At 37.1% G+C, this 57671-nt stretch carries 51 protein-coding genes and 1 pseudogene (1 of these 52 running past the window's edge); 28 read left to right on the forward strand and 24 right to left on the reverse strand.

Going from position 1 to position 57671, the window contains the following annotated elements; all coding sequences use genetic code 11:
- The 10 genes and pseudogenes from ACR1PO_RS11965 to nhaA all read left to right on the forward strand — a co-directional run.
- Positions 1–887, forward strand: an 887-nt coding sequence (locus tag ACR1PO_RS11965) for an RHS repeat-associated core domain-containing protein (RefSeq protein ID WP_433986898.1), incomplete at its 5' end; no start/stop codon positions are given.
- Positions 888–893: 6 nt separating this feature from the next.
- On the forward strand, positions 894–1382 hold the full coding sequence (locus ACR1PO_RS11970) for a hypothetical protein (protein ID WP_433986899.1): 489 nt from the start codon (positions 894–896) through the stop codon (positions 1380–1382).
- 130 nt (positions 1383–1512) lie between these two features.
- On the forward strand, positions 1513–2457 hold the full coding sequence (locus tag ACR1PO_RS11975; RefSeq protein ID WP_433986900.1) for an RHS repeat-associated core domain-containing protein: 945 nt from the start codon (positions 1513–1515) through the stop codon (positions 2455–2457).
- Entirely contained in the window at positions 2457–2909 is a 453-nt protein-coding gene (locus ACR1PO_RS11980) for a hypothetical protein (protein WP_433986901.1), read from the forward strand. Before ACR1PO_RS11975 ends, ACR1PO_RS11980 begins: the two co-directional genes overlap by 1 nt.
- A 695-nt stretch (positions 2910–3604) precedes the next feature.
- Entirely contained in the window at positions 3605–4486 is an 882-nt protein-coding gene (locus ACR1PO_RS11985) for an RHS repeat-associated core domain-containing protein (protein WP_433987171.1), read from the forward strand.
- A gap of 1 nt (position 4487) precedes the next feature.
- On the forward strand, positions 4488–4961 hold the full coding sequence (locus ACR1PO_RS11990; RefSeq protein WP_433986902.1) for a hypothetical protein: 474 nt from the start codon (positions 4488–4490) through the stop codon (positions 4959–4961).
- A 93-nt stretch (positions 4962–5054) separates the two neighbouring features.
- Positions 5055–5144 (forward strand): annotated as a pseudogene (locus ACR1PO_RS22440) (RHS repeat-associated core domain-containing protein); the annotation flags it as partial.
- A gap of 336 nt (positions 5145–5480) precedes the next feature.
- Positions 5481–5846 (forward strand): hypothetical protein, encoded by a 366-nt coding sequence (locus tag ACR1PO_RS11995; protein WP_332385486.1) that lies wholly within the window; start codon positions 5481–5483, stop codon positions 5844–5846.
- A gap of 109 nt (positions 5847–5955) precedes the next feature.
- On the forward strand, positions 5956–8166 hold the full coding sequence (locus ACR1PO_RS12000) for a RelA/SpoT family protein (RefSeq protein WP_374464740.1): 2211 nt from the start codon (positions 5956–5958) through the stop codon (positions 8164–8166).
- Between the two features lies 1 nt (position 8167).
- Positions 8168–9346, forward strand: a complete 1179-nt coding sequence (nhaA, locus tag ACR1PO_RS12005; RefSeq protein ID WP_433986903.1) for a Na+/H+ antiporter NhaA — start codon at positions 8168–8170, stop codon at positions 9344–9346.
- On the opposite strand, the gene ACR1PO_RS12010 is transcribed toward nhaA, so the two are convergent.
- The gene (locus tag ACR1PO_RS12010; RefSeq protein WP_433986904.1) at positions 9343–10356 is read right to left on the reverse strand and encodes a YihY/virulence factor BrkB family protein; all 1014 of its coding nucleotides are present in this window, start codon (positions 10354–10356) and stop codon (positions 9343–9345) included. The genes nhaA and ACR1PO_RS12010 overlap by 4 nt on opposite strands.
- Before the next feature lie 298 nt (positions 10357–10654).
- On the opposite strand from ACR1PO_RS12010, the gene ACR1PO_RS12015 reads away from it, so the two are divergent.
- Positions 10655–11128: a 23S rRNA (pseudouridine(1915)-N(3))-methyltransferase RlmH gene (locus tag ACR1PO_RS12015; protein ID WP_433986905.1), complete on the forward strand. Its 474-nt coding sequence runs from the start codon at positions 10655–10657 to the stop codon at positions 11126–11128.
- Positions 11129–11310: 182 nt separating this feature from the next.
- Here the strand turns inward: ACR1PO_RS12015 and ACR1PO_RS12020 are convergent, their stop codons facing one another.
- From ACR1PO_RS12020 to ACR1PO_RS12035, 4 genes are all read right to left on the reverse strand, one after another.
- On the reverse strand, positions 11311–11763 hold the full coding sequence (locus tag ACR1PO_RS12020) for a tRNA (cytidine(34)-2'-O)-methyltransferase (RefSeq protein WP_433986906.1): 453 nt from the start codon (positions 11761–11763) through the stop codon (positions 11311–11313).
- Between the two features lie 91 nt (positions 11764–11854).
- Entirely contained in the window at positions 11855–12667 is an 813-nt protein-coding gene (locus ACR1PO_RS12025; protein WP_433986907.1) for a tetratricopeptide repeat protein, read from the reverse strand.
- Positions 12664–13230, reverse strand: coding sequence for a phosphatase PAP2 family protein (locus ACR1PO_RS12030; protein ID WP_433986908.1), 567 nt, complete (start codon positions 13228–13230; stop codon positions 12664–12666). The genes ACR1PO_RS12025 and ACR1PO_RS12030 overlap by 4 nt, the downstream gene beginning before the upstream one ends.
- Positions 13231–13232: 2 nt before the next feature.
- Positions 13233–13574 carry a Sec-independent protein translocase subunit TatA/TatB gene (locus ACR1PO_RS12035; RefSeq protein WP_002980342.1) on the reverse strand — a complete coding sequence of 114 codons (342 nt, stop codon included), beginning with the start codon at positions 13572–13574 and terminating at the stop codon, positions 13233–13235.
- A gap of 312 nt (positions 13575–13886) precedes the next feature.
- Between ACR1PO_RS12035 and ACR1PO_RS12040 the strand changes: the two genes are divergently transcribed.
- Positions 13887–14831, forward strand: a complete 945-nt coding sequence (locus ACR1PO_RS12040) for a hypothetical protein (protein WP_433986909.1) — start codon at positions 13887–13889, stop codon at positions 14829–14831.
- Between the two features lie 79 nt (positions 14832–14910).
- Here the strand turns inward: ACR1PO_RS12040 and ACR1PO_RS12045 are convergent, their stop codons facing one another.
- The 3 genes from ACR1PO_RS12045 to secD form a co-directional block, all read right to left on the reverse strand.
- A complete protein-coding gene (locus ACR1PO_RS12045; RefSeq protein WP_433986910.1) occupies positions 14911–15714 on the reverse strand; it encodes an arylamine N-acetyltransferase family protein in 804 nt (267 codons plus the stop codon).
- A gap of 102 nt (positions 15715–15816) precedes the next feature.
- Entirely contained in the window at positions 15817–17073 is a 1257-nt protein-coding gene (locus ACR1PO_RS12050) for a TCR/Tet family MFS transporter (protein WP_278353688.1), read from the reverse strand.
- 204 nt (positions 17074–17277) lie between these two features.
- Entirely contained in the window at positions 17278–20187 is a 2910-nt protein-coding gene (gene secD / locus ACR1PO_RS12055) for a protein translocase subunit SecD (RefSeq protein ID WP_433986911.1), read from the reverse strand.
- 216 nt (positions 20188–20403) lie between these two features.
- On the opposite strand from secD, the gene ACR1PO_RS12060 reads away from it, so the two are divergent.
- On the forward strand, positions 20404–21774 hold the full coding sequence (locus ACR1PO_RS12060; RefSeq protein WP_332385500.1) for a PQQ-dependent sugar dehydrogenase: 1371 nt from the start codon (positions 20404–20406) through the stop codon (positions 21772–21774).
- Positions 21775–21851: 77 nt separating this feature from the next.
- On the opposite strand, the gene hemN is transcribed toward ACR1PO_RS12060, so the two are convergent.
- The 3 genes from hemN to ACR1PO_RS12075 all read right to left on the reverse strand — a co-directional run bounded on the left by hemN (position 21852) and on the right by ACR1PO_RS12075 (position 25967).
- Positions 21852–23210, reverse strand: a complete 1359-nt coding sequence (gene hemN, locus ACR1PO_RS12065; protein ID WP_433986912.1) for an oxygen-independent coproporphyrinogen III oxidase — start codon at positions 23208–23210, stop codon at positions 21852–21854.
- A gap of 174 nt (positions 23211–23384) precedes the next feature.
- Complete coding sequence (locus tag ACR1PO_RS12070) at positions 23385–24398, reverse strand: WD40/YVTN/BNR-like repeat-containing protein (RefSeq protein WP_433986913.1); 1014 nt, start codon at positions 24396–24398, stop codon at positions 23385–23387.
- Positions 24399–24449: 51 nt separating this feature from the next.
- The gene (locus ACR1PO_RS12075) at positions 24450–25967 is read right to left on the reverse strand and encodes an amino acid permease (RefSeq protein WP_002980357.1); all 1518 of its coding nucleotides are present in this window, start codon (positions 25965–25967) and stop codon (positions 24450–24452) included.
- A gap of 166 nt (positions 25968–26133) precedes the next feature.
- On the opposite strand from ACR1PO_RS12075, the gene pnuC reads away from it, so the two are divergent.
- The 5 genes from pnuC (at position 26134) to ACR1PO_RS12100 (ending at position 32128) form a co-directional block, all read left to right on the forward strand.
- Positions 26134–26802: a nicotinamide riboside transporter PnuC gene (gene pnuC, locus ACR1PO_RS12080; RefSeq protein ID WP_433986914.1), complete on the forward strand. Its 669-nt coding sequence runs from the start codon at positions 26134–26136 to the stop codon at positions 26800–26802.
- Positions 26803–26806: 4 nt separating this feature from the next.
- Positions 26807–27472, forward strand: a complete 666-nt coding sequence (locus ACR1PO_RS12085; protein ID WP_332385503.1) for a hypothetical protein — start codon at positions 26807–26809, stop codon at positions 27470–27472.
- A gap of 89 nt (positions 27473–27561) precedes the next feature.
- On the forward strand, positions 27562–28329 hold the full coding sequence (dapF, locus tag ACR1PO_RS12090; RefSeq protein WP_433986915.1) for a diaminopimelate epimerase: 768 nt from the start codon (positions 27562–27564) through the stop codon (positions 28327–28329).
- A gap of 32 nt (positions 28330–28361) precedes the next feature.
- The gene (mltG, locus tag ACR1PO_RS12095; protein WP_433986916.1) at positions 28362–29387 is read left to right on the forward strand and encodes an endolytic transglycosylase MltG; all 1026 of its coding nucleotides are present in this window, start codon (positions 28362–28364) and stop codon (positions 29385–29387) included.
- A gap of 131 nt (positions 29388–29518) precedes the next feature.
- Positions 29519–32128: a TonB-dependent receptor domain-containing protein gene (locus tag ACR1PO_RS12100; protein WP_433986917.1), complete on the forward strand. Its 2610-nt coding sequence runs from the start codon at positions 29519–29521 to the stop codon at positions 32126–32128.
- 53 nt (positions 32129–32181) lie between these two features.
- On the opposite strand, the gene ACR1PO_RS12105 is transcribed toward ACR1PO_RS12100, so the two are convergent.
- The 4 genes from ACR1PO_RS12105 to ACR1PO_RS12120 form a co-directional block, all read right to left on the reverse strand.
- A complete protein-coding gene (locus tag ACR1PO_RS12105; RefSeq protein ID WP_002980373.1) occupies positions 32182–32634 on the reverse strand; it encodes an adenylyltransferase/cytidyltransferase family protein in 453 nt (150 codons plus the stop codon).
- A 139-nt stretch (positions 32635–32773) separates the two neighbouring features.
- Entirely contained in the window at positions 32774–33796 is a 1023-nt protein-coding gene (galE, locus tag ACR1PO_RS12110) for a UDP-glucose 4-epimerase GalE (RefSeq protein WP_332385505.1), read from the reverse strand.
- Positions 33797–33805: 9 nt separating this feature from the next.
- Complete coding sequence (locus ACR1PO_RS12115) at positions 33806–34264, reverse strand: hypothetical protein (protein WP_332385506.1); 459 nt, start codon at positions 34262–34264, stop codon at positions 33806–33808.
- Positions 34265–34272: 8 nt separating this feature from the next.
- The gene (locus tag ACR1PO_RS12120; RefSeq protein ID WP_433986918.1) at positions 34273–35397 is read right to left on the reverse strand and encodes a DegT/DnrJ/EryC1/StrS family aminotransferase; all 1125 of its coding nucleotides are present in this window, start codon (positions 35395–35397) and stop codon (positions 34273–34275) included.
- An 88-nt stretch (positions 35398–35485) separates the two neighbouring features.
- Between ACR1PO_RS12120 and ACR1PO_RS12125 the strand changes: the two genes are divergently transcribed.
- Positions 35486–37087 (forward strand): S8/S53 family peptidase, encoded by a 1602-nt coding sequence (locus ACR1PO_RS12125; RefSeq protein ID WP_332385507.1) that lies wholly within the window; start codon positions 35486–35488, stop codon positions 37085–37087.
- A gap of 193 nt (positions 37088–37280) precedes the next feature.
- Here the strand turns inward: ACR1PO_RS12125 and ACR1PO_RS12130 are convergent, their stop codons facing one another.
- Positions 37281–39815 (reverse strand): phosphoenolpyruvate carboxylase, encoded by a 2535-nt coding sequence (locus tag ACR1PO_RS12130; RefSeq protein WP_433986919.1) that lies wholly within the window; start codon positions 39813–39815, stop codon positions 37281–37283.
- Positions 39816–40049: 234 nt separating this feature from the next.
- Here ACR1PO_RS12130 and ACR1PO_RS12135 point away from each other — a divergent pair, with 234 nt between their 5' ends.
- Genes ACR1PO_RS12135 through ACR1PO_RS12145 form a run of 3 tightly spaced genes read left to right on the forward strand, consistent with a single transcriptional unit; the run spans position 40050 to position 41800 of the window.
- The gene (locus ACR1PO_RS12135; RefSeq protein ID WP_433986920.1) at positions 40050–40715 is read left to right on the forward strand and encodes a hypothetical protein; all 666 of its coding nucleotides are present in this window, start codon (positions 40050–40052) and stop codon (positions 40713–40715) included.
- A gap of 38 nt (positions 40716–40753) precedes the next feature.
- Positions 40754–41158: a hypothetical protein gene (locus tag ACR1PO_RS12140; protein ID WP_332385509.1), complete on the forward strand. Its 405-nt coding sequence runs from the start codon at positions 40754–40756 to the stop codon at positions 41156–41158.
- Between the two features lie 36 nt (positions 41159–41194).
- Entirely contained in the window at positions 41195–41800 is a 606-nt protein-coding gene (locus ACR1PO_RS12145) for a hypothetical protein (RefSeq protein WP_332385510.1), read from the forward strand.
- A 162-nt stretch (positions 41801–41962) separates the two neighbouring features.
- Here the strand turns inward: ACR1PO_RS12145 and lpdA are convergent, their stop codons facing one another.
- Complete coding sequence (lpdA, locus tag ACR1PO_RS12150; RefSeq protein WP_433986921.1) at positions 41963–43363, reverse strand: dihydrolipoyl dehydrogenase; 1401 nt, start codon at positions 43361–43363, stop codon at positions 41963–41965.
- A 99-nt stretch (positions 43364–43462) separates the two neighbouring features.
- On the opposite strand from lpdA, the gene ACR1PO_RS12155 reads away from it, so the two are divergent.
- The 4 genes from ACR1PO_RS12155 (at position 43463) to ACR1PO_RS12170 (ending at position 46564) form a co-directional block, all read left to right on the forward strand.
- Positions 43463–43918 carry a winged helix-turn-helix transcriptional regulator gene (locus ACR1PO_RS12155; RefSeq protein ID WP_433986922.1) on the forward strand — a complete coding sequence of 152 codons (456 nt, stop codon included), beginning with the start codon at positions 43463–43465 and terminating at the stop codon, positions 43916–43918.
- Between the two features lie 75 nt (positions 43919–43993).
- Complete coding sequence (locus ACR1PO_RS12160; RefSeq protein WP_433986923.1) at positions 43994–45157, forward strand: iron-containing alcohol dehydrogenase; 1164 nt, start codon at positions 43994–43996, stop codon at positions 45155–45157.
- 223 nt (positions 45158–45380) lie between these two features.
- The gene (locus tag ACR1PO_RS12165) at positions 45381–45842 is read left to right on the forward strand and encodes a lipocalin-like domain-containing protein (RefSeq protein ID WP_332385512.1); all 462 of its coding nucleotides are present in this window, start codon (positions 45381–45383) and stop codon (positions 45840–45842) included.
- A 65-nt stretch (positions 45843–45907) separates the two neighbouring features.
- Positions 45908–46564 carry a GDSL-type esterase/lipase family protein gene (locus tag ACR1PO_RS12170; RefSeq protein ID WP_433986924.1) on the forward strand — a complete coding sequence of 219 codons (657 nt, stop codon included), beginning with the start codon at positions 45908–45910 and terminating at the stop codon, positions 46562–46564.
- Between the two features lie 45 nt (positions 46565–46609).
- Here the strand turns inward: ACR1PO_RS12170 and ACR1PO_RS12175 are convergent, their stop codons facing one another.
- From ACR1PO_RS12175 to ACR1PO_RS12185, 3 genes are all read right to left on the reverse strand, one after another.
- Positions 46610–47962, reverse strand: a complete 1353-nt coding sequence (locus ACR1PO_RS12175) for a DEAD/DEAH box helicase (protein ID WP_433986925.1) — start codon at positions 47960–47962, stop codon at positions 46610–46612.
- A 163-nt stretch (positions 47963–48125) separates the two neighbouring features.
- A complete protein-coding gene (locus tag ACR1PO_RS12180) occupies positions 48126–48635 on the reverse strand; it encodes a hypothetical protein (RefSeq protein WP_433986926.1) in 510 nt (169 codons plus the stop codon).
- 98 nt (positions 48636–48733) lie between these two features.
- A complete protein-coding gene (locus ACR1PO_RS12185; RefSeq protein ID WP_433986927.1) occupies positions 48734–50383 on the reverse strand; it encodes an ABC1 kinase family protein in 1650 nt (549 codons plus the stop codon).
- 211 nt (positions 50384–50594) lie between these two features.
- Here ACR1PO_RS12185 and ACR1PO_RS12190 point away from each other — a divergent pair, with 211 nt between their 5' ends.
- The gene (locus tag ACR1PO_RS12190) at positions 50595–50768 is read left to right on the forward strand and encodes a hypothetical protein (protein WP_002980409.1); all 174 of its coding nucleotides are present in this window, start codon (positions 50595–50597) and stop codon (positions 50766–50768) included.
- 57 nt (positions 50769–50825) lie between these two features.
- On the opposite strand, the gene ACR1PO_RS12195 is transcribed toward ACR1PO_RS12190, so the two are convergent.
- The gene (locus ACR1PO_RS12195; protein WP_433986928.1) at positions 50826–52328 is read right to left on the reverse strand and encodes a carbon-nitrogen hydrolase family protein; all 1503 of its coding nucleotides are present in this window, start codon (positions 52326–52328) and stop codon (positions 50826–50828) included.
- Positions 52329–52418: 90 nt separating this feature from the next.
- Between ACR1PO_RS12195 and ACR1PO_RS12200 the strand changes: the two genes are divergently transcribed.
- Positions 52419–52805, forward strand: coding sequence for a hypothetical protein (locus ACR1PO_RS12200; RefSeq protein ID WP_433986929.1), 387 nt, complete (start codon positions 52419–52421; stop codon positions 52803–52805).
- Between the two features lie 365 nt (positions 52806–53170).
- Here ACR1PO_RS12200 and guaA read toward each other — a convergent pair whose 3' ends face one another.
- The 3 genes from guaA to purH form a co-directional block, all read right to left on the reverse strand.
- On the reverse strand, positions 53171–54700 hold the full coding sequence (gene guaA, locus ACR1PO_RS12205) for a glutamine-hydrolyzing GMP synthase (RefSeq protein WP_332385516.1): 1530 nt from the start codon (positions 54698–54700) through the stop codon (positions 53171–53173).
- Positions 54701–54860: 160 nt separating this feature from the next.
- On the reverse strand, positions 54861–56099 hold the full coding sequence (purD, locus tag ACR1PO_RS12210; protein ID WP_232723138.1) for a phosphoribosylamine--glycine ligase: 1239 nt from the start codon (positions 56097–56099) through the stop codon (positions 54861–54863).
- A gap of 89 nt (positions 56100–56188) precedes the next feature.
- Positions 56189–57671: the 3' portion of a bifunctional phosphoribosylaminoimidazolecarboxamide formyltransferase/IMP cyclohydrolase gene (gene purH / locus ACR1PO_RS12215; RefSeq protein ID WP_433986930.1), read on the reverse strand. 35 nt of this gene lie beyond the right edge of the window; 1483 of the gene's 1518 nt are visible here — the last part of the coding sequence; the start codon falls outside the window, past its right edge; it ends in the stop codon at positions 56189–56191.

Here is a 57671-nt window from a genome sequence, read left to right on the forward strand (position 1 = left end):
GAGTGAGCTATAAGAATAATGGTACTGCACTGGAGGTTATTGATGCCAATAACTATTATCCTTTTGGGTTAAAGCACCAGAACGGAACTATTGTACCGGTTCCTTTTGGAGGAGTTCCGTATAATTATAAGTACAATGGTAAAGAATTGCAGGAAACAGGGATGTATGATTATGGAGCAAGGTTTTATATGCCTGACTTAGGACGATGGGGTGTGGTGGATGAGCTTTCAGAGAAATTTAATCGTCATACTCCATATGCTTACGTTGTAAATGATCCTATTAATGGTATTGACCCAGATGGAAGAGACGTAATATTTCTTGCGGATTCTAAAGCTGTACCCGTAGCCGGACATGGAGCTGTTATTGTAGGAAATGAAAGAGATGGTTGGTATTATTATTCAATGAATGGAACAGGTGAAGGAAGTAAGCCATACGGCGATTCTAAAAATCCTGATATCGGCACATTTTTAGGAAAGGGATTGAGTCCTAAACAGGCAATGTTAAAGGCGAATAATATAAACCCTAATGAACAGCACCATTACGATAAATTTGTTACTGTTAAGACAACCAGAGAAGAAGATGAAAAGATAAAAGCAAAAGCAGCAGAAGCAGCTAGTGCAAAGAAATATAAAGTAATAGGGCAATCTTGTGCAAATGTAATGCTTAATTGTTTTAATCAAATTGTAGATTTAAGAACTAATAATGCTTGGTATGTTCCACATCAAGTGAATCCTGCTCCCAACGCAATTATAGACAATCTCCAGAAAGGGGTAAATTACTATAATCGTTTTTTTATTCCCACACATAAAGAAATAGAAGTTCGTAAAGTTGGAAAGCTTGAAGTAGGACCTGTAATTGATGAAAAAGGAGTTGAACATTATAAATGATGTAAAATGAAAAAAGGAATTATAATCTTTATAAGTATTATTCTATTTAGTGTACTCTTGTATTATTCTTTTGGTATTTTTTCTTCTTCAGTTGGGTGGTATGGATATCAGAAATGGAAGTATAGAGTTCATACTTCAAATATTGAAAAATCAAAACAAAGAAAAGTTTTTGTTAGAGAGCTGAAATATAAAATTATTGATTCCGCTAATTTGAAAGGATTTTATTTTAAACCATATATTGAGAAGGGTTTTAGATATGGCTATCATTCGATGGAAGAAACAAGAATTGATACTTATACTAAATATCCATATAATTTGAACTATGAAAGAAACAAAAATGATTCTATTTCATTGGATATTTTTCCACAGGATAAAAAAAAATTAGATAGCTCTGATGTAGTATGGGGATATTTGAAGCAATCCTATTTGCAGGATACTATTAGAATTAAAATAAATGGGGCAGGAAATGAAAAAGGAATAATCAAAATATGGTAATTACTTCCTCTGCGCAAAGCAATTTTGAGCAGATAAAAATAAGCCCACTTAGGAAATGTGAGAGTGAGCTTTGGGAAAAAAGCGCAGATGCTCTTGAAATTACAAATGTAATGATTATTAGCCATTTGGGGTGAACCATTTAAAAACTGGTAATGCCTATTTTGGACAAGGAACTTATAAGAATTACAAGTACAATGGTAAAGAATTGCAGGAAACAGGGATGTATGATTATGGAGCAAGGTTTTATATGCCTGACTTAGGACGATGGGGCGTAGTGGATCCGCTGGCGGAGAAGATGCCGAGTTGGAGTCCCTATATTTATACATTTAATAATCCAATAAAACATACCGATCCTGATGGCAGAGAACCACAAGATATAATTTTTAAGGGAACAGATAATAAAGAATTAAGAATCATAGCGGCAGGGCCAGATAAAGTTTATAATGTTCCTTTTGCTCTTAATAAAAATACAACACTTGATGTTGGTATAGGAAATATTGATCCAGGTAGATTTGCAGTGGGCTATACAGCGCAAGGAGATATAGGAGGAGCATTAGGAATTGGTGCAGGTGCAGATATACAAGCATCGGTAGTTCAGTTTACAGATAATAAATATAGCGGGTATAATTATGTTTATGCAGGAGCAGAAGAAACTTTTTCGGGAGGAGTGCAAGCTAATGTATCTGCAAGCGTTGGAGGAAGTGTTTTCGTTGCTTACAATACTTCTAAAGATAAACTTGCTCCTACAACTTATTCGGGAATTACAACATCCGCAGGAATCTCCGCAGATGTTAAATATGTTGTTGGAGGTGGAGTTAATGTCAATGCATTCTCTGGCTCTGGTAAAAATGCTGGTTGGAAAGGTGTTTCTATAGGAGCTAGTGTTGGTGTTGGTGCAGGTGCAAATGTAGGCTCTGGAAATGTAACACTTTCCAAAACGTGGTTGCTCAATGACGTGAAACCTACAGCGCAAAGAAGTTTAATAGACCGAGCAACTAATGCAGTAAGTCCTGTAGCTTCTGCGATTGCAACAGGTACAATAGATAAGATACAACAATATAATAAAAAGAAATAATGTTAAAGTATTTAAAATATTTATGGTATATTATTTTATTGGGATTTTTTGTAGCAGTTATCATCTATTACAATAAAAGTTCAGATATTGCAACGAATCAATCAGTACAATATCTTCGTAATAATGTAGAATTTGAAGGCTATGTGACAGGATTTGAACAATCAAATAATCATGCTTTCGGAGTTATTCATTTAAAATTAACCAAAAGCAATACAAAGGAATTTAACAAAGTCATAAAAGGAGGAATATATCCTTACAGAATTAAAGGAGATATAGCTGAATTATATTGCACAGTTTCTGTTGATAGAAAAAAAGGAGATATTGTTAAACTAATATCGGAAGAACAGATAGTATATTATAATCCTCAAAATAGTAAAGAAGAAGGTAGTATATTTATAATAACAGATCCTTATAATATAAATTTTGTGAAAGAACATACAGTCTTTAAATAAGAATCTCCCGCCAATGGCGGGAGATTTTGTTTTACAGAGCTGCAATATTTTTAAATTTAGCAGCTCTAATAAGTCCATCAATGGTATAGAAGATATTTTTTTTATCTTCTTCCGGAAGTTGTTCAATATGCTGCAAACGTTGCAGGTTTTTTTATCTAAAGTCATATTCTCAGACTTGCCCAATAGATAATCCAGAGTTACATCCAAAGCGTCCGCTAATTTAGTCGCCACATCCATCAATTGACGGTACATTTTCCCCACGTTCATACTTCCCGAATTTGAATGGAATCCGTTAAAAAATTTCCACTGTCTGAGCATGGAACTTGTTCAGAACCGAAGCAGAACCGGATGATCCATGCGAGTTTGGAAATTTTAGGAGTACAATCAAATTTTTAGCGGATGATTCCCGTCTTGAACTTTTGCATACTTTTGCTTCAAGGCAAAAGTATAAATGAAAATCATATTAAATATTACCTCACCTTCGCTCCCGCACGATTGCATCGTGTGGCAGATAATAAAGAAGAGACTATCTCCTCCGCTGCCACGATTGTTTCGCTCGTGTCCCCAAGTAAAACAAAAATCACTGTGCAAGCAGTGATATTATAAATGACTTCAAACAACTATACTTCTCCATCCAATATAATTATCTAAATTTACCGGGTAAGATTACCCAAAACTCCAAAGTAACAGATTATATTTACAGAGCAGACGGAGGAGCAAGGTTTTATATGCCTGACTTAGGACGATGGGGTGTGGTGGATCCGCTGGCAGAGAAAATGACAAGACATAGTCCTTATAACTATGCATTTAATAATCCTATAAGATTTATTGATCCTGATGGAAGAGCACCTTTAACAGATTATTTTGGTTTAAGTGGAAATTATTTAGGAACTGATGGTGTTAATAATGGAAAAATAAAAGTTGCATTAAATTCTACTGAAGAAAGTAGAATTACATCTTCAATTAAAGACGGAAAAGTAACTCTAAATTCTAAAGCCTATTCAGATGGTCTAATTGATCTTCCTTCAGATAATTTAATCTCCAGTATGAATGCAGCTTATTCTAATATGGAAGCTAGTGGAATGAATGAGCAAGCGATCGCAGTGGGAGATAAAAATGGTTTAGAAGGTTTAGCTACTGTTGCTAGTACTGGTAAAGGAAGTGTAAAAACGGGTTTGGCTGAAAATGAACTTACAGGTAAAGGATATAGTATAACACACAATATTCATACTCATGGTGCAGTATTGAAATTTGATACAAGTGGAAATGCTATTGTTGGTGGATTTAATCCATCTGGAACCGATAAATCTGGAGCGCTTTTCACTCAACCAAATGCAGTTTTGGGATATGATGTTGCAACTAATACAAGTAAAATTACAAGTGCAGAAGTTACAAGTGCTCAAAGTACTATTGGAAATTTTGTTCCATTAAACCCAGCTAACTATAATAAAATAATAACTTATTATAACAATTCAGGTTCTGTTCATACTATGAATTATGATACTTTCAAAAATAATGTTGAAAGAATAAAATTAGGAGCTGCAATGATTAATTTTTTAAGACCTAGACCTCAATAATATGAAAAATTTTATTTTATTACTATTCTTATTTTCTTCCGTTAAGGCACAAGAATTGAATTTATATTCTTTAATTAATGAAAGTTATTCTATCAATAAAGGAGATTATTCTACTATTAATAATAAAAAATTAATTTTTATCGAACCTAAGAATATATCTTTTTTTAAAACAGATATTAAAGAAAAATATTCTTTTGAAATAATATCTTTGAAAAATGAAGAGGATTTTAAAAATTTTCTAAAATGTCGAAATGATAATACATTTTTATTTGATATAATAATTGATAATATTTATGAAAGCTCTTTAGTTGTAACACTAAAAATAATGTCAACTGATTACAGAATGTATTCTGAAGGTTCTTTTCCTTTTTTTATTTTTGAAGATGAAAGAAAGGTGCTTCTCAAATACAATAGTAAAAGTAAAAAATGGATTTTCTCTAAAATAATTGAAATATCAGACGAACCTAATATATAAGATGGGAGTTGATGATGTCCAATGCTTACCCAGTTACCATACGATTGTATTATCTGGTAAATAATAAGTAACTTCTTATTTTATGAGGTTCCTTATCAATACAAGTACAACGGTAAGGAGTTACGGGAGACTAGAATGTATGATTATAGGGCAAGGTTCTACATGCCGGATTTAGGACGATGGGATGGGCGGATCCACAGGCAAAGAATATGACAAAATAGTTCCCCCCACTTGTGCGAGCGTCTCGCTCGTGTCTGTAATTAAGAAAACCCTCGCAAATTGTGAGGTTTTTGTTTGACTTTCTATTTTAAATGAAAAACCAAAACTAAAGAGACGAAAAGTTTTCAAAAGAGAAATATTATCCAATTACTAAAATTAAACACCCGTTCAATAATTATTTTCAAACATTACCTCTATCTATTAAAAACAAAATATTAATTAACAAATTTTATTGGCTCAAATGCAATGATAATCGGAAAATTATTAGTAACTTTAATGGTAACTTAAAACCAATTAACTATGTCAAATATATTAGCTGGACTATTTGAGCATCACAGCGACTACAAAAAACTGGAGGGTGATCTGGAAAATTCGGGATTTGAAAATGAAGATTACATTATATACCTTAATAGTGATTCTAATAATTCACAGTACCTGGCAAGTGTTACGGTAAAAGATAATACACAGATTGACCTTGCACGGAATGTATTTATTCAGAATGCGGCCCTGAAATCATACTTATTTGAAAATATGAGCGTCAGTGAAACAAATTATGATACGATCAAAAAATATATCGACGCAAGAAACAGAGCAGAAATTCATAACAGTCCTGACATTAAGATTAAAACATCAAGCGACGGGATGAATTCTGAAGTAAAATTCTAATCATATAAAAACCTGATAACCGGAGATCCGCAGTCTATGCTGCGGATCTTTTATGTTTGAAAAAAGTAAAAAATTTCGTATTTTCGTCTAATTATAGGCATGTGCACAAATGAGTTACGATTTAGAACAAGAGAATAAGGAAATCCTTGCAAGATATAAGGACCTGATTTCTAACACATACAGAACGTTGGATGAGGAAAATAACAAGCTCATCCGGAAGGCATTCGATATCGCTCTGGATGCCCACAAGGATCAAAGGAGAAAATCCGGGGAACCTTACATCTACCACCCTATTGCTGTTGCTAAAATTGTAGCGACGGAAATTGGTCTGGGTGCTACTTCTATTGCCTGTGCGCTTTTGCATGATGTGATTGAAGATTCCGATTATACCTACGAAGATCTGAAGAAAATCTTTGGAGAAAAGATTGCCAATATCGTGAATGGACTCACCAAGATTTCCATCATGAACCATCAGAATATCTCTGTGCAGTCTGAAAACTACAGAAAACTGTTACTGACCTTATCCGAAGACTTCAGGGTAATCCTGATTAAAATTGCAGACCGCCTCCACAATATGCGGACCCTGGAGAGTATGGCCCCCGATAAGCAGAAAAAAATCGCTTCTGAAACGGTTTATATCTACGCTCCAATGGCTCACCGTCTTGGATTGTATAACATCAAATCTGAGCTGGAAGATCTTTCTTTAAAATATAACAATCCTGAAGTTTATAACGAAATCACGGAAAAACTGGAATTAGCCAAAGAAAGCCGTGAAAGATATATTGAAGAGTTCAAGAAAGAAGTATCCGAAAGATTACATGAAGAAGGTTTAAACTTTAAAATCAAAGGCCGAGCAAAAGCCATCTCCTCTATTTACAGAAAAATGCTGAAGCAGGGAGTTTCCTTTGAAGAAGTTTTTGACAACTATGCTATCAGAATTATTTATAAATCGGATGCCAAAAATGAAAAATTCCTTGCCTGGAAGATCTACTCTATCGTTACGGATGTATACCACAGTAACCCTTCAAGAATGCGTGACTGGATTACCCAGCCCCGTTCTACAGGATACGAGAGCTTGCACTTAACGGTTTTAGGACCTGACAAAAAGTGGATTGAAGTACAGATCCGTTCAGAAAGGATGGACGAAATCGCTGAAAAAGGGGTTGCCGCCCACTACAAATACAAAGAAGGGTATAAGCAGAGCTCCGATGACAGAAACTTTGAAAAGTGGGTCACTGAAATCCGTGAAGTGCTGGAGCAACAGCAGAACCTTTCCACTTCGGAACTTTTGGACAATATTAAGCTTAACCTATATTCCAAAGAAGTATTTGTCTTTACGCCAAAAGGAGAGATTAAAATCCTTCCGACCAATGCTACGGCTCTGGACTTCGCCTTCTCTGTTCACTCCGATCTGGGAATGAAATGTTTAGGAGCTAAAATCAACGGTAAGCTTGTTCCTATTTCCTATATCCTTCAAAACGGAGATCAGGTAGACATCCTTTCCTCTCAGAATCAGAAACCAAAATCTGACTGGCTGGAATTTGTGGTGACCTCAAAAGCCAAGTCCAAAATCAAGAGTTATCTGAATTCTCAGAAAAATCAGCTTGTAGAAGAAGGAAAAGAAATCCTGCAGCGAAAGCTCCGTCATGCGAAAATCAATTTCAATGATGAAGAAATTAACAAGCTGCAAAAGTTCTTCAATTTAAAATCATCTCAGGAACTGTTCCTTAAATTCCAAAGCAATGAGCTGGATGTCAGCAGCCTGAGAAGATATATAGAAAGTAAAAACGTATTCAATAATTTACTTTCAAGATTCAGAAAATCACCCAATAAAAGCCAGCATTTCGAGGAACCGAAAGAGGAAAATCTTGATATGATTGTCTTTGGGAAGGATGAAGAGAAGCTTAACTACAGCTATGCCAAATGCTGTACCGTAATTCCGGGAGATAAAATTTTCGGATTTATCACCATTTCAGATGGAATCAAGGTACACAGTGACAACTGCCCGAATGCCATTAATCTGAGGGCCCAGTATGACTACCGTGTTATTCCTGCTAAATGGGTGAATGCGGAAAGCTTCAAAAACAGGGTGAAAATTGAGATTGAAGGACTGGACAGAATGGGGATGATCAATGATATCACAACGGTCATCAGCGGAAGTATGGGAATGGATATGAAAAGTATGTCCATTGAATCCAACAACGGTGTTTTCACAGGAAATATCAATCTGGAAGTCAAAAACAAAGGTCAGCTTGAAGAGACCTTTAGAAAACTTAAAAGTATTAATGGTGTTTCCAGAGTGAGACGACTACAATCATAGCATGAATTTATCTCTTTACTTTAAAAAATTTTTCAACAACAGCCAGTCATCAGGAATTATCCTTATTTTCTGTGTGCTTATTTCATTGATTATTGCCAACTCCTCTGCTGCGGAAAATTTTCAGCAATTTTTAGACAAAGAGGTGGGAACTCATCTTTTCGGGCTTGAATATCCTGTCAGCATCTGGATCAATGACGGGCTGATGGCTATATTCTTCCTTCTGGTAGGCCTTGAAATAAAACGGGAACTTATAGAAGGAGAACTTTCATCCTTTAAAAATGCCTCCCTGCCCATTTTTGCCGCTGTGGGCGGAATGCTTGTTCCTGCTGTGATTTACAGCATTTTTAATACCGGGACAGAATACAGCAATGGCTGGGGAATTCCTATGGCTACGGATATTGCTTTCTCTTTGGCTATTATTTCAATGCTGGGTAAAAAGATTCCGAATTCTATCAAAATATTTTTAGCGGCACTGGCTATTGTAGATGATCTGGGAGCTATTCTGGTGATTGCCATTTTCTATACTGAGCAGATTCACTGGAGTTATCTCCTGTTATCTTTTGGAGTAACGGCCTTACTTTTTATCTTGAATTTTTTAAAAGTAACCAGAATTATCTTTTATATCATTCCGGGACTGTTTTTATGGTACTTCCTCCATCACTCCGGAATTCATGCTACTATAGCAGGTGTTTTGCTTGCATTTTCAATTCCTACCAACGCTTCCAACGTAGAAATATCACCTTTGGAAAAACTGGAGCATCAGCTCCATATTCCGGTAAGTTTTCTGATTATGCCGGTATTTGCATTAACAAATACCAATATCACTTTTTCCAACGAAATGGTGACGGGAATTACAAGTACATTAGGGCTGGGGATTATCTGCGGACTGGTATTGGGAAAACTTCTTGGCATCAACTTATTCTCATTGATTGCCATTAAATTAAAGCTTAGTTCCCTGCCCCAGAACAGCAACTGGCTGCAGATGATTGGTGTGGGTCTGCTGGCTGGTATTGGATTTACAATGTCTATTTTTATTGCACTGCTCTCCTTCAAAGAAGAAATTCCGATTCAGGATGAGGCTAAATTTGCCATTCTGATTGCTTCCTTTATTGCTGCAATTGCCGGATTTACCATCCTGAGCATAAGTTCAAAAGAAAACCCTGAACTGGAGGAAAATTAATCTTTCTTCCGGTTCTCCAGCTTTCTTTTATGTTCCTCATCGCCATCAAAATCCGGTTCGGTAACCTGCGCATGGTATTCTGAGGCTTCTTTCCTGATTTCATCTGACAGCAGCTTTTCTATTCTGAGTTTCCTGATTGCCATATTCAGCTCATTCCCGAATAAAAGAAGATACACGTTTACATTCACCCATACCATCAGCAGGATCATGCTTCCTATGGACCCGTAAAGAACGTTATACCGTGCAATATCCTTTACATAAATAGCAAAAATATAAGTTGTCACCACAAACAGCACAGTAGTGAGGATTGCCCCCGGAACCGCCTGGCGGAATCTTGTTATTTTCACAGTTCCCAGCCAGTAAAATAGTGTCAGAAGTATAAAGTAAAAAAGCGGAAAGGAAACGAAACCAATAATTTTGGAAAGGTTATCTACAAGCCAGGTAATCTCATAAGCCGGCGTAAAAGGTTTCATAACAACTTCTGCATAGTAAACTCCAAAAAGGGCCAGAAATACAATGGTAATAAAGCCAATTGTAATAAAAAAGGAAAGGATGAATTCTTTTACATCGCTCAGCTTTTCATCCGAATTCTCATTGAAACCATTGATCAGAGAAAAAGTTCCGTTTGTCGCAAAAAGCAAAGCCAGCAAGATGGTCAGATTACTGATCCCTTTCATATTGGGAACAATATTGGCCTCAATATATCCTCGTATATCCCCTTCCATGTTGGAAGGAAAAACATTGTGCATCAATACTTCAAAAATATAAAACTGCAGCTTGGCATAATGCGGCATATAAGGCAAGACAGAAAGCAGGAAGAGAATAAACGGAAACAGACTTATCGTAAAGCTCCACGAAATAGCAGCGGCTTTTCTTCCTATTTTCCCTTTAAAAATTCCGGAGATATAAATCTGAAACATCTGCCAAAGCGATATTCCCAAAACAGGAATATGGATGCTGTCGAAAAACTCTTGAATCTTTAAAATAAATTTAGGAACCTTTACACTCATCGATCTGTTTGTCTTTTATACAAAGGTAGGGGAATTAAATTAAATGGGAAAAGATAGAAGGTAATAGGTGACAGGAATTAGGGGGTTTGAATTTGAGAGTGGGAGCGTTTGAGAGTTAAGATTTTTTAAAGTTTAGGGTCTAAAGCTGGGTAACCAACAACAAAAGAACCCGTAACAAAAAACGAATCCCGGAACTAAAAAAGCCAGCAACAAAACAACCAGCAACAAAAGAACCTCGCAACCAAAGCTTGAACTTTCCACCCCGAAACCCTATCTTTGCAGCCTGAAACTTCTTACAATGCGAATCAGCTTACTTTGTATCGGTAAAACAGATGATAAGGAAATTACATCTTTGATCAGTTATTACCTTAACCGCCTGCCCAAACACTGGAATTTTGAAATCATTGAAATCTCGGACGTAAAAAATGCCAGAAGCCTGTCTCCTGACCTTCTTAAAAAAGAGGAAGCCAAATTATTTTTAAATCATATTGATAAAAACGATCTGGTTGTCATTCTTGATGAGAAAGGGAAACAGTTTACCAGCCGGGAGTTTTCAGCAAAAATTGATACATGGATGAATTCTTCAGTAAAAAAAATACATATTCTGATTGGAGGTGCTTACGGCTTTTCTGAGGAAATCTACAGCAGAGCCAATGAAAAAATGTCTTTATCCAAAATGACTTTTACCCATCAGATGATCCGCCTGTTTATTGTGGAGCAGCTTTACCGTGCAGATCAGATTTTGCAGGGAAAACCTTATCATAATGATTAAAAGAAAAGAGGCTCTCAAGAATGTCATTGACTACGTCGAATCTTCGATTTCTGACGAAGGAAGAATCTCACCAATACAGTTTCTGAGATTCTTCACTACATTTCTGAACTGCGTTCGCAGACTTCCAGTCTGTGTTCAGAATGGCAAAAGCCAAATAATTTGACTTTTGAACCAATTTATCTCTATTTCAGGCTGAGCTGTCTCTTTGCTTCGCCTACTACAAAAGCAACGGAATTGGCGATATTAAAACTCCTGATAAGTTTTGACATAGGAATGGTCAGGTGATTATCAAAACGGTCCAGAACATCTTTACCCAGCCCTGCACTCTCCTTTCCGAAAACCAGCCAGTCCCCATCCTGGAAATCAGTTTCCAGATAGGACTTTTCAGCATGTGAGCTCATTAAAAAAACACGTGACCTATCAGGAACAGCTTCAATCCATTCTTCTACATCTGCATATTCCGAAACATCAAGGTGTACCCAATAATCCAGTCCGGAACGCTTCAGGTTTTTATCATTAATTACAAATCCAAACGGATGTACCAGGTGCAATCTGCTTTCCGTTCCTACACACAGTCTTCCGATATTCCCTGTATTATTAGGTATTTCGGGTTCTACAAGAACAATATTCAACATTTTTCTATCTCTTTATTCTTTTTTTAACAGTTACATCAGGTTGGTTTTTGTATGGATTAAATTAAATGATTGGGAAGGAGTAATTTTTTAATTATTTTTTTGCACATTTAGCATAAAAATCAGCCAGCACCGCTTTTTCATATCCCAAACCAACTGCTTTATCAAGATTTTCGCAGGCTTCTTTTGGCTTGGAGGTATCGAACAGAATCATAGCCTTGCTCACATAAGACTGTGTAAATTTCGGGTCTATAGAAATAGCTTTATTGGCATCAGTCAGCGCCTCCTTGTATTTTTTCATTTTAAGATAAACATCTGCCCGCCCGTTATAAAGCAATGATTCCGGTTTTTCTGCAAGAAGCTGATTATAATCTTTTAGAGCCCCATCCAGGTCGCCATTATTTTTTTTCAGATTGGCAAGCCCTGTTTTTGCAAAAATATTGTCCGGGGCAAAAGTCAGAATCTGGTTAAGATCTTTAATCGCAAGATCTTCTTTTCCCTGGCTGTCATAGATTTTGGAACGGGTAAGATATAAATCAGCTGTTTCAGGATTTACTTTGAGTCCTTTTTCTATATATTCCAATGCTTTCGCTTTGTTTCCTTTCTGGCTGTAAAGTGATGACAGATTGACGTATACAGAAACTGACAAAGGATTTGCTTTCAGGGCAGAATCATAAGATTTAAAAGCCTGAGTGGTTTTTCCAAGCCTTCTCTGTGCTGTTCCCAGATAATCGTAATATTCTGATTGAAATTTTTGGATCTGTTCTTTCTCTGCCAGTTTTAAATACTGCTCTTCAGCACACTTATAATCAGCTTTTTTAAAACATTCTTCAGCCAGTTTTTTATCCTGGGCATAAAAATTAAAAGGCAAACAGAGGGTAGCTGCTAATAATAAAGTTTTTTTCATGAAGTTATAGTTTGTTTATTGATCACTTTTTTGGCGAGTGCACCAAATATCACTCCCAATAAAGATCCAACAAACGCCCCCACCAAAATATCTATCGGGAAATGCACTCCTAAATATATACGGCTGTAGGAAACTACCACGGCCCATACAAATATAGCATATGGAAACCATTTAAGCTTATTTTTTAATAAAATACTTAAAAAGGAAGCCAAAAAGAATGTATTGGACGCATGGGCTGAATAAAAACCATACTGTCCGCCGCATTTCACGATTCTCATGTGATGTTCCAAAGTGGGGTCATGGCAGGGTCTGAGTCTTGCCACACCATATTTGAAGACACTGGCCAGCTGGTCAGAAACCGTTGCGCCAATTGCCAGAAATATAAGAATAAAAACTAACGATCGTAGTTTATGGTTTTTGTATAAAAAATAAAGGAATATAATGTAAAGAGGCACCCAGATCCAGGTACTTGAAATCAGCATCCAGAACTGGTCAAAAGATGAATTGCCCAAATTATTAAGGTAGAGAAATACCTTCTTATCTTCCTGAATGATTTCCTCCATGGTTATCTGCTTACAGGTCCTTCGTAAGTCTCATCATCTGCCGGCTTGGGTTTTGGAGGCTCATTAGAAGCAACAGAAGAGGGTTCCGTAAGAATATCCTTCTTGATATCATTCACAGGATTGAAATCTTTGGCAGCATCTTTTACCTTTTCGATTTCACGCTTGATTTCAGAAACAGGATTATCTGTTTCCTTCATGATTTCAGTTTTGATATCTTCTACTGCTCCACGCATTTTTCTAACGCCTGCACCTAAGTCACGCGCAATCTGAGGCAGTTTATCCGGACCGAATAATACAACGATTGCAATGGCAATGAGTGCCATTTCTCCAATGCTTAATTCCATGCGGTAAAATTACGAAAGATTATTCCATTTACAGACTGTAAACTAAAAATTTAAACAAATTTTAAGATTTTATATCAGGGTTCAAGGTTTAAGGTTGATGACTTTATTTTACGAGTTACAAGTTGCGTGATTCGGGGTTTGTTTTGTTGCAGGGTTAACTTATAACCTGAAATGCTAACCTTGAACCTTGAACTTTAAGCTCCCTACCCTCTAATTCCTGCACCTATAAATTAACAAATATTTAATTCAAAACAATGAGAATTAAACAATAATTCTGTATATTTATAACACACAAACCAATAAATATTAATTATGAAAAAACTAGTGACTACTTTTAAAGTTTTCGCCGTATTATCGGTATTGGCTCTCAACAGCTGCCAGAATGAAAACAACGAAATGAACCAACACGAAACAGTTCAGTCAAAAGTAACTGTTGCCGATCTGAAGAAGGAGATCACCCCTCTTTCGTCTCAGATTGTCCCCGAAGCAGTTCAGCACCAGCTGGATGAATCCGGAAAAAATCTTGAAGCCTACCTGAAAAATGATTTACAGATTACAGGAGTACATGTACTGGGTAAAATTACAACACAGCAAGGCATTGAGCTTTCCAAAAAACTGACTACAGATAAAGATCAGTTTATTGCATCAGGAAACATCACGGATCCTTCTTCTGTAAAAATCGGGAAAATCAGAGACCTGTATGATGGAGAAAACCTGACAACAGCACAACAAGGATTAAATGAAGCAATGACTGAAGAAGTAAAAGCCGGAATCAATGTTATGGAAATAACATGGAACAGCAAAAGCGGGAAATTTACCACATTATGCTTTTATGGTGATTCTGGTATTATCTGGGATAACATTTTCGGAGGTCTTATTATGATGGATACCCGCGGAAATTCAGCAGCATCTGACGAAGCTTCTAAAGTTGCTTCTAAGTGGTATAAACAGTGGTGGACTGCCAACTGGCTATGGGGGTCTAAAAGAGGTGAAGCCGGATATCAGATTACCATTTATTATTCCGGTTCTACAGTGTCCAATGCAGATGTAAGTGATTGGGGTTATATCAGCTTAGGAAAAGCGAAAAGTGAGAGTAAAATTACAAAAAGGACAGGTGCTTACGGGCAATGCCGTTATGCATTGGGACTTTGTACTCCTACAGGTTCTTTAAGCTTTAATTCCACTAATTTTTCTGTATCATTCTCCGGATTGGGCAGCAATATAGTAAGTAACGGGACAAAATCCCTTTATCCATAATCCTCATAAAAATCTGATTAACAAGACCGGGAAGCTTTTTACAAGCTTCCCGGTTTTTTATAGGTTATATTTTCTGATACTACCATATTCTGGCTTTTGATTTCAGGGCTTCTATTGCATTTTCTTTTAATCCGAAAGTATTAATCAGTATTTCATACAACTGGATATCATTTTCTATCGTTACAGACTCTTTTGCACCAACATCAGACCTGATATTCAGGACGTGATCCGTATAGGTATAGCGGGCATTCTCATCTACTTTTGAGAGGATCAGCTTATTCTTAAAATGAGAATCCGGATGTGTAGACAGGTACCAATTCGAAATCTCAAGATCAATAGGTTCTACATGCTCAGGAATGAAACGGTACACCGGAAGCCATTGCTCTTTCCAAAGCCAAAGAGTATATGTATTTTCTCTATGGGAAACTTTAAATATTCCGTTGGGTGTCTGCTGCTGGTCTTCTTCATTTAAAAGTATGGGCGAAGTAAGTGTAGCAGTTCCAAATCCGCAGTCTACAACATACTTTTTATCTTCAAAATCAACAATAAGCAGCAAATGAGTCTGTGCAGCAACGCTGTCTTCCTGCCTTCCCCATACTACTCTTCCCAGCTGAAGCTTTACTTTAAATCCTAAATATTTTAAAACTCCACTTAAAAGCAGGTTTTGTTCATAACAGTATCCTCCTCTTGATTCAACAACCAGTTTTTTAAAGATATCATCTGCATTCAAAGAAGGTACTTTTCCTGTATAAGGGTCTATATTTTCAAACGGGATGTGTTTGGGATGAAGCTGATGAATTTTCTTCAATGTTCCCATGCTCATTTCCGGAGTTCCGGAGAAATGAATCCGTTCGAGATACTTTTCAAAGTCTGATGCGTTCATAATTTTGTTTTTCCTGTTTCAAAACTGAGTAAAACTGCTTCAGTAAAGTTATCAAATAGATTGACCCAAAGCTATAAATATGTTCAGAATAGAACAGATCTATTATTTCTGAAAGTCTTTTTTAGAGGTTACATCAACCAAATCCTTTCTTTTTTTCTGAAAAGCAGAATAAGTAATCACAACGCTGAGAGCCATTAAAATAAATGCCAGGAAAAACGGTGCTCCTGAAAACTTGAATGGTGCTTCGTCATGGGTAAAAAAGTAAAACAAATTCGTCATCATCGGAGGTCCGATAATGGATGTAGCGCTCATTAAACTCGTTAATGCTCCCTGAAGTTCACCTTGCTCGTTGGAAGGAACACTTTTCGTGATTACAGACTGTAAAGCCGGTCCGCAGATTCCTCCCAGACAATACGGAATCAGAAATACAAACATCATCCAGCCTTCTGATGCAAAGGCAAACAACAGCATTCCCACTGCGTAGAAAGCCAAACCGTAATAGATACTTTTCTGTTCTCCAAGCCTTGGAGTTGTCCATCTGATAAGACCACCCTGTACAAGTCCTACCAATAAACCTACTACTCCTAACGAAATCCCCACCATTCTTTCTGTCCAGCTGAACTTATACATGGTAAAGAAACTCCAGTTGCTCTGTACTGCATGCCCTGCAATGTAAATTAAGATCAATGAAACGATCAGTCCGGAAATTTCAGGATGTTTCCCTAAAAATTTAAATGAACCTATAGGATTCGCACGTTTCCAGTCGAATTCTCTTCTTTTATCTTTATCCAGACTTTCAGGAAGAATAAAATATCCGTACAGGAAATTAAGCAGACACAAGCCTGCTGCGGCATAGAAAGGAACTCTGGCACCGTAATGCCCGAGAACCCCACCGAGAACAGGTCCTATGATAAAACCTAATCCAAAAGCAGCTCCTATCAGTCCGAAATTTTTAGCCCGGTCTTCATCCGTAGAGATATCTGCAATGTAAGCACTTGCGGTGGTTACGCTTGCACCGGTAATTCCGGCAATAATTCTTCCCATAAACAGCCACCAGATTGTGGGTGCCAATGCAAGGAAAATATAATCTACAGCAAATCCGAAAAGGGAAATCAGGATAATGGGTCTTCGCCCGTATTTATCACTCAGGTTACCAACTAACGGTGAAAATATAAATTGTGTAAATGCATAGGCAAACCCAAGCCAGCCGCCATATTTTGCGGCTTCACTGATATCTGCATGAATGAGTTCTTCAATTAATTTAGGAACAACAGGAATGATGATTCCCCATCCCGTAATATCAATCAGTAAAGTAATAAATATGAAGCCTATAGCTGCTTTTTTCTTTGAATTTTCCATGATGGTGCAAAATTAATGAAATCTGAAAAATAATGATTCTAAATTAAGAGCTGCTCACATAAATACTAAAAAATCAAATGCTTAAAATAATGACAAATAATGCATTACATATAAAAAAGCTTTGTTTTTTTCATATTTCTTTATGTTAAAAAGAAAAAGGCCGTCTCTTTCGAAACGGCCTTTACTAATTTATTGTAGTTTGTATTACTTTGAAACAAGTTCTTCTTTTGCAGAAGTGGATCTGCCGTGTACCTCTTCTTCTTTTCCTGTTTTAAGGAAGTCATAAGCAATTGCAGATGCAACAAAGATGGATGAATAAGTACCGAAACCGATACCGATTAACATCGCAAACATGAATCCTCTCAGGTTATCACCACCGAAAATGAAGATCGCAAGGATAACCAGAATCGTAGTGAATGAGGTGTTGAATGTTCTACCCAATGTACTTGAAATAGAGTCATCAAACAGACCTGCCAATGTTAACGATTTTTTCTCTCTCAGGTATTCTCTGATTCTGTCGAAGATAATTACCGTATCGTTAATGGAGTAACCCAATACTGTAAGGATTGCAGCAATGAAATCCTGGTTGATCTCCATGTTGAAAGGCATATACTTGTGAAGCAAGGAATATGCTCCTAAGATAATTACCGCATCGTGGAACAGAGCAGCAACGGCTCCAAGGGAGAACTGCCACTTTCTGAATCTTACAAGGATATAAATGAAGATCATTGCCAGAGCAGCTAATACCGCATAGATACCGTGAGTCTGGATATCATCAGCCACTGAAGGTCCCACTTTCTCAGAAGAAATAATTCCTGCATGGTCTTTATCAGCAGATTTGAACTCTTTCAATGTTGTTCCTGCCGGCAACTGTGATTTTAATCCTTCAAATAATTTTTGCTCGATAATCTGGTCAGCTTTTAAAGATTCATCCTCGATAAGGTAATCCGTAGAGATCTTTAATTGTTTGTTGTTTCCAAAAGTTTTAGCTTCTACAGAAGAGTTTTTACCATCTTCAGTTTTGAATAATGCTACTAATTTTTCTTCAACATCTTCAGCTTTTATATCTTTATCAAATCTTACCACATAGTTTCTACCCCCGGTAAAGTCGATACCGTATTTGAAACCGTGTGTTGCAATTGAAATGATACAGATAACTGTAAGAACAGCTGAAACGATGTAAGCATATTTTCTCTTTCCGATGAAATCGATCCAGGTGTTTCTGAACAGGTTCTTCGTAGCCGGAGTCCAAACAGAAAGCCCTTTTCCTTTATTTAATCTTGAGAAGATCATTACTCTTGAAAGCAGTACAGACGTAAATAATGTCATTAAAATACCGATCATCAATGTCAAGGCGAACCCTTTGATAGGTCCTGTTCCGAAGAAGAACAATACAACCGCCGTAAGGAAAGTCGTAGTGTGACCGTCAATAATCGCGTTCAATGCATGTTTGAAACCATCTTTGTAAGCTTCAAGAATACTTTTCCCGGCAAATAATTCTTCTTTTGTTCTTTCATAAATGATAACGTTCGTATCTACTGCAACTGCCATCGTAAGAACGATACCTGCGATACCTGGAAGCGTAAGCGTAAAGTCTCCCGAATCCATAATACCGAAAATATAGAATAAGTTGATCACCATTGCAATTACCGCATATACACCAGCTCCACCGTAGTAGAAAATGATATAAACAATGATAATAGCAAAAGCGATGATGAACGACATTAAACCAGAGTCAATAGCCTCCTGTCCTAAAGACGGACCTACAACTGTAGCCTGAACTACTTTTGCACCTGCAGGCAATTTACCGGCACCCAACACATCTACAAGTTCCTTAGCTTCTTCCTGAGAGAAGTTACCGGAGATCTGTGTTCTACCGTTAGGAATAGCGCCAACAACGTTCGGAGCGGTGTATACTCTGTTATCAAGAGTTACTGCAACCGGTTTTCCAACGTTTTTCTCTGTTAATGTTTTCCACTCTTTTGCTCCTTTGGAATCCATCTGCATGTCTACTACTATTCTGCTTAGCTCATCATAACCGATGCTTGCAGTTTCAACAGCACCGTCTACCGGAGCTTTTTGATTGATGTTACCTCTGATCGCATACAATACCAGGCTTTCAGTATCAGTAGCTTCAGGTTTGTAACCCCACATGAACTGTGTATATTTGATGTTAGCCGGACGTAAAGACTGGGCTACTTTGCTGTTTAAGATTTTGTTTACAACTGCAGTATCAGATAATTTTACATTGGCAACACCATTGGTTCTTAATTTGTCAAGCTGTAAAAGGCTCATGAAGTTCACATTCTTTGCAACTCCCATAGAATCTCCTTTTGCAGCAACCATAGTTGTTAAAGTCTGGAAATAAGGCGCAATTTCAGGAACCTGCTGTACTTCCCAGAACTGAAGTTTTGCAGAAGTCTGAAGCATTTTTTTCACTTTATCAATATCCTTCATACCAGGCATTTCCACAGAAATTCTAGCTGTTCCAGGTACTCTCTGAACGTTTGGCTGGATGGCTCCAAGCTTGTCAATTCTCGTTCTGATTACCTCAAAAGCTGTTCCTACAGATGCATCGATCTTTCTTTTAACAATGCTTTTTACCTGATCATCAGGAGTGTTATACTTCACCTCAGTAAGGGTTGTATTTCCGAAAATTTCCGGATCTGCCAGCTTAAGGTTTGTACCTTTAGCTTTGTTTACTACATCGAACTGCTCGAAGAAGTTGTCGATGTAAGGTTTTGTAGAATTCTTCTGTGCTTCATCAGTTTTGTTTAAAGCCTCGATAAGAACAGGATTTGTAGAATAATTCGTTAAATCATTCACCAGATCTCTTTGGTTGATCTCCAAAAGAACGTTGATCCCCCCTTTCAGGTCAAGACCAAGTTTCATTTCCTTGTCTTTGGCTTTAGTGTAATAAAGTTTTGTGAATCCTAAATTCAAAGTATCCTTAGAAAGTCTTGCGATTTCTTTCTGATACTTCTCCGGATTGTCTCCTGCAATAGCAGTCGCCTGCTTTTCAATTTTGCTGGCGTACCATGTTGGTAATAGCTCGTTTAAGCAAATCAACCCTAGTACAATAGCGACAATTGTAATAAGTCCTTTTCCTTGCATTTTGTTATAACTACGTTAAATTAAGTCGGCAAATATAATGATTTTCTTGTATTTTATGAATTTTTAACAACAGAAATGGTTTATTTTCAGATATATTGGTATTGTGATTTCTATTTAAGATTTAACAATTTTTTCGTGCTATCATAACGAAGTCTTCAAAATATATTGGTATAAAATTTTCATTCTATTTTTCAACACACTAACTATCAAAATATTATGAAAAAATTACTTTTTTGCATCAGTATTTTTTCTTCCTTAATTGTTAATTCTCAAAGCATTAATTTGGAAGAATTTGTCACGGGGCTTACCAGTCCTGTAGAGATTACGAATGCCAATGACAGCCGTCTTTTTGTTGTACAACAAAACGGAATCATTAAAATTATTCAACCCAGCGGGACAATTAACTCCACTAATTTTCTGGATATAAGTTCAAAAATTATTTTTGGCGGCGAAAGAGGTCTTCTTGGTCTTGCATTTCATCCACAATACTCTGCCAACGGGTATTTTTTTGTGTATTATAACAATACGGCCGGAAATGTCACTGTCGCAAGATACAGCGTAAGTTCAACAAACCCGGATGTAGCTGATCCCGCTTCTGAAAAGATCCTTCTGAGTATTCCTAAACCTTTCGACAATCATAATGGAGGAAGTATTCATTTCGCTCCTGACGGAAAACTGTGGATCATTACCGGAGACGGAGGAAGCGGCGGTGACCCGAATAATAATGCTCAAAACAAAAATTCACTGCTCGGAAAAATGCTGAGAATAGATGTAGATGCTACCGGCCCGTACAATATTCCGCCCGACAATCCTTTTGCAGGAGCCGGAGTGGATGGTGCAGACGAGATATGGGCTTACGGACTTAGAAATGCGTGGAAATTTTCTTTTGATCTTACAACAGGAAATGCCATGATTGCAGATGTTGGACAGGGAGCGATAGAGGAAATCAACAAAATGCCCATTTCCCAAGGTGGATTAAACTACGGCTGGCGATGTTATGAAGGAAATAATACCTATAATACAGTAGGATGTGCTGCACAGTCTACCATGACCTTCCCGGTTGCCGTCTATGATCATTCCGGAGGAAAATGTTCTATCACCGGCGGATATGTCTACAGAGGAACCCAGTATCCTTCACTACAGGGAAAATATTTCTTTGCAGACTACTGCTCTACCCAGATCGGGATTATGGATAACAATAATGCCATCACATGGACAGCTCCTTATTCCGGGAATAATTTCTCTACTTTCGGGGAAGATTATCAAAAAGGGCTGTATGTAGCAGCCGTGAACAATGGAAAGATTTTTAAAATAACCACAGGAACTTTGGGAACTCAGGAAAATAATGCTTTTGGAAATATAAAAGTTTATCCTAATCCGGCTTCAAAAGAAATTTTTATTGATGGAATTAAAGATCAAAAGACAACATTGGAAATTATCAGTGCGGAGGGAAGAAAAGTACTGGAAGCAGATCATATCTATGAGGGAAAAGCGATCAATATTTCAGGGGTACCTGCCGGAGTGTATTATATTAATCTGAAATCAGGAGAGCTGAAATCTTACAGCCAGAAATTAATTATTAAATAATAATAGTCTCTGTAAATGTAAACGAAACGTTAAACCTAAAACCAATTAAAAAGCGGTTCAGAACTGAACCGCTTTTCTTATATTGTCATGGAGAAAATCCTCGTTTCCGGTTTATTTCTCATCATTCTCAGGTCAAAAACCATGGCAACATTCCTTGTGAATGCTCTTCCGGCTTCAGTAATTTTAACTTCGGTTCCGTTGATTTCAACCAGGCCGTCATTTTCCATTTCTTTCAGCATTTCCAAAGCGTTTTCAAGCTCAGGGAAAGAGTTGTTTATATCAAAAGTGGTTTCAAGCTGGCACATCAGGTTGAGAATATGTCTTCTTACCGTAAGATCCTCATCGCTCAGAACGTGTCCTTTTACCACAGGAATTTTACCTTCTTCAACCATTTTCTGATATTCCTCAACCGTTTTTACATTCTGGGCAAACGCATACCAGGAATCTGAAATGGCAGACATACCAAGTCCCACCATCAGCTGGGTTTTGCTGGAAGTATAGCCCATGAAATTTCTGTGAAGTTTTTTATGAATTAAAGACTGGTAAAGATCATCATGTTCAAGAGAGAAATGATCCATTCCCACCTCAATATATCCTAAATCCTGAAGAAGCTTTTTCCCGTCTTCATACAGACGGCGTTTTTCTTCACCACTTGGAAGGTCATTTTCATCAAACCCTCGCTGTCCCACTCCTTTCACCCACGGAACGTGTGCATAAGAATAAAATGCAAGTCTGTCAGGTTTCAGCTCCATTGTTTTTCTGATGGTATGCTCCATTGCTTCCCAGTTCTGGTGTGGCAGTCCGAACACAAGATCATGGCTGATTCCTCTGTACCCGATCTCCTTGGCCCATTCTGTAACGTTTTTCACATTTTCAAAAGGCTGGATTCTGTTGATCGCTTTCTGAACTTTTGGATCATAATCCTGAACTCCGAAGCTCACTCTTCTGAAACCAAGGTCATATAAAGTCTGGAGATGTTCCTTGGTTGTATTGTTAGGATGCCCTTCAAAAGAAAATTCAGGGTGCTCTGCCATATCTACTGTAGAAAAAATTCCTTCCAGTAATGTTCTCAAATTCTCAGGAGAGAAAAACGTGGGAGTACCTCCTCCAAGGTGCAGTTCTTTCAGTTTTGGTCTTTCACTGAAAAGATCAAGGTACAATTTCCACTCTTTTAGAACACTTTCAAGGTAAGGAACTTCTACACTATGCTGTTTGGTAATACGTTTATGACATGCACAGAACGTACATAGTGCCTCACAGAAAGGCAAATGGATATAAATAGAAATTCCCTCCCCTGCATTGCTTTCATCAAAAGACCTGATTACGGTTTCTTTCCATCTTTCCGGTGAAAATGTTGATTCATCCCAGTAAGGAACAGTAGGATAAGAAGTGTAACGCGGTCCGGGAATATTATACTTATCTATTAAAGAGTTCATTGAAAATTAAAATTTTATAGAGTATGAAATTTAACATAATTAAATTTCATCCTACAAAATTAACCATTAGTTATGAATTTTAACCTATGAATTATATTAGGTTCTATTTTATAATGAGTCTAAATACGTATGATCAGGCTTTTGGCTAATAGTGATATATTCTATTCATAATATTTAAAATTTTAATTTCATTACCGCAATTTTATTATTTCCTGCAAGAACAACATTATTGCCATCAATCCATTGGCAGACAAAGAATCCTTTTTCATCAGAAATTTTCTTCCATGTTTTTCCAAAATCTGAAGAATAACTGACATGCTTATCTCCTACTGCAATAATTTCTTTTCCTTTTGATCCCGGTTTAATTTTCACACAAGTCGTATATCCTGCATTCTGCCCTGAGGCCTGAATCTGCCAGGTTTCACCACCATTGTCAGTCGTTGCGATATTATTGATATTGGCATCCTGTTTGGTATAATCTCCTCCAACAGCAATCCCAAACTTATCTTCATAAAAATCGATAGAATACATTCCTTGCGAAGATTCTCCCTGTACAAATGGAGTATTGAAAATTTCAAACTTTTCATTTTTCAGATTCATTCTTACCATTCTGGAAGCTTTCCCTCCGGTTGCAATCCAAAGATATTTTTTAGATGATGAAATATTGGTATTGCTGGCGGCAAAAGCAGCTTCACCATCATTTAATGTTACATTATTTTTAAACATGCTCCATTTCCCATCCTTATATACAGCCAGCTTCAACAGCCGGTCTTTATCTGCATCACTGAAGGTATAGGCAAGTTTATCATTCACAAAATGCAAAGCATCATAAAAAGCCGTTTTTGCTGTATCTTTAAAGACAACCTGTGAGGTCAGAGTTTTTTTATCAATCGCAAAAAACCTTCCCGGACTTTCAATATTGATGGCATAAAAAGAAGTTGTATTCTGACCTAATGTTCTGAACTGAAGCTTTTCTTCAGAAAGTTTTATCTGCTTCTGATTTTTATAATCTTTAAGATCTACAAACCCGAATTTGGATTCCGTACCGCTATACCATACTTTATTATCGTATAACTCAAGGGCTCTGATACTTATTTTATCATTAAGAATAGTTTCGAGGCTTTCCACCTGCTGGGAAAATACTGTAAGTCCTGCAGACAGAAATAAAATGGTGAAAATCTTTTTCATATTATAGTATTGGGATAAAAAAAACCGCCGAAGCGGTTTATATTATAATTATTAATCCTGGTTCTGATATTTTTCAGGGTTGTTAAGTTTACCATGTGATTTTCCATAAAGGAAATATACCAAGCCTCCCAGCACCAGCCATACAGCTGAAAGTTCCAATGCATGGGCACTCAGGTTAAAAATAAGGTATAAGTTGATAATTACTCCCAAAGCTACTACAATTTTATAAGCAGGAACTTTGAAAGGTCTGATCAGATTGGGTTCTTTTTTTCTCATTACCCAAACCGCGATACAAACCAATGTAAATGCAAACAGGGTCCCGAAGCTTGTCATATCTGCCAATGTTGAAATCGGGGTAAATGCAGCAATAAATGCCACTACAAGTCCTAACAGAATAATTCCTTTATATGGAGTCTTGGTTTTTGGGTGAAGCTGGCCGAAGAATTGAGGAATCAACCCGTCTTTTGCCATACCGATAAAAATTCTGGATTGTCCCATCATCATTACCATTACTACGGAAATTAATCCTACAGTAGCAGCAATCGTTACGATATTACTTGCCCAGTGTTTTCCTGCAATTTCAAAAGCATAGGCTACAGGAGCTTTAATAGCATCCGGATATTTACCTTCAGGGTTGAAGTCTGTATAATGCATCATTCCTGTTAACACAAGAGATACACAGATATATAAAGCTGTACAGATCAATAATGAAGCAATGATGGCAAAAGGCACATCTTTTTTAGGATTAATAGCTTCTCCCGCCTGTGTGGAAACAGCATCAAAACCAATGTAGGCAAAGAAAATAGCTGCAGCTCCGGAAATAATCCCTTTAATACCATATGCGGAGACCAAATCCCCTTCAGAGTTTTTGATTTTTACAGGATCCGGGATAAAAGGTTTCCAGTTCTTCACTCCGTCTACAGCGTTATAAAGGTCCGTATTAGAGAAAATAATATATACTCCGGCGATAATTACAAAGATAACGGCTGAAGTTTTCATTAAAACGATCAGGTTATTAGCTCCCGCCGCTTCTTTAGTTCCTTTTACCAATAATGCGGTAATTAAAAGTACAAGAATGAATGCAGGCAGGTTCATTGAAAAACCATCTCCGGTATAACTTGCAGGATCTGAAGTCAGATAGGCAGGGAGATGAATATTAAATATTTTCAAAAATTTGTTAAAATATCCGGACCAGCTCACGGAAACTGCCATACTTGCCATGGCATACTCGAGGATGAGACACCACCCCATGGCCCATGCAAAAATTTCCCCTACGGTTCCGTATGCATAGGCATAAGCTGAACCTTCTACAGGAATAATGGATGCAAACTCTGCATAGCATAATGCAGCAAAAACGCAGGCGATCCCTGCTATGATAAAGGAAATTGCAAGTGCTGGCCCTGCATGATAATAGGCTCCCGTTCCGGTAAGAACAAAGATTCCACCACCGATGATAGCACCCACTCCAATTGCTGTTAAACTCCATTTTCCAAGGACTTTTTTCAGCTCACTTTTCTTCATATCTGCCTCATAGGCACTTAGTGGCTTTTTAACCCAAATTTTCGACATGTTTTTTTATTTATTAAGGATTTACGAAAATATAAAAAATTTATAAACTCTCACGTTAATCGTTAAAATTTCATCATTTATTTTACATTAAAAACTTTAAAAACCTGACCAGCACCTTATTCATAGTATTTCTTTAAGTGTTAAATTTTTCTTTATTTTTGATAACATGAATTTATATGATCTTTTCATAAAGCCTTATGAGAGCTATGATACTTTACAGATTATGCTGGAAGCTTCAGGAGCTGTTTTAGGAACCCTTAGTGTTTATTTTTCGATTAAAAAAAATATCTGGGTGTATCCTACCGGCATTATTTCTACGCTGATCTATGTTTATATCCTTTTCAACTTCGGCTTGCTGGGAGACTGCCTGATCAATGTGTATTATACCATAATGAGTATCTACGGATGGATTTTATGGGCTAAAAATTCCGAAGATCATATTCATGTGGATGTTACCTGGGCCACCAGAAAAGAATGGTTCTATGCCAGTGTCCTTTTTATATTGAGCCTGGCACTTGTTACTCTTATTTATTATTATAAGCCTTATATTGATAATCAATTTTCTATGGAAGGAACCAGTCTCGGATTATACCATCTGGACTGGGCAAACTGGATGGATGTTTTCACCACTTCAATATTTTTAGTAGGAATGTGGTTTATGGCCAAACAGCGCATTGAAAGCTGGATTTTCTGGATTATCGGAGATCTTATTTGCATCCCTATGATGATTTTTAAGGGACTTGGAATCACTTCGGTTCAATATTTGGTATTTACTATAATGGCGATCTCAGGATACGTCAATTGGAAAAAAAGTTTTAAAGAAAAAGTACAATAAAGTCATGAAAAATTTATTTAAAATAGCAGTCAGTATTTTTGCTATTGCCAGTTTAACATCTTGTTTAGCATATACCGACGGATACGGTAGCAACAATGGAGGTTATTATGGAGATCCTTATTATAACAACGGATATTACTATGCTCCTGCAGGATATTACGGAAGCGGTGGATATTGGGGCAACGACGGCTATTATTACAGAAACAACGTTAATTATTACTATGATAACGGCATCCCTTATTATTATGACAATTATAATAATTCCAGAAGAAAAGTCTATGTAGAAAGAAGATCTTCTTCTTCAAGACCTCAGAACGGATTCCAGAATACCCGTACAACAAATAGTAACGGTTCATACAATAATAACAGCGGAGGATTCAATAATAACAGAAACTCCAACAACAGCGGATTCAGAAACCAGAACAATCAGGGAAACCAGAACAACAGCGGTTTCAGAAACTCCAACAGTAATGGGGGATTCAGAAACCAAAACAGTGGTAATCAGAACAACCAGAATAACAGCGGGTTCAGGAACCAGAATAGCGGCGGATTCAGAAATTCTGAAAGCAGCAGCAGGTCAGAATCTTCCGGCGGCGGATTCAGAAACAGCTCAGGCAGCCAAAGCAGCAGTTCCAGCAGACAGCAGAGCGGCGGAGGCGGCTTTAGATAAAACGATTATAAATAAGAAAACGAACAGCTAACACTGTTCGTTTTTCATTTTAAATATGTTAATTTTGCTTCTTCATTTAACAAAAAAATATGGAATTTTATAAATATCAGGGAACAGGGAATGATTTTGTAATGGTAGACAACCGTGATCTGCAATTTACTAAAGATAAAGGTATTATTGAAAAACTATGTGACAGACGTTTCGGAATAGGTGCTGACGGCCTTATTCTGCTGGAAAACGATCCCAGTTATGATTTCAAAATGGTATATTATAATTCTGACGGAGGAGAAAGTACCATGTGCGGGAACGGAGGAAGATGTCTGGTAGCTTTTGCTTTTTTCCTGGACATCTTTGAAGATAAATGCAAATTCATTGCGACGGACGGTGAACATGAAGCTGAGATCCATAACGGAATCATTAAATTAAAAATGATTAATGTAAACGCGGTATCCCATGACGGAAATGACTTCGTTCTGAATACCGGTTCACCTCATTATGTAAAGTATGTTGACAATCTGAAGGATTATCCTGTGTATGACGAGGGATATGGTATCAGAAATTCTGAAACTTATAAAGAAAAAGGAATCAATGTGAACTTTGTAGAAAAAATTTCAGATAATGAAATTTTTGTAAGAACCTATGAACGAGGTGTTGAGGACGAAACTTACAGTTGTGGAACAGGAGTTACAGCTTCTGCTTTAACTTTTCTGCAAAAACATAATCTAACCTCTGTAAAAGTTAAAACCTTAGGCGGAAATCTTAAGGTATATGCTGAAAAAAGCGGTGACTCATTCCGGAATATCTGGCTTGAAGGCCCTGCTAAGCAGGTTTTTAGAGGTAAAACAGATCTTCTTTAAAAACAAAAAACTTTTAATCAACATTAATAGGAATGAAAAAAGCTATTCTCATTATCATTCTGCTGGTTTTTGTAGTGGCAGGATTTTTTGGTTTGAGATTTTATAATAAATATTTAGGAAATAACGTAGAAAAAGAAGGTTATGTGTTGATTCCTCACAGGGCAGGTTTTAAGCAGATCCTCGATTCTATTGCTCCTTATATTAAAGACAGAGAATCTTTTGAAGCAGTGGCTAAAGAAAAAGGTCTTGAGGCTAATTTCAAAGCAGGACGTTATCATATCCAAAGTGGAACAGGAAACAAAAACCTTGTCAACATGATCAAAGCAGGAAACCAGACAGCAAATTCTTACAGGATTGGTGACTTTGGGGATATGTATCAGATGATTGGTAAGGTTACCAAAAAAACGGAAATAGATTCTTTGCATTTTGTAACTGATCTGGATGCTGTTGCGCAGGAGAAAGGATACAAAAATGCTGAAGATTTAAAAAAATATTTTTTTATTGATACCTATAATTTTTTCTGGACGGTAAGTCCGAGAGAATTTTTTGCCAAGTTCGAAGATCAGTATAATGATTTCTGGACGGCTGAAAGAAAAAATAAAGAACAGCAGTCCGGCCTCACAAGAGATCAGATTTATGCCCTGGCTTCTATTGTCTATAAGGAATCAGGAGGAAAAAAAGATGAAATGAAAACGATTGCCGGATTATATTTAAACCGTTACAGAAAAGGAATGAAACTTCAGTCTGATCCTACGGTAATTTATGCAATCAATAAACAGACTAATTTTAAAGAACCTATAAAAAGGGTATTATATAAGCATTTATCTACACCATCACCTTATAACACCTATGCCAATGCAGGGATTCCTCCGGGGCCAATCTGTGTAGTGGATAAAAACTCAATAGATGCTGTTTTAAATGCTGAAAACAACAATTATATATTTATGTGTGCTGATCCTTCAAGGCCCGGATATCATAAATTTACGGCAAGTGCTGAGGAGCATGCTGTAAATGCAAAGGCTTATCAGGACTGGCTCAACTCAAAAAATATAAAATAGGCTAAATAGCACCAAGAAACTTATACAGTTAGAAAAACAATAAATAACCATAATGTTTTGATGATCAGCTTGGTATGGAGACTCAAAACATTAAGGGTTATCCTTTATGATCTTATACAAAAAAATAACCTATGAAGAATAAGACAGAAATTGTCAATATTTTCACCAGAAAAACTTTAGGACTTACGTTAGTACTTTCAGCGGCAGCATTGGCTTTTGCACAGGAGAAGGCTGGAGTTTCAGGAATCATTGTCAACAAAAAAAATCAACCGGTTCCTTACGCTTCTGTAACTTTCAGCAATAAGACCAATAAAACTTTAAGTGATGCTGTGCTGACTGATGAAAAAGGACAGTATCAGCTGCAACTTGTGCCCGGAGATTATGAAATTACAGTAGAAGCTATTGATTACAAAAAAAGTGTAGTCAGCAAAAATATTGCAGCAGCAGGTAATATCGGGGCTTTGTCTATTGAGGCTGAACCTACCTCTACTGTTGACGGCAAAACAAAAGAAATACAAGGCGTTGTTATTACTGCTTCAGCAGCAAAACCTTATAAAGTAGAGCTTGATAAAAAAACATATGACCCTTCACAGGATATCGTGAGTAAAGGAGGAAACCTTCAGGATGTTTTAACCAATGTTCCTTCAGTTTCCGTAGATACGGACGGAACGGTATCTATGAGAGGAAGCACCAATGTAAAGTTCCTGATCAACGGAAAGCCTTCTGCCCTTCTTGGGATTGACGATGGGGCAAATGCATTGCAAAGTATTCCTGCCGACCAGATTGAAAGAATTGAGGTTATTACCAATCCTTCTTCTAAATTTGAAGCGAGCGGAACATCCGGTATTCTGAATATCATCCTTAAAAAGAACAAAAAGGTTGGTTTTAATGGTAGTGTGGTAGGATCTCTGGGCTATTTTCCAAGAACGTCTCTTAACACGAACCTGAGCTGGAGAAAGAATAACTGGACCTGGTTCGTAAACGGTGGCGGCGGTTACACAGAAAATAAAACCAAGAACAACTCGGAGACGACCTATCATAACCTGACATTCCCTAAGATTCTTCCTAATACGCAGCCTAATGATGTTCTGGTACATCAGCTGCAAAACTCCGCCAATAAAACATATAACAAAAATTATAATGTAAGTGCGGGGTTTGTATACGATTTATCGGATAAAACTTCAATCAATTTTACGGGATTGGTGAGAACATTTGAAGGAGACGGAAATGAGCTTCTGCAGACGTATGACAGTTTCCACAGATTTTTCAAAGATCCTTCAGATCCGAACGGAATTGCGGGAACATGGCAATTATTAAATCCATATGGACAAAGAGAATCTAAAACGATATTTAATAATCTTGCTTTTCAGGGAGATGTAGGTGTGGATCACAAATTTGATGACAACGGTCAGAATTTATCCGTATCATTAAGTTTACAGAGAAACAGAAGCAATAATAATGCAGATATCCTTGAAACCAATGACCTGCTTCCGAATATACAGGATATTACCAGAAGACATTCGGTAAGTAAAACGATTATCGGTAAAGCTGATTATGAACTGCCAATAGGAGAACAATCCAGGCTTGAAGCGGGATATAGATTGGATGTTAATGATAATACTTACGATAATTTTGTGAGCAGTACTTCCAACAACCCTTTTATTCCAAGCTACAATAATAATACAGATTATAAGGAAGTCTTTAATGCTTTCTATCTTCAGTTTAAGAGTAAAATCGGAGAAAAGTTTGCTTACCAGCTGGGTTTAAGAGATGAGCTGTCTAATGTCAGCATCAATTACATCAATCAAAATCCTAATGATAAGCCATTAGATCAAACCAAAAACTATAATAACTTATTTCCGAGTGTATTCTTAAGCTATGATGTATCCAAAAACAATCAGATTTTACTTAATTATTCCCGAAGAATAGACAGACCAAGATCATTCTTCATGGTTCCTTTCCCGAATTACAGCAACAGCCAGAATATTTTTGAAGGAAACATAGAACTGAATCCATCATATGTAGATTCATTTGAAGTGGGATATAATATCACAAGAAAAAAGTTTACGGTTAATCCTACCCTATACTACAGACATGCAACTGATGATACCAAAATGCTGGTCTACAGACCTGATGAAAGCCTGGGAGTATTCTACACTAAACCTATCAACTTAGGAACTGATGACCGCTACGGTTTGGATCTGAACTTTACTTATGATCCTTTTGCATGGCTGAAGATAATGGGAAGTCTGGACATGTTCGGGTATAAAACCAGCGGAATCGCTTATTATGATGCCATTGATAAAAATAAGCTGCAGCAGACACGCAGTATGGATTTCACAGGAAATGGCTTTTCTACCAGAGCCCGTCTTAATACGACATTTAAACTTGACAAAACACTAAGTGTACAATTACAGGGGTTCTATAGAGGAGCACAGAAAACTGCCAGCCAGAATACAGAGGATATGTATGCTCTGAATCTTGGTGCTTCCAAAACGATCTGGAAAGGAGACGGAACAATTTCCTTCAATATCCAGGATATATTCAATACAAGAAGCAGAGAAGTATTCAGTTTTAATGATGATTATACGCGAAGAAACTATATGCAGTGGCAGCCAAGACAGTTTGCTGTTTCCTTAACTTACAGATTTAAGCAGGGAGAAAAAATTGAACAGCCCAAAAAGAAAAAGGATATCAATTCCAACGCAGCGGGTGACGACCAGCAAGGCGGCCCGATGTAATATAACCAAAATAAAATCCCGAAAATTATTTTTCGGGATTTTTATTAATGTTGTTATTTTACAGGTTCTGCTTTCGAGTATTTCTCTTTTTCAGCTTCATAGATTCTTCTTCTCAGATCACTGGTGGAAAACCTATGGTCTCTTTTGTTGTAAAAGATTTCAATTCCTTTTTCTTCACAGTATTTTTTACCGGTAAAGTCTTTGTCCATATAATCATCTCCAATGATTCTTACATCAATCACAAATGATTTTAAAATATCCAGCAGATCTTCTTCCGTGTAATAAGGGATGATCTCATCTACAGCATTTACTGCTTTCAGCTGAATATATCTTTCAACGATAGTCTGGCTTGGCTTATTTTTGTTCGGACGATCGTGGGATGGATCAATCTGAAGTCCTACGATTAAATAGTCACATACGGTTTTAGCTTCTTCAAGCATTTTGATGTGTCCTGCATGCAATAAGTCAAATGACGAAAATGTAATACCTATTCTTTGTGTCTTCATATTAATTTAAAATTAAAACTCCGCTGAAATAAGTGTTCTTTTAAAAGAATAAAACACAAGTGATCCAGAGAAGGTGTTTTTGTAATTTGTTTTATTATTTAATTATTCTTTCCAAACGTAAATATAGCAATACTTAAGTTTATGAATTTCTGCTGTTCAGATATTTCTGCCACTCCCATACTGTTTTTAAAGCATCCTCAAGAGACGTTTCAGATTTCCAGTTGAGTTCTCTTTCAGCTTTTTCAGGATTGGCATATGCTATCGTAATATCTCCCTCTCTTCTGGCGCAGATCTGATAGGGCACTTCCACATTATTAGCCTTTTCAAATGCTTTTACCACTTCCAGCACAGATGATCCTCTTCCTGTCCCCAGATTATAAATATCAATTACCGTTTCTGCCGAAGAGTTTTCTATCAGTTTTTTCAATGCTGCAACATGCGCTTTAGCCAGGTCAACAACATAAATATAATCACGGATAGGAGTTCCGTCTTCTGTAGGATAATCATCTCCCCAGATGTTCAGTTTCTCTCTTATTCCTGACGCAGTCTGCATCACGTAAGGCACCAGGTTATTGGGAATTCCGATCGGCAATTCGCCAAGTCTGGCAGATGGATGTGCGCCAATAGGATTAAAATACCTTAATAGTGATATTTTACTGCCATAAGCTTTTGCAAAATCAGTCAGGATCTCCTCTCCCATCTGTTTTGTTTTCCCATATACACTTTCCGGTGTTTTTAACGGAGTGTTTTCATCTATCGGCATTACATCTGCCTGTCCGTATACCGTACATGATGAACTGAAAATAAAATTAGAGATTTTTCTTTCCTTAAATTCCTGAAGAATATTAATTAAAGAGAACAAATTATTCTCATAATAATCCACAGGTTTTACCTGGCTCTCTCCTACTGCTTTGGAAGCCGCAAAATTGATACATCCGTCAATATGATGAGCATCAAAAACCTGAGTAAGCAGTTCTTTTCTTCTCAGGTCAAAAGGATAAAAAGCAGGCTTCACTCCTGTAATTTCCTCAATATTATTTAAAATAAACCTCTCCGTATTGGATAAATCATCAACAATAACCACTTCAAAGCCGTTATTGATAAGTTCTACTACAGTATGAGAACCAATATATCCAAGGCCTCCGGTAACAAGTATTGCCATTTTTATTTTTTAATCTTCTTTTTTTCCTATATTTTCTATTTCATTGATTCCTATCTCTTCTTTCTCATTATTTTTATTAAGATAAAAGATATAAAAAACAATAAAACCTATAACTCCTGTATTAAAAGTAATTACAAAATTATAATATGAGTTATTAACATAAGTTTTAATCAGGGTATATTCAGCATAACAAACCAAAATAAAGATCACTGCTGCAAAAAAATTGAGAATAGCTTTTGCCCGTTTTATCTTAAAATAAATGATCGCTCCTGAAATTAAATTGATGATAATATAAAAAGAGTATTTTGTAATATTTTCATAGATACTCTCTTTATAATATGTTGAGTAAGATGAGGAATTGTAAGAATTCAATGTGTTTATTACATAGATTGAATAAAGCCCTACAATAAAAAGGTGAAACCCTAAAAAGAATTTATATTTTCTCCCCTTTAAAAAAAATTCCTTCATACTTACTTTTAGCCCATAAACTCAAGCACTGCATCCGTAATATACTTCAGCTGTTCTTCGTCTAATTCTGTATGCATTGGTAAAGAAATTACCTGATCCAAAAGCTTATCGGTATTTACAAAATCTACAGGATTACTTTCCTGGAAGTATGCTTTTTGTTTTCTCAGTGCTACAGGATAATAAATCATTGCAGGGATTTCTTTTTCCGCCAGAAACTTCTGAAGTTCATTCCGTTTTCCGTTCAGGATTCTTAAAGTATACTGATGGAATACATGGGTAGAATTTTCAGCTCTTTTCGGGGTCAGGATATCCGGGTGACCGGCAAATGCTTCATCATAAAAATCTGCAGCTCTTCTTCTTGCTTCGTTGTAAGAATCAAGGTGAGGAAGTTTTTTTCTTAAAACTGCAGCCTGAATACTATCCAGACGTGAGTTTACCCCAACCTCATCATGGTAATATCTTTCGTACATCCCGTGGTTTACAATTCCTCTTAAACGGTGAGCCAGCTCATCATTATTGGTAAAAATAGCTCCTCCATCTCCGTAACATCCAAGGTTTTTTGATGGGAAGAAAGAAGTTGTTCCTACAGTAGACATGGTTCCGGCCTGTTTTACCGTTCCGTCCGAGAATGTATATTCTGAACCAATTGCCTGAGCGTTGTCTTCAATAACATATAAATTGTGCTCTTCAGCAATTTTTAAAATTTCTTCCATATTGGCACACTGTCCGAAAATATGTACCGGGATAATCGCTTTTGTTCTTGGTGTAATCGCTTTTTTAATCTGTTCTGTGGAGATTGTAAATGTATCGTAATCTACATCTACCAATACAGATTTCAGTTTAAGCAGGTGAATAACTTCTACCGTTGCAGCAAAAGTAAAATCAGCCGTGATAATTTCATCTCCTTCTTTCAGATCCAAAGCCATCAGGGCAATCTGTAATGCATCTGTACCATTGGCACACGGAATCACATGTTTTACGTCTAAATAAGACTCCAATTCATTCTGGAAAGACTTTACTTCAGGACCGTTGATAAATGCCGCAGAATCCATTACATTCAAAACTGCATTGTCTACATCATTCTTTATTTTGTAATACTGACTTTGCAAGTCAACCATCTGAATTTTTTTCATATAATAAATATTTCTGTAAAAATAAGGAATTTAATATCCGATCAAAAATTTTATTGATTTTGTTTTTATCTTTATAGAAATAAATTTTATGAAAAAACTTTTACTCTTTTGTTTCCTAGCAGGTTATCTTACTGTTTCCGCACAAACGGAGCTCGTTTTCGTTTACTTTACGGATAAGCCGAATAAGGCTGCATTTTATGCAAATCCACTCTCAGAACTCAGCCAGAAATCTCTCAACAGACGTACCATACTGGGAATACCGCTGAATGATCAGGATGCTCCTATTGAACAGTCTTACATTCAGAATCTTCAGAATTTAGGATTTACCGTTACTGATTATTCAAAATGGCTGAACGGAGCGGCTGTAAATGCCACTCCTGCACAAAAAACCTTACTGCAGGCACAATCTTTTGTTTCCTCTGTTGAAAGCTTTGCCAGAAATAATGCCGGTACATTGAAAACAGCACCTGCAAAATGGAAGGATGATGCAAGCATCAATAAAACACTGACCAACTTTAATTACGGTTCAGGCGCCGCACAGATTGACCAGGTCAATATACGTCCTCTTCATCTGGCCGGCTATACCGGAACGGGAATCTCTATAGCTGTCATTGATGCCGGATTTCCCACAGTGAATACAGGTGCAGCATTCGCAAGGTTATGGACCAACAACCACATCAAAGCTTCTTATGATTTTGTTACCAAAACGACAGATATTTATAATACTGCTCTCAGCACTCATGGTTCTGTTGTTCTAGGTACTATCGGCGGATATCTGCAAAATACTTTTGTAGGGGCGGCTCCTGATGCGGACTTTTACCTTTACCGCAGTGAAAATGCAGCGGTAGAAATTCCTGAAGAAGAACTATATTGGATTGAAGCGGCTGAGGAAGCTGACAGAAAAGGCGTGGAAATCATTACATCATCACTGGGGTATAATATTTTCGATGACAGCCGTTACAATTATTCTTACGCAAATATGGACGGAAACACCTCTTTTATTGCACGTGGAGCAGGTATTGCTGCAGAAAAAGGAATTTTTGTTCTTGCCGCTGCCGGTAACTCGGGGCAGCAGCCATGGCATTATCTTCTGACGCCATCTGATAATGCTAAAGTCTTCTCTATCGGTTCTGTAGATTCTGCCGGAAATGCGTCCGGTTTTTCTTCTTTCGGGCCAAACGCTCTCGGAGTGGTAAAACCAGACGGAAGTACTCAGGGAACCGGCACAACAACAGTTTATGACAATGCTACGCTGGTGGTGAACGGAACATCCATTGCCACTCCTATTGCCGCAGGAGGTGTGGCGTGTCTTATCCAGGCATTTCCAACGATGAACAGGGAACAGATGAGAACAAAACTGAGACAAACCGCTTCCCTGTATCCCGCTCATTCGGATCAGATCGGATATGGCATCCTTAATTTCGGAAGCTTATACAATCTCGTTCTCAATACTTCAGAAATCGTAAAAAAGGAAAAATTTTCCATATTCCCGAATCCGGCAAAAGGCATCCTGAATATTGCTTCAGAACAGGAAATTCTTTCATTAGAAATTTATGATAACCTGGGAAGACTGATCAGAAAAAGCAACCATCAGAAATCTATAAAAGTTGAGGATTTTGCAAAAGGAACGTATTACCTGAAGATTCAGACAACGGACAATATTTTGTATGAAAAATTCTTAAAGGAATAATCATTTGCCTCCCGCAGATTAACAGATTTTGATATTGTTTTTAATTTGTTGAATGTGCGGGAGATATTCTTTCTAAAACTACATACCCTATATTTTGGCTGAAGCCGAAGGATGGGCCGATAAAAAAGAATGGGCTGAAGCCCATTCCTGTTGATATCATATTGTACGATATGTACAAAAACCTCGTAATCATTTATGCAGAGTTTCTACTGGCATTAATATTTCCGAACAGTGAACGCGTTACCAGCTTCTCATAAGCTTTTCTGTTGCCTTCTCCTTTCTGGATCTTCATTAAAGCATATTGCTGAATGCTTAACAACGGAAGTACAATCTTTTCACGGATCTTCACAGACTTTCTCGAGAGCGGGTCTTCTTCCTGAAGCATTTTGAATCCGGTCAATTCCAGCATAATATCTCTTGAAAGCTCATATTCATCGAAAAGAACATTCCAGAATGCACCGAATTTAGGATTATTTTTAATGTAGTACGTCAAAGGGAAATAGGACTTGTTCATACTCATCATTGAGTTCAGAACTAAAGTTTTAAAGAAATCCGAACCTTTGTAAAGTTCCCTTACTTCTTCAAATCTTCCCCGCTCCTTCATTTTCTGCATGGCATATCCAAAGCCGAAGAAACCAGGTACATTCTGCTTCAGCTGTGACCAGGAACCTACAAACGGGATAGCTCTCAGATCTTCGAATTTCAGCTCGCTGCCATTTCCTCTTTTTGAAGGGCGGCTTCCGATATTTGTTTTCCCATAGTATTCAAGTGTACTCATTTCCTGTAGGTAAGGAACAAACATTGGATGGGCTTTCAGGTCGGAATATTTTTCGTAACTGATATCTGCCAGTTCTATAATTAACGCTCTTTCTTTTTCTGTGAGTTCTTTTTTGGCATTTTTAAATACATCATTTTCAACTCCGGCGGTCAGAAGCTGTTCAAAGTTGTATTTTGCCTGTTCTTTATTTCCAAAAATACTCGTTATGGTTTGCCCCTGAATAGTCAGTTCAATTTTGTTATTTGCAATAGTTTTTCCCTGGGAAGCATAGAAATCATGGGTTTTCCCTCCTCCTCTTGCCGGCGGTCCTCCTCTGCCATCAAAAAAGACCACTTTGATATTATTCTGCTCCGAAAGTTTTGTCAGTATTTCTTTGGCTTTATAAATTTCCCAGTTGGCTTTTAAATATCCTCCATCTTTGGTTCCATCCGAGAATCCCAGCATAATAGTCTGCTGGTTTCCTCTTTTTTCCAGATGCTTTTTATAGACAGGATTCTGATACAGCTCATTCATCACATGTTCAGCATTGGCAAGCCCTTCCATTGTTTCGAAAAGCGGAACGATATCCATATTGATCTCTTCATCTTTATACCCGCATACTTTGAAGAACGCATAGACATTCATTACGTCTTTTACCGCATCAGAATTGGAAATAATATAGCGGTTCATTCCTCTCAATCCGTTCAGATGCTGAATATCTGTAACCTGTGAAACGGTTAATAAAGTATCTTTCACAATGTCTTCAAAATCTTCAGGATTTATCTTTTCAGGAATCTGAATAAGTTGATTGAACTTCTGTTCGTAATCGGCTTCTTCATTCCCGTATACTTTTGCATAAACCTCATCAATAACTTTCTGATGAATCCTGCTGTCCTGGCGGATATCCAATGTTGCAAAATGGGTACCGAAAATCATTACACGATCTCTGAAATTCACCAAAAGATCTAAAAACAAAGAATTATGCTCATTGATCAGTATTTTTTCGGCTTCCGCTGTTCTCTTTAAAATGTCTTCTGCCTTAATGTTTTTTCCATCAAAAATAGCAGCATACAGCTCTTCACTTAATTGGGTCAGAACTTCAGAAACTCCTCTGAAACTTAATCTTCTTCTGATAAATTTCAAATGACTGTAATAGGATTTCAGAATGGCTGAACGTAATTCTTCTGCTACTCTTTTTGTCACATCTGCCGTTACAAAAGGATTCCCGTCTCTGTCTCCGCCAGGCCAGAAACCAAGCTGGATAATATCTTCATGTAGGTGAAAATGTCCGTTCCCGAAAGTCTTTTTGATTTTGGTAAACAGCTCACCAATGGTGTCGTAGTAGACATATCTCAGATAGGAAATAATACTTAAAGCTTCGTCTATCGGAGTGGGTTTTTCTTTGTTAACAAAAGGAGTTTTTCCAAGTTGTTGCAAAAGCATATCAATCTGAGTAACGGAATCACTGGTAATAGCTCCTCTCAGATCCTGAATAATCCTTTGTACTGAGCTTGGATAAAACTGGGTGGGGTGCGCTGTAAATACAACTTTTACACTGAAATCTTTTAATTTCTCTCTTACTTTTTCAATCTTATGATCCTGCAAAGAGCGTTCAAAAAGATTGGTAACCGTACCATTGTCGCTTTCAGAATGAAGGTTTGGAAATGCTGCGTCTTCAATACTGTCAAACAAAACCACCTGTCTTTCTATATACTGAATGATCTTGAAAAGCAGTTCCAGCTTCTGCTCTTCAGTCTGAAGATCGGTATGATTCTTAAAAAATTCTTCGACGATATTTTCAGGTGTTTTTCCTGCTTCATAGCCGGTTCTGCTTTCCTCATAAAGAAACGGAAGCAGCATTCCGATATTCGTCATTTTATCATAAGGCAGGCTCATAAATAATGAATTATAGATCTGGAACTTATTTTCCACAATCTGCCTGAATTTTTCTGCGCGTTGGTCGTGTATCATAGTAACAAATGTAAGCGATTTTCAAATTATTTAAATTGATAAATGACAAAAAATTATGTTTTCTTGATGAAATTTCATTAATTTTTACTTTGATAATTTTTAATTCAACTATCATCATTTATATGAAACCTTGTATACAGTATGGTTTCAAATATCCTTATAAGGGAAGTAGTTTTCATAAATTTTCCTTACAATTGGCTTTTAAATGTATATTCGCAAAAAATACAATCAAAAATGAAATTCGGAATTATTTTTTATGCGATCTTGGGAGTTCTGGCTTTATTCACAGGCATTTATTTATTACAATACTTTTTTCCTCTTTCTATTATTTTTTTTATTGCTGCATTTATCAATGTAGTTTTTATTCATAAAGAATATTCTCTTCATAAAAATGATAAAATTGAATATGATGAAAATTCAATTCCTGATGAGATGATCATTAAGTATTCACGTTCAGGTAGAATTATAGCTATTGCAACTTATAGTATATTTGTGGTTTTAGGACTATTTTTACTTTCAGGTATTAAGTTCAAATTCAATGGAACAGTGGTATTCGCAGTATGTATTCTTATTGGATTTACTGGCTATTTTATTTTTAAAATAGTTTCCGAAATCAAAAAAATGGCACAAATTGTCATCTCCATTAATGGAAAAGGAATTCAGATAAAAAATAATACGAGATATTTATGGAATGAAATTCAACTTGAAAAGATTATTGTTAAACGTTTAGTAAGCCGTGAATCTAAACATGATTACAAACCTGAAATAAACTATTTATACTTTTTTCACAATAACAAAAAAATAGAAATCAATATCGATGATTTTGATATCACAGATTATCATCTTGCGCAGGTGCTGAAGATATTTAGAGCCCGTTTTACCCATTCAGGATTAATATAATTTTGATTAACTTTACTGTTAACGCTATCCCATAATCTATGAAAAAAACTTTTATTTTCTTATTGATAACGTTTCTGTTTATATCCTGTGAAAAGGATTGTTACAACGCGCCATTACCTATCATTTTTGAATTCGTGAATTCTGACAATGAAAACCTCATTGCCAACGGGACACTGACCACCTATTCGGTTCAGGATGAAAATAATATGAATGTACAGTTAAGCAAAACATCGGACAACAAGGTTATTCTGGAAAATGTAGGCGCTTATAACGGAACAAAAAATTATAAATTTTATTCTAATATCAAAAACCTTGATTTTTCAATCCAGTCATCTGAATTTAAAGGAGGCTGTGATGGCTATCAAATCAATAAGCTGACTTTTACAGGAATAAATTTTGATGTAACTGACGAAAAAGGATATTATAAAATTGTATTGGAATAATTCTCTTCCTAAATTTGCACTGGAAACACATTCTTTATGAAAGCCATCATCATATTTTCCCTGATCTTCTCCAATCTTCTTTACAGCCAGATCCAGGTTCCTGATGATTATAAAAAAATTCCCGACATTCTTGATACGACAGACTATCTCTACCCGTTTATTGTACCGGATAAAGAGTATGCTTACTGGCGTGTGCTCAGCAATGATATGGATTATGAAAAAGCTGTGATCTATGAAAGCCAGGCTCCCGACTTCATGACGATCAATGAGCCTGTTCCTGAAAGAGGTTTTTTCCAGAAATGTATTGGTAATAATTGTTTCTCATACATTCTTGCATGTAAGAATGAAAGATCGGTTTATTTTTCCAGTGAACAGCAGTTAAGAAATTTTATCGGAACTGTGGATAATCTTCCTGAAGCTATTTTACTGGCAAAAACCTATGGTTATTCAGTGGATACAAGTAATCTTTTTACCGGAGCCTATAAAATTGAAGACCGTCATATTTCCATGTACCTGATGCAGTCTAAAGGCTGTCCGGCTGTAAAAGAGGCTTTTTTAGTTAAAATCAACAGAAAAACCGGAAGACTGGAGGCAAAGAGCAATGGAGTTTATGCAAAAAATGAAAACTGTTCTGCTTTGTAAATGACCCTCTGAAAATACTAAAATTGAAAATCTTATTTTAAACCATTAAGATTTTTTAAGCTGTTAAAAGTAATTAAGGGAATAGCCTGTGCTTATTTTTCCGTCAGAGATGGATCTTAACTATCCTTCTTATCTTCATTAACCTTAATGGTTTAATTTTTATTATATATTAACAGCTCCCTGCCCGGAGGCTATCAGATAAGCTTCCTTCAAGGTTTCAGAATAGGTTGGATGAGCATAGGAAATACGAAACATATCTTCTGCAGTCACTTCATATTCCTGGGCAATAACACCTTGTGCAATGAGATCAGCAGCCCTGGCACCAATGATGTGAACTCCCAGCACTTCTCCGTATTTCGGATCTACCAAAACTTTAGCGAAACCTTCCATATCCATTGAGGCCCGGGCCCTTGCGCTGGCAGAAAACGGGAATTTTCCTACATTGTAAGCGATGTTGTTTTTTTTCAGGTATTCTTCAGTATATCCTGCCGAAGCCACTTCCGGCCACGTATAAACCACTGAAGGAATACGGTTGTAATGAATGTGGCGTTTTTGTCCGTTTATGGTTTCGGCTACAAAAACACCTTCTTCTTCAGCTTTGTGAGCCAGCATTGCCCCACCAATAACGTCTCCGATTGCATAGATACTGGATGCGGAAGTCTGATTATTTTCATTTACTCTGATAAAACCTTTCTCATCAAGCTGCACATCTGTATTTTCAAGCCCCAGACCTTTTACATACGGACTTCTTCCCACAGCTACCAATACATAATCTGCTTCCAGCGCTCCTTCTGTTCCGTTCTGATCTTTAAAAAACACTTTAGCGGCAGAACCTGTATTTTCAGTTTTATAAACCGCCTGATTGAGACGGATATCAACACCCTCTTTTTTCAGGATTTTCTGCAGACTCTTGCCAAGCTCATGATCCATTGCTGCAATCAGGTGATCTGCATATTCCAGAATGGTAACGTTTGTCCCGATACGGTTGAAAATAGAAGCCATTTCCACTCCTATTACCCCTCCTCCGATAATCACCATAGATTCCGGTTTTTCCTGTAGGGATAAAGCTTCCGTAGAGGTAATGATTCTTTGTTTGTCAATTTCAACCCCGGGAATGCTTGCTGGTTTTGAACCCGTCGCAACGATATAATATTGTGCCGTAATTTCTTTAATTTCAGAATCGTTTGCAACTTTTATCGTGGAATTATTAACAAAACTTGCCATTCCTTTCAACCGGGTAATTTTATTTTTATTCATTAAAAAGTCGAGCCCTCCTGTATTTTTTGAAACTACATCTGCTTTTCTCCTGTACATCTGAGAGAAATCAAGTTCTATTGTATCCAGCATGATGCCATGTTCATTGAATGTATGGTGTGCTTCTGCATAATGATGGGTACTGTCCAGTAAAGCTTTAGTAGGAATACATCCTACATTGGTACATGTTCCTCCCAATGTATCATACTTTTCTACAATTACTGTTTTATACCCCAGCTGGGCACTTCTTATAGCAGCCACATATCCTCCGGGTCCTGAGCCGATTACGGCAATGTCATAGTGATCCATTTGATTTATTCCTTTTTTATGATTAAATTTACTTGCAAAACAAAAGCAAAATTAAAACAAACACTTTCATTTTGCAAGTATTATTTTAAAATTAACAAAATGAGTAAAAAAAGATCCGGCTGTCCCATCAGCTGTTCTCTGGAAATGTGGGGCGACAAGTGGTCACTCCTAATCATAAGAGATCTAATGCTGAAAAAGGAATGTACCTATGGAGACTTCCTGAAAGCAGACGAAAAAATAGCGACTAATATTCTGGCCTCAAAACTTCAGAATCTGCTGGACAATGGCATTATTGATAAAAAAGATCATCCGGACAGTAAGTTGAAAATACTTTATTTTCTAACTCAGAAAGGAATAGATCTTATTCCCGTAATTGTAGAAATTAATCTCTGGGGAGACCAATATTTAACTGTTCCTGATGACCGTAAAAAGCTTCTGGAAGATATTAAAAAGGATAAGGAGGGTTTTATAAAAAGAGCAAAAGCTTATCTTTCATCAGAAGTTTACAATGATCTTCAAAAGCAAAAAAATAATAGCTTTCATAAAATTGAGTGATAGCAATTTTAAAATTTCATTAACTCACTTTTCCTTTTTCATTCCGTACATTTGACTTAAAATAAATTTAGAACAATGCTTAATTTCGAGTTTAAAAACCCAACAAAAATACTTTTCGGAAAAGGTGAAATCGCAAAAATTTCCAACGAAATTCCTAGAGACGCAAGAATATTAATGATTTATGGCGGTGGAAGCATCAAAAACAATGGTGTTTACGATCAGGCAAAAGCAGCTTTGAAAGACCATGAAGTGTATGAATTCGGCGGAGTGCCTGCCAATCCTGAGTATGAAGTATTGATGAATGCTTTAAGCTTTATTAAAGAAAAAAACATCACTTACCTTCTTGCAGTAGGTGGAGGCTCTGTGATTGACGGAACGAAATTCCTTTCTGCAGCAGCCAATTATGATGGTGAACCATGGGATATCCTGAGAAAATCTGTACGGACTTTTGAAGGCGAAGGAATGCCTTTCGGAAGTATCCTGACTCTTCCGGCAACCGGTTCTGAAATGAATTCCGGATATGTGATCTCAAGAAGAGAAACCAATGAAAAACTGTCTTCAGGAGGGCCCGGGCTTTTCCCGCAGTTTTCTGTACTGGACCCGGAAGTGATCAGATCTATCCCAAAAAATCAGATTGTCAACGGAATTACAGATGCCTATACCCACGTTCTGGAACAATATATGACGGCTCCTTCTTCGGCTGACCTTCAGGAAAGAATTGCAGAAAGCATCCTGATCAGTCTTCAGGAAACGGCTCCTAAAGTATTGGCTGATGACTTCAACTACGATGCTGCCGGAAACTTTATGTGGTGCTGTACAATGGCTCTGAACGGACTGATCCAGAAAGGAGTGATTACCGACTGGGCAGTACATGCAATGGGTCATGAACTGACAGCTTATTTTGGTATTGATCACGCCAGAACACTGGCTATTATTGCTCCGTCTCACTACCGTTACAATTTTGAAGATAAAAAAGGAAAACTGGCTCAGTATGCAGAAAGGGTTTGGGGAATCAAAGACGGAACCGTAGAAGAAAAAGCAGAACTGGGTATCAAAAAACTGGAGGAATTCTTCCACAGCCTTCATATCAAAACCAGACTTTCTGAATATACAGAAGACTTTAAAGGAACAGCCGAAAAGGTTGAAAAAGCTTTTACAGACAGAAACTGGCTGGGTCTTGGTGAGTATAAAAAACTGACGCCACAGGACGCTTATAAGATTGTAGAAATGAGCTATTAAAAGGATACGGGTTTCGGGGTACGATGTGCGGGTTTGAATTCGAGATTCGCATGAAAGTGCTTATATTAATTTTCAAGTTGAAAATATATAACCCGAAACTCGCATCTCGTATCACAGTATTCATAAAATTATTTAATTTACAAACATTTGTTTAAAAAATCATTATTTCATTACAGATATTTCAAATTTATTTATATTTTAGCATATTCTTAAATTTGTGAAAATGAAAAAACAACTACTTTTATTTGCCTTTTCTGCCCTGGCACTTATTTCTTGTAAAGATGACAACCTGGAAGCTTACGATATGGAGATTATGAAGGGAGACTGGAAGGAAGTAAAAAGGGAAATAATTTCTGGAAAAGATAATAAAACAGTGCTTTTTTCCTACCCGAATACCGGATGTGCAACCAAAAATACGCTTTTCCTGAGAACGGATTATTACGTAAGCTACACGGCATATACGGGAACAGGTGCAGATTGTCAAATGGATCAGAAAAGTGAAGGAAGGTACACTTATGATGCGGACACAAAAATTCTGGGTATTAAGCTTGGCGATGAAGGAACAACTGACTACAGAGTGGATGTTCTGACAAGCAAAGAACTAAGGCTTGCCCAGCAATTCGGAAATTTTGATATGGATGGAGACAAAATTCCTGAAGTTACCTACGTTACTTACAAAAGATAAATCATAGACTCCCGTTAATCGGGAGTTTTTTATTATTTTTATATCTTAATTTAAAACTGAATATAATGAAGAAGATTCTATCAGCATTCCTATTGCTGTATTTTGCTATTGCTTTTTCTCAGGAGAAAAAACCGATGTACTGGCAGGACATCCAGGAGTTTAAAAAACAGGACCAGCAAAATCCGCCACCCAAAGATGCCATTCTGTTCATCGGAAGCTCCTCTTTTACCAAATGGACTGATGTAGCAGATTATTTTCCCGGCAAAACAATTATCAACAGAGGATTTGGAGGTTCCAGACTTACTGACCTCAATTATTTTGCCGATGATCTTTTAGCTCCTTATCAGCCTAAGCAGATTGTTATTTACTGCGGGGAAAATGATTTTGCAGACAATCATCAGCTGAAAGCAAAAGTGGTTGTAGACCGATATAAAGCTTTTTACAAAAAAATACGTGAAAGATTTCCTGATATTGAAGTAGATTATATCTCAATCAAGTATTCGCCAAGCAGAGAAGTGATCTGGCCGCAGATGAAAGTTGCCAACAAAAAGATCGCTGCTTTCATGAAAAAGCAACCTAATGCTGAATTTATTGACATTACAAAAGCCATGGAAGATGCTAACGGAAATGTAAGAAAAGATATTTTTGTGGAGGACATGCTTCACTTTAAGCCTGAAGGATATAAAATCTGGACGAAGGTAATTACTCCTTATCTGAAATAAAACGAAAAATAAAAACGATTCCTGATATGGGAATCGTTTTTTATTTTATTTCTTTCTTTTTGATTTAGATTTTGCTTTCTGCTGAGCTCTGTTCGCTCCAAACTTTTTAGGCGCCTTTCTTTTGGAAGGTCCCCCCCAGTTCTCTTTGGTGTTTTTGGCTTTCTTCTCGTGGAATGCTCCTCCTCCTTCATTCAGTTTTACCTGTGCAGGATTTTTCATCACGACTTCATCTTTTTCAGAAGCTATTTTGTTAGGATTGATCTTAACGCCTTCCGGGAATTCATTAAACTTCAACTCTTTATCCATTAACAGTTCAATATCAAGAATCAAAGGTTCTTCTTTTTTAGTAACAAAAACCAAAGCCTTTCCTTCTTTATCTGCTCTACCGGTTCTACCGATCCTGTGGATATATTGCTCAGGAATATCAGGTGTTTCGAAATTGATAACATGGGTAATATTTGAAATATCAAGCCCCCTTGCCATTACATCGGTGGTAATCAGACCTCTGATCTCTTCATTTTCGAACCTTTTCATCGCTTTTAATCTGTAGTTCTGCGATTTGTTCGAATGGATCACATCAAACTGTCCAGGGAAAAGCTCATCAATTTTGGTAAAGAGCAAATCGGCATGCTTCTTATTGTTGTTAAAAATCAATACCTTGGACATATCTGCATCATTCTTCAACAAATGTTCAAGCAAATTGATTTTGGTATTAAAGTTTTCAACCTTGTACCCGATCTGTTCAATTTTTTCAAGCGGCGTTCCTGATTTGGCCAATGAAATCTCTACCGGATTGGCAAAATACACATCCAGCATTTCATCTACCGCTTCTGTCATGGTTGCAGAGAAAAGGATATTCTGTCTCTTCTCTTTCATCATTTCAAAAATGTGGGTCAGCTGTGGTCTGAAACCTAAGTTAAGCATTTCATCAAACTCATCAATGATCAGCTTCTGAACTTCTTTCAGAGAAATAGCATTGTCTATGGAAAGATCCATCACTCTACCGGGTGTTCCTACCAGAATATCACAACCGTCATTGAACAGTAGTTTTTGGGTATTGATATTCTTTCCACCGTAAACTCCGATTACTCTTGCTGTAATATTTTCTGTCAGTTTCTCAAGAATTTCAGTTACCTGCACTACCAGTTCTCTTGTAGGAACAAGCACTAAAACAGTTGGATTTCCTGTTTTGCTGTATTTCCATGTTTTCAGAACGGGTAAAAGGTAAGCTAATGTTTTTCCGGTTCCGGTCTGTGCAATTCCCATTACATCTCTTCCTGAAAGAATAGGCTTTAAGCTCTTCTCCTGAATCGGGGTAGGTTCAAATAATTCCAGATCCGCTAAAACATCAAGAATTTTAACCGGCAGGTCAAAATCTGCAAAAGTGAGTTTTTCCATTTTGCAAAGATAGGTATTTAATTTTTTAGTATGGAAGCAGGAGGCCGAAGCAGGAAGATTATCAGCTGCCGTGTTTAAGTTTTTTGAATTTATGGGTGAAACAACTGATGATTATTCAAAGTCATTTCTTCCCTCTCCAGCATCCATCATCCAGCTATTTTACTCAATTCACCTTAACACTTTCACTGATAATTTTAATATCATCATCTATCCATTTGCTGGAAGTAACAATGACATAGCCTTTCTTTTTAGGATCTTTTTTAATAGGAAATTTATCTTCTTCCCATTGGTTACAATGAGTCGGAATAGACGGTAATAAAGGCTTCCAGCCTGTTTTACTGAAAGTATAAACATAGAACGGATGCCAGCAGCTGGTACACCAATTCGGATAAAATCCAATCTCTTCTTTCCCGTCACCATTAAGATCGCCTAAATTATACAGGCTCCCCTGGTTTGCAGGCGTAACCGTTATAGAAGGGATATTTTTATCGCTGAAATAAATAGTAGTTTCACATTTTCCTTCACATTCCTCGCCACAGTCACTGACTTCTGTATAGGCATATTCTCTGGTTCCGTTTCCGTCAAAATCTCCCTGAAGTTTTTCTTCATTTCCTTGTTGAGCTATACAAAGTGAGCTGAATAAGGTGATGGATGTTATAATAAGTGTTTTCATTGTTTTTGGTTTAAATACGGGGTATGGTATTCGAGTTACGGGTTTCGAGGTGCGGGATCAGGGTTTATACATTCTTCGGGTTCAAATTCAGCTTCTTTTTATTTTCTGGTTACCCTTAGCAGAAGGATAATGACTAAAAGAATTGAAAAAATAAAACCTAAAACTGCTACTAATGACAGCTCTCCTATTCTCGGGCCGGATTCCGAAGAAAAAACAATTGCCGTTGCAATGATATTGGCTCCCAGGATCATCGCCAGAATCAGATTCACCACACTGGATTTGATCAGTTGGTTGGTTTTTTCAATATTTTTAATCTCGCTGGAAACGGTAAATTTATTTTCATCCAGCTTTTGAAGAACAGAACGGAGTTCTTTCGGGATTTCATCTACGTTATCAGTAAAATTCATCATCCGGTCCATTCCTGTTTTTAAAAGGTTCTTCGGACTGATTTTTTTGGTGAAAATCTTTTTGGTATAGGGATGAAGGCTTTTAACAATATCGAGGTCCGGATTAATACTTCTGCCAACCCCCTCTATCAGGCTGATTCCTTTAAATAAAAGATAAAAATAATCCGGCATATAGAGCCTGTTGTCTTTCAGAATATCCTTCATCTTGTTGATGATTACCTGAACATTGATATCCTGTAATGACGAACTGTGAACAAAATTCAGAATATCTTCCACATCATTTTCAAACCGCCTTTCGTCAGGGATTTCATAGCTTATTGCCATTTTTTTGAGTGAACGGACTATTTTATGGGAATTTTTGGCCACAAAACTTACAATAAGATTTTCAAGAATTTCTTTATCATTCGGCTGAATTTTTCCTACTGCTCCAAAATCAATAAAAACGATTTTACCATCCTTTTTTACCAAAATATTTCCGGCATGGGGATCAGCATGAAAGAATCCGTAGTCCAGAATCTGTGATACAAACAACCTTAAGCCTGCTTCAGAAACTTTTACAGGATCAATATCATTTGCCAGAAGAACTGATTTATCGGTAACCTTTATTCCATCAATGAATTCCATACAAAGAATATTGTTGTTGGAAAATTCTTCGTAAACTTTAGGAACATAGGTTTCTTTATTATTTTTAAAATTAAGCCTGAACTGCTGGATATTGTTTTTTTCATTGATGAGGGAAACCTCCTCCAATAAAGATTTTTCAAACGTAGAAATGGCCTGCTTCAGATTCAGCTTTTCTCCGATTTCCGAATAGGCTGATATCAGTTTTTCAATGTCTTTGATCAGGAGCAGATCATCTTCAATAACAGACTGCACATTGGGCTTTCTTAATTTTAATATTATCGGACTGCCATCTAGCAAAACACCCTTATAAACCTGTGCAATGGAAGCTGTAGCCAAAGGCTCCTTCTGGATTTCAAGGAAATAATCCTTAACAGAAATATTGAATTCACTTTCCAGAGCTTCTTCAACATCCATATTTACCGTTTCCACTTTGTCCTGAAGTTTCTGCAGCTCCTGAATCAATTCAGGCGGTAACAGATCTTCCCGGTTACTGAATGTCTGACCGAGCTTCACAAAGGTAGGTCCCAGCTCTTCAAGAGCCAGCCTTATTCTTTCATAAACGGTTCCTTTTGAAATGATTTCATCCGAACTGCCCGAAGCTTCCTCCTGCTTATTTCCTCCGTTCATTCTCGCCAGAAGGTCTTTAAATCCATATTTACTTAATACGGAAATCAGTCTCGCGGATCTTTTCAGTTTTCTTTGCGGCTTGTCAAACATAGTGTATTAATAGTAGTTGCAATGTACTCCAAAAACTGTTCCTTTATGAAAGAATTATTATAACAATATTGCAGGATAAAAATTAAAAAATAATAACACATAATCAGTATTTTAAAGAAAAAAATACACCAATATCAATAAAAACATATCATATATTATAAAAATTAATATATTTACAACGTACAAATTAACAAACTAAAAGTATTAAAACATGAAAAATTTACGTAACAACAAACTTTCAAGAGAGCAATTAAAAGGAATCGCAGGAAGCGGTCTTAGTGGTATCATTATTCCAAACTGCTCTAACGAATGCTGTCCTACTGATGGAAGACCAAGATGCCCAAGACTGATTTGTCCAGCGGTAGTTTGTCCTCAGTACGTTTAATATATTTTAAAAATTTTAGGTAAAAATAAAAACAGAATGCAATTGCATTCTGTTTTGTTATTTAAGATAAGTTTCATAGAGATCTTTACGGCGGTCTTTCATTACCTGCACGGAACCGTTGTGGTGAAGATCTTTTAATAAATTTAAATCCACATCTACAATTAAAGTCATTTCTGTATTGGGAGTAGCCTCACCTTTTACTGCATTGGATGGGAAGGCAAAATCAGAAGGAGTAAATACGGCAGCCTGGCCGAACTGGATATCCATATTGTTTACTTTAGGAAGATTTCCTACACATCCGGCAATGGCAACATAACATTCATTTTCTATGGCTCTTGCAGCGGCACAGTGACGTACTCTCATATAGGCATTCTGAGTATCTGTCAGATAAGGAACAAACAGGATCTTCATCCCCTGATCGGCTAAAATTCTTGGTAACTCCGGGAATTCTACGTCATAGCAGATCACAAGCCCTATTTTACCACAATCGGTATCAAAGACTTTGATTTCATTTCCGCCTTTCATCCCGTAATATCTCTTTTCATTCGGGGTAATATGGATTTTTCTGTATTCATCCATACGTCCGTCACGGTGAAGAAGGTAGCTCACATTATACAGTTCATTGTTTTCAAAGACAGGCATGCTTCCGGAAATAATATTCACATTGTAGCTGATTGCCAGCTCAGAAATTTTATTCTTGATCTGTTCGGTAAGTTTCGCCAGCTCTATCATACTGTCTCTTTCCGAAAGATTGTTGAAAGGGGCCAGCAAAGGAGTGTTGAACAGTTCCGGGAACAGCACAAAATCTGATTTGTAATCCCCCATCACATTCACGAAGAATTCTACCTGCTCATAAAAGGCATCTATATCCTTAAAATGCCTCATCTGCCACTGTACCAACCCAAGACGGATAATGCTGTCCTGCATGGTATTCGGTCTTTTGCTGTAATAGATATTGTTCCATTGTAAAAGCACTGCATTTTCTCTGGAGGCTTCATCTTCCGGAAGGTATTTTTTCAGCACCCTGATCGGCAAAAAGTTGTTGGAAAGCTGGAAAGACAGTACCGGATCATAGATTTCCTTGTCTCTCACTTTCCGTATATATTCCCTGGGAGAAAGCTCGTGGCTGTATTTGTGATAGCTCGGAATTCTTCCGCCAAGGATAATGGATTTTAAGTTCAACTGTTCGCAAAGTTCTTTTCGTGCGTCATAAAGCCTTCTTCCCAACCGCAGCTCACGGAATTCAGGGTCTACGAAAACTTCAATTCCATACAGCACATTTCCTGTTGAAGAATGGGTATTGAAGGTATAATTCCCCGTAATATCGCTATAGGTATGATCATCCCCGAATTCTTCATAATTAACAATAATGGAAAGTGCTACAGCGGCCAGCTTCCCGTCAACTGTGATACAAATTTGTCCGTTAGGAAATATTTTCGTCAGTTTATCAATACTTTTTTTGGACCAGATAGACTCCGACATTTGCGGATAGGCCCTTTTCATCGTTTCCGCCAGTTCATCATAATCCTGAAGGGTCAGGTTTCTTGTTTCTATTTGCATTTGATGTAATTTTACTTAAATTTAAGGAAAATATTTTACTTCAACCCTTACAGAAAAGTACTTCCCCAACTATTTATACAAAATTTAACAGTGGATATCACCGAAATTTTACAAGCAGCAGTTCACTCAAATAATTACTGGAAACACTCTGATTTCAGGTCTGTAATTGAGACTCTTTCATACCATTATAGCACTGATATAGAAATGGAAACAGAAAAAATTGCTGTTCTAAATCTGGGAAATAAAACCATCGGATATATTTGTCTAAATTATCCTTTGATTTTTATAGAAAGTCTATATGCTTTACACGTAAAAAATATTCTGCATACATTTCATGATATAGAATACATTATTGTCGACACGCTATCTAATCCGTATTTGACTGTAAATTCTGATATTTATAATGCATATTTTGATTTTATGGAAAACCTGAATGCTTTTTCTGCTGAAGATTTTTATTTTTACAACGTAAATTAAAAAGAAAACAGTATTGATATTTTTATTAACTGATAAAACCCTACGCAGTAACCTTACTCATAAGTACCTCAATTATTTTTATTTTAAGAATTTTTTTATGCAGAATCATCGGTCAATATTTCCCATAATTTAAACTTGTTTTTAGCATCCGAAATAAAACCTCAGGAAGCAAAAAGTTTCATTTACTTTTATTTAATTGGAGCAACACTGTTAAATTATCTTATTTCCCATAAGCTTATATTATTCAAATTAATTTATTGCTTATTAATTGCTACCAATATTGTACTCATAGTTTTTTCATTAAAACAGTTGTAAAAAAATCCCACCCAAGCGGGCAGGATTTATATAGTAAATTCAAGTTAAAATTATTCCCACTCAATGGTTGCAGGCGGTTTGCTTGAAATATCGTAAGCAACTCTGTTGATTCCTCTTACTTCGTTGATGATTCTGCTTGAAACGGTATCCAGAAACTCGTAAGGAAGTCTGCTCCAGGTTGCCGTCATAAAGTCGATCGTATTGGCAGAACGAACTACAGCTGTGTATTCATACGTTCTTTCGTCACCCATTACTCCTACAGATTTTACAGGTAGAAGTACAACAAATGCCTGAGATACTTTTTCGTAAAGGTCATTTTTGTATAATTCTTCGATGAAGATATCATCTGCCTCCTGAAGGATTCTTACTTTCTCAGCATCTACAGCTCCCAACACTCTGATTCCTAATCCAGGACCCGGGAAAGGGTGTCTGTATACGAGGTGATGAGGAATTCCCAGTTCTTCACCTACTTTTCTTACTTCGTCTTTGAAAAGCTCTCTTAACGGCTCCAGTAATTCGAATTCCATATCTTCAGGAAGTCCTCCCACATTGTGGTGAGACTTGATCACTGCAGATGGTCCGTTTACAGACTGACTTTCAATAACGTCAGGATAAATGGTTCCCTGAGCTAAGAATTTAGCGCCTTCAATTTTGTGAGATTCTTCGTCAAATACGTGAATAAATTCATTTCCGATAATCTTTCTTTTGGCTTCAGGATCATTTACTCCAGCTAGTTTTGAAAGGAATCTTTCTTTGGCATCCACCATTTTAATGTTCATGTGGAAATGCTCTCCATACTGATCCATTACTTTTTTCCCTTCATCCTTTCTCAATAATCCTGTATCTACGAAGATGCAAGTCAGCTGATCACCGATCGCTTTGTGGATCAAAACAGCCGCTACAGAAGAGTCTACACCTCCTGAAAGTCCAAGGATTACTTTGTTGTCTCCTACTTTCTCACGGATTTCCTCAACTGTTTTTTCAATATAGTTGGTCAGTTTCCAGTTTTTCTCTGCGTTACAGATGCTGAAAACGAAATTTTCTAGCATCTTTGCCCCTTCTTCCGTATGGGAAACCTCCGGATGGAACTGAACGCAGAAGATTTTTTTGTCTTCATTGGAGATTGAAGCAATAACACCTGATTTTGCATTTAATTCAAAACCCGCAGGCAATTCTCCTACTTCGTCAAAGTGGCTCATCCAGACTACAGAATTCTGAGTTACTCCTTTTAACAGAGAACTTTCTTTAACGATATCAAGGTTTGCTTTTCCGTATTCTCCTTTTTCTCCTTTGTTTACTTTTCCTCCCAAAAGGTGGGCAGTCATCTGCATTCCGTAGCAGATTCCCAGTACGGGAACTCCCTGCTCATATAATTCTTTTTCAACCAGGTGGGCATTTTCTGCATTCACAGAGCTTGGTCCACCGGAAAGGATGATTCCTTTTGGCTGTTTTGCTAAAATATCTTGTAATGGTGTATTGTAAGGTAAGATCTCAGAGTATACCCCCATCTCACGGATTCTTCTTCCGATAAGCTGGTTGTACTGGGATCCGAAATCTAAAATAATAATACCGTTGTTCATTTTTGATAATTGATTTGTTTGAAAGATATCAGATTTCAGACATCAGATTTCAGATTTTAATCTGAAGGCTGGAATCTAACATCTGAACTCTTATTTCTAATATTAACTGTTTTACAAAAAAAGACTTGGAATGACTCCAAATCTTTTTTCGTGATTTTTATTAAAACTTTCCGATGTCTTCTCTGTAGAAGCCGTAATCGAAATGTACGTGAGCTGCGTCTTCATACACTTTTTTGCGGGCATCTTCGTAGGTCGCTCCTGTAGCCACAATGTTCAGTACTCTACCGCCATTGGAAACCACTTTGTCACCTTTGCTGATGGCACCTGCATATAATAGTTTACTATGCTTCAACTTATCTTCTCCTGTGATTTCGAAGCCTGTTTCGATGTTTCTCGGATATCCTCCTGAGCACATCACCAGACAAACAGCTTTTTCATCCTTGAATTTAAGCTCGATGTCTTTACCATCCATACAATCCTGGATCACATCTAAAAGATTGTTTTCCATAAGAGCCATCAATACCTGTGTTTCAGGATCTCCGAATCTCATGTTGTACTCAAGAAGGTAAGCTCCGTTTTTCGTTACCATCAATCCGAAGAAGATGATCCCTTTAAATCCGAAACCTTCAGCTTTCAGTCCTTTCACAGTAGGCTCTAAAATATTTTTCTCAAAATCTGCATAGTGTTCCTGAGTAAATTCCGGGCTTGGTGCTACTGACCCCATACCTCCTGTATTAGGTCCTGTATCTCCGTTTCCTGCTTTTTTATAGTCTTTTGCTGCTACACACGGAAATAGCTTTTCACCATTAGAGAAAGCAATAATAGACGCTTCAAAACCTTGTAAATATTCTTCAATAACTAAACGGATACCTGCATCTCCATAGATTCTTCTGATCATAAAATCATGAATCGTAGCTTCAGCTTCTTCAAGGGTATCACAAATAACAACACCTTTCCCGCCAGCTAAACCACTTGCTTTAACTACTAAAGGATACTGCTGTGTCTTTACATATTCTATCGCTTCGTTATATGAATCAAATACTACAGCTTTAGCTGTTTTGATATCATAGGTCTGCATAAATTTCTTAGAGAAAGCTTTACTTCCTTCAAGGCTTGCCACTTTCTGGGTAGGACCGAAAACTTTAAGATCGTGCTTTTTAAACTCGTCCTTGATACCAGCTACAAGCGGTGCCTCAGGACCTACGATCGTAAGATCAATCTTTTCTTTAATAGCGAAATCTCTAAGTTCTTTGATTTCTGATAAATGAACATTTTTCCCTATTACATCGGTAGTAGCATTCCCGTTGGCAAAAAACATTTTAGAAATTCTCGGGTCATTCTGAAGCTTTGCCGCTAAAGCAGATTCTCTACCGCCTTCACCTATGATTAATATTCTCATACTTTATTTATTATCTAGTCTTAATTTACAAATATATAATTTTGAATGCTAAAAATACAATCCCTGATTATTTTTTAATTCTATTTTAATTAGTGGAAAAAGTGTCTGACACCCGTAAACATCATCGGGATTTTGTGCTCATTGGCAGCTTCTATACTATCCTGATCTTTTACACTTCCACCTGGCTGAATAATCGCCTTGATACCTTCCTGAGCACAGAAATCTACCACATCACGGAAAGGGAAAAATGCATCTGAAGCCAGTACAAGATCTCCGGAGAATTTTTCTTTAGCTCTTTCGATAGCCTGCTGTGTTGCCCAGATTCTGTTTACCTGTCCGCCACCGATCCCGAATGCCTGAATTCCGTTGGAAACTACGATTGCATTTGACTTCACATATTTTACTACTCTCTGTGAGAAAAGTAATGCTTTTTTCTGCTCTTCTGTGGGCTGTACTTCAGTAACTACTTTAATATCGTCAGAGAAGTGGGTATCATTATCCTGTACCAGAATACCACCGTCTACCTTCACCCATGTCTGCTTATCAGAAACAGGGTTTACAATTCTGATGATTCTCAGGTTTTTCTTTTTTCTTAAAATTTCAAGAGCTTCTTCATCGAATTCAGGAGCCATCACAATCTCAAGGAATGTTTTGTTCAGCTCTTCAGCTGTTGCTGCATCAATTTTATAGTTCATTGCAACAATTCCGCCAAAGATGGAAACCGGATCACATTCGAATGTTTTCTGGTATGTTTCCAATGCTGAAGTCCCGATCGCCACCCCACACGGAGTAGAATGTTTTACAGCACAGCAAGCCATTTCTTCTTTGAATTCGTTTACTACCTTCCAGCAAAGGTCCATATCACGAAGGTTGTTGAAAGAAAGTTCTTTACCCCCCAGCTGTTCGAAGTCTTTCATCGCCCCGTTCTCGAAAGTAGAAACGTAGTAAGCTGCTGTCTGGTGAGGGTTTTCCCCGTATCTTAAGTCAGCAGCTTTTTTGTAAGAAGCATTTAAGTATGTAGGATATTCTTCATCTAAAAGCATTCTTGAAATCGCTGCATCATACGCAGAAGTAAGATTGAATACCTTTCCTGCAAGTTTTTTACGGGTTTCAATGTAAGTATCTCCGTTTTGCTCCATTTCAATTTTCACTGCTGCATAATCCTCAACATCAGTGATTACTGTTACAGAATCAAAGTTTTTAGCGGCAGAACGAAGCATTGACGGGCCGCCGATGTCGATAAACTCTACTTTCTCATGTAAAGAAATGTCTTTGTTTACATTTTCGAAGAAAGGGTAAAGGTTTACGATTACCATGTCAATCAGACCAATTCCGTGCTCCTGAACGGTTTTCATGTGCTCTTCGTTGTTACGAACAGCTAACAGTCCACCGTGAACTTTTGGGTGTAAAGTTTTCACTCTACCATCCAACATTTCAGGGAAATTGGTTACCTCATCAATCTGAATAGGATTTAAACCAGCGTCTTTCAAATGTTTGAACGTTCCTCCTGTGGAGATCAACTCATAATTCTGAGCTTCCAAAAACTGCGCGAATTCTATTAATCCACTTTTG

Origin of the sequence: Chryseobacterium amylolyticum (assembly GCF_051011775.1) — a bacterium.
In the GTDB taxonomy this organism is placed as follows: Bacteria; Bacteroidota; Bacteroidia; order Flavobacteriales; family Weeksellaceae; genus Chryseobacterium.

What these genes read in the sequence shown, in the direction of transcription:
- ACR1PO_RS11970 (WP_433986899.1), top strand. Translation starts at nt 894, where the DNA reads ATGAAAAAAGGAATTATAATCTTTATAAGTATTATTCTATTTAGTGTA.
- ACR1PO_RS11980 (WP_433986901.1), top strand. Translation starts at nt 2,457, where the DNA reads ATGTTAAAGTATTTAAAATATTTATGGTATATTATTTTATTGGGATTT.
- ACR1PO_RS11990 (WP_433986902.1), top strand. Translation starts at nt 4,488, where the DNA reads ATGAAAAATTTTATTTTATTACTATTCTTATTTTCTTCCGTTAAGGCA.
- ACR1PO_RS11995 (WP_332385486.1), top strand. Translation starts at nt 5,481, where the DNA reads ATGTCAAATATATTAGCTGGACTATTTGAGCATCACAGCGACTACAAA.
- ACR1PO_RS12000 (WP_374464740.1), top strand. Translation starts at nt 5,956, where the DNA reads ATGAGTTACGATTTAGAACAAGAGAATAAGGAAATCCTTGCAAGATAT.
- nhaA (WP_433986903.1), top strand. Translation starts at nt 8,168, where the DNA reads ATGAATTTATCTCTTTACTTTAAAAAATTTTTCAACAACAGCCAGTCA.
- ACR1PO_RS12010 (WP_433986904.1), bottom strand. Translation starts at nt 10,356, where the DNA reads ATGAGTGTAAAGGTTCCTAAATTTATTTTAAAGATTCAAGAGTTTTTC.
- ACR1PO_RS12015 (WP_433986905.1), top strand. Translation starts at nt 10,655, where the DNA reads ATGCGAATCAGCTTACTTTGTATCGGTAAAACAGATGATAAGGAAATT.
- ACR1PO_RS12020 (WP_433986906.1), bottom strand. Translation starts at nt 11,763, where the DNA reads ATGTTGAATATTGTTCTTGTAGAACCCGAAATACCTAATAATACAGGG.
- ACR1PO_RS12025 (WP_433986907.1), bottom strand. Translation starts at nt 12,667, where the DNA reads ATGAAAAAAACTTTATTATTAGCAGCTACCCTCTGTTTGCCTTTTAAT.
- ACR1PO_RS12030 (WP_433986908.1), bottom strand. Translation starts at nt 13,230, where the DNA reads ATGGAGGAAATCATTCAGGAAGATAAGAAGGTATTTCTCTACCTTAAT.
- ACR1PO_RS12035 (WP_002980342.1), bottom strand. Translation starts at nt 13,574, where the DNA reads ATGGAATTAAGCATTGGAGAAATGGCACTCATTGCCATTGCAATCGTT.
- ACR1PO_RS12040 (WP_433986909.1), top strand. Translation starts at nt 13,887, where the DNA reads ATGAAAAAACTAGTGACTACTTTTAAAGTTTTCGCCGTATTATCGGTA.
- ACR1PO_RS12045 (WP_433986910.1), bottom strand. Translation starts at nt 15,714, where the DNA reads ATGAACGCATCAGACTTTGAAAAGTATCTCGAACGGATTCATTTCTCC.
- ACR1PO_RS12050 (WP_278353688.1), bottom strand. Translation starts at nt 17,073, where the DNA reads ATGGAAAATTCAAAGAAAAAAGCAGCTATAGGCTTCATATTTATTACT.
- secD (WP_433986911.1), bottom strand. Translation starts at nt 20,187, where the DNA reads ATGCAAGGAAAAGGACTTATTACAATTGTCGCTATTGTACTAGGGTTG.
- ACR1PO_RS12060 (WP_332385500.1), top strand. Translation starts at nt 20,404, where the DNA reads ATGAAAAAATTACTTTTTTGCATCAGTATTTTTTCTTCCTTAATTGTT.
- hemN (WP_433986912.1), bottom strand. Translation starts at nt 23,210, where the DNA reads ATGAACTCTTTAATAGATAAGTATAATATTCCCGGACCGCGTTACACT.
- ACR1PO_RS12070 (WP_433986913.1), bottom strand. Translation starts at nt 24,398, where the DNA reads ATGAAAAAGATTTTCACCATTTTATTTCTGTCTGCAGGACTTACAGTA.
- ACR1PO_RS12075 (WP_002980357.1), bottom strand. Translation starts at nt 25,967, where the DNA reads ATGTCGAAAATTTGGGTTAAAAAGCCACTAAGTGCCTATGAGGCAGAT.
- pnuC (WP_433986914.1), top strand. Translation starts at nt 26,134, where the DNA reads ATGAATTTATATGATCTTTTCATAAAGCCTTATGAGAGCTATGATACT.
- ACR1PO_RS12085 (WP_332385503.1), top strand. Translation starts at nt 26,807, where the DNA reads ATGAAAAATTTATTTAAAATAGCAGTCAGTATTTTTGCTATTGCCAGT.
- dapF (WP_433986915.1), top strand. Translation starts at nt 27,562, where the DNA reads ATGGAATTTTATAAATATCAGGGAACAGGGAATGATTTTGTAATGGTA.
- mltG (WP_433986916.1), top strand. Translation starts at nt 28,362, where the DNA reads ATGAAAAAAGCTATTCTCATTATCATTCTGCTGGTTTTTGTAGTGGCA.
- ACR1PO_RS12100 (WP_433986917.1), top strand. Translation starts at nt 29,519, where the DNA reads ATGAAGAATAAGACAGAAATTGTCAATATTTTCACCAGAAAAACTTTA.
- ACR1PO_RS12105 (WP_002980373.1), bottom strand. Translation starts at nt 32,634, where the DNA reads ATGAAGACACAAAGAATAGGTATTACATTTTCGTCATTTGACTTATTG.
- galE (WP_332385505.1), bottom strand. Translation starts at nt 33,796, where the DNA reads ATGGCAATACTTGTTACCGGAGGCCTTGGATATATTGGTTCTCATACT.
- ACR1PO_RS12115 (WP_332385506.1), bottom strand. Translation starts at nt 34,264, where the DNA reads ATGAAGGAATTTTTTTTAAAGGGGAGAAAATATAAATTCTTTTTAGGG.
- ACR1PO_RS12120 (WP_433986918.1), bottom strand. Translation starts at nt 35,397, where the DNA reads ATGAAAAAAATTCAGATGGTTGACTTGCAAAGTCAGTATTACAAAATA.
- ACR1PO_RS12125 (WP_332385507.1), top strand. Translation starts at nt 35,486, where the DNA reads ATGAAAAAACTTTTACTCTTTTGTTTCCTAGCAGGTTATCTTACTGTT.
- ACR1PO_RS12130 (WP_433986919.1), bottom strand. Translation starts at nt 39,815, where the DNA reads ATGATACACGACCAACGCGCAGAAAAATTCAGGCAGATTGTGGAAAAT.
- ACR1PO_RS12135 (WP_433986920.1), top strand. Translation starts at nt 40,050, where the DNA reads ATGAAATTCGGAATTATTTTTTATGCGATCTTGGGAGTTCTGGCTTTA.
- ACR1PO_RS12140 (WP_332385509.1), top strand. Translation starts at nt 40,754, where the DNA reads ATGAAAAAAACTTTTATTTTCTTATTGATAACGTTTCTGTTTATATCC.
- ACR1PO_RS12145 (WP_332385510.1), top strand. Translation starts at nt 41,195, where the DNA reads ATGAAAGCCATCATCATATTTTCCCTGATCTTCTCCAATCTTCTTTAC.
- lpdA (WP_433986921.1), bottom strand. Translation starts at nt 43,363, where the DNA reads ATGGATCACTATGACATTGCCGTAATCGGCTCAGGACCCGGAGGATAT.
- ACR1PO_RS12155 (WP_433986922.1), top strand. Translation starts at nt 43,463, where the DNA reads ATGAGTAAAAAAAGATCCGGCTGTCCCATCAGCTGTTCTCTGGAAATG.
- ACR1PO_RS12160 (WP_433986923.1), top strand. Translation starts at nt 43,994, where the DNA reads ATGCTTAATTTCGAGTTTAAAAACCCAACAAAAATACTTTTCGGAAAA.
- ACR1PO_RS12165 (WP_332385512.1), top strand. Translation starts at nt 45,381, where the DNA reads ATGAAAAAACAACTACTTTTATTTGCCTTTTCTGCCCTGGCACTTATT.
- ACR1PO_RS12170 (WP_433986924.1), top strand. Translation starts at nt 45,908, where the DNA reads ATGAAGAAGATTCTATCAGCATTCCTATTGCTGTATTTTGCTATTGCT.
- ACR1PO_RS12175 (WP_433986925.1), bottom strand. Translation starts at nt 47,962, where the DNA reads ATGGAAAAACTCACTTTTGCAGATTTTGACCTGCCGGTTAAAATTCTT.
- ACR1PO_RS12180 (WP_433986926.1), bottom strand. Translation starts at nt 48,635, where the DNA reads ATGAAAACACTTATTATAACATCCATCACCTTATTCAGCTCACTTTGT.
- ACR1PO_RS12185 (WP_433986927.1), bottom strand. Translation starts at nt 50,383, where the DNA reads ATGTTTGACAAGCCGCAAAGAAAACTGAAAAGATCCGCGAGACTGATT.
- ACR1PO_RS12190 (WP_002980409.1), top strand. Translation starts at nt 50,595, where the DNA reads ATGAAAAATTTACGTAACAACAAACTTTCAAGAGAGCAATTAAAAGGA.
- ACR1PO_RS12195 (WP_433986928.1), bottom strand. Translation starts at nt 52,328, where the DNA reads ATGCAAATAGAAACAAGAAACCTGACCCTTCAGGATTATGATGAACTG.
- guaA (WP_332385516.1), bottom strand. Translation starts at nt 54,700, where the DNA reads ATGAACAACGGTATTATTATTTTAGATTTCGGATCCCAGTACAACCAG.
- purD (WP_232723138.1), bottom strand. Translation starts at nt 56,099, where the DNA reads ATGAGAATATTAATCATAGGTGAAGGCGGTAGAGAATCTGCTTTAGCG.